The sequence below is a fragment of the Parendozoicomonas sp. 2304DJ65-17 genome (assembly GCF_058148445.1).
The window spans coordinates 173,015-229,742 of record NZ_JBYVJV010000007.1 but is presented as its reverse complement, the minus strand read 5'-3'; the positions used below and the strand labels follow the sequence as shown (position 1 = coordinate 229,742).

Below are 56,728 nucleotides of genomic sequence, written 5' to 3'. Positions count from 1 at the left end.
ACAGACGGCTCAATGGCAAAAACAAAAGCACTGTAAATCGCCAGCGCTTTATGAACCGTTATCGGAAGCACATTAAGAAAGCTGTTTCTGAAGCGGTTAATAAACGCAGTATTACCGACGTCGAGAGTGGCAGCAGTATTACCATTCCCCGCAGAGATTTGTCTGAGCCCATTTTCCATCATGGAACCGGCGGCCTGCATCAGCAGGTGATGCCCGGCAACAAAGAATTTATTTCTGGCGACCGAATCAAGCGTCCACCTGGTGGTGGCGGTCAGGGTGGTTCTGGCAGCGGTCAGGCCAGTGATCAAGGGGAAGGTATGGATGAATTTACCTTCCAGATCAATCATGATGAGTTTCTGGAATTTATGTTTGATGGCCTTGAGCTGCCAAACATGCGTGAAAAACAACTTCATGAAACCGTAGAGTTTCGTACCCATCAGGCGGGATTTACCACTGATGGCCCACCTGATCGTTTAAATATCGTCCGTTCACTTCGCAGTGCCCATGCCCGGAGAATTGCCCTCTCTGGAGGAACTCGTCGTGAGATTCGCAAGCTCAAGCGTGAACTACGGGAGATGGAAGTTCAGCCTGGGGCAATGGATACAAAGCGGGCTGACGTTATTCGAGCCGAATTAAAAGAATTGAATGGCAAAATGAAAAAGCTGCCCTTCATTGATGATATTGATCTTCGCTACAACAACTTTGTGAAAGTGCCTCAGCCTTCCAACAAGGCAGTGATGTTCTGTGTGATGGATGTATCTGGTTCCATGACACAGGAAATCAAGGATATGGCCAAGCGCTTCTTTATTCTTCTGTACCTATTTTTACAGCGGAGTTACAAGCAGATAGAAGTTGTTTTTATCCGTCACCACACGGCAGCGAAGGAAGTGGATGAGGATGATTTCTTCTACTCACGGGAAACGGGCGGCACCATCGTTTCCAGTGCTTTGGAAATGACCAGAGATATTATCACCAAGCGTTACTCGCCCAGTGACTGGAACATTTATGTGGCGCAGGCCTCTGATGGTGATAACTGGGAAGGTGATTCCTCGGTATGCAGCAAGATTCTGGTCAATGGTTTGATGCCGCTGGTTCAGTACTTCTCCTATGTAGAAATTACTGATCGCCAGCATCAAAACCTATGGCGTGAATACGAAACTATTCAGGATGGATATTCTGACACCTTTGCCATGCAACAAATAAAAACAGCTGCGGATATTTACCCCGTATTCCGCAAACTGTTCGAGAAAAAGGAAGCATGATGGAAGACCAGCAGGAAGCTGTGAACAACAACAGCGAAGGTAAAAAGAAAGAGCCTCTGACGACAGGGGCAGACTGGACTTTCGATCTTATTCAGCAATACGACAGTGAGCTGGCAAGGATTGCCAAAGACTTTCGTCTAGATACTTATCCCAACCAAATCGAAGTGATCAGCTCTGAACAAATGCTGGATGCTTACGCTTCTGTTGGTATGCCGCTGATGTACAACCACTGGTCTTTTGGTAAGCACTTTCTGAGTAATCAGGAGCGTTACCAGAGCGGGCACATGGGGCTGGCTTACGAGATTGTTATTAACTCCAATCCTTGTATTGCCTACCTGATGGAAGAAAACACCATGGCCATGCAGGTTCTGGTGCTTGCTCATGCCAGCTATGGGCACAATTCATTCTTCAAAGGTAACTATCTGTTCCGCACCTGGACAGATGCAGAATCCATTATTGATTACCTGATGTTTGCCAAAGGCTACATTGCCCAATGCGAAGAGAAGTATGGCGTTGAAACTGTAGAAGAAATTCTGGATGCCAGCCATGCCCTGATGAATCAGGGTGTGAACCGTTATAAGCGTCCGCGCCCTTTGTCTGCTGGTGAAGAAGAAAAGCGGCAGGAAGAGCGTGCAGAATATATTCAAAGAACGCTGAATGATATTTGGAGCACAATTCCGCAGCAGGAAAAAGCAGCCGAGAAGAGTACGGAGCGATTCCCGAAAGACCCTGAAGAAAATATTCTCTACTTTATTGAGAAGCATGCGCCTCTGCTGGAGACATGGCAGCGGGAACTGGTGCGAATTGTTAGAAAGGTTGCGCAATACTTTTATCCACAGCGCCAGACTCAGGTTATGAATGAAGGCTGGGCAACCTTCTGGCATTACACCTTAATGCACAAACTTTACGACGAAGGGTTAATTAACGAAGGCTATATGCTTGAGTTTCTGCATTCCCATACCAGCGTAATTTTCCAGCCTGATTTTGATGATCGCCGGTTCTCGGGTATTAATCCTTATACGCTGGGCTTCAAGATGTTTATGGATATTAAACGTATCTGTGAAGAACCCACGGAAGAAGATAAGCGCTGGTTCCCAGACATTGCGGGTACAGACTGGTTAGACGCTGTTCACCATGCCATGAAGAACTTCAAAGATGAGAGTTTTATTCTGCAATATCTTTCTCCTAAGGTTATGCGGGATATGCGCCTGTTCAGTATTGTGGATAACGAAAAGAATGCTTATCTGGAAGTGGATGCTATCCATGATGACCCCGGTTATCGTCAGGTAAGAGAAGCACTGGCAGCGCAATATAATCTGGGTAACCGTGAACCAAATATTCAGGTTTATAACGTGAATGTGAAAGGAGATCGCTCTCTGACTTTACGTCACTTTATGCATCAAGGTCGTCCGCTGGGTGATAGTGCAGCAGAGATAGTGAAGCATATCCACAGGCTCTGGAAGTTTGATGTGAAGCTTGAAAGCGCGGAAGGAAACGATGTGAAGAAAACTATTTCCTGCCCGAAGGAATCAGAAAAGAGTCGGTCTGGAGCCATTATTGAAATGGCATAGTCATTTGTGCAATTGAAAAGGGAGCCTGACCCGGCTCCCTTTTTTTGCCTGAAAATCAGCGTTTCATAACTCTGATTTCTGCCCGGCGATTCTGGCTGCGGTTGTTCTCCGAAGAGTTTGCCACCTGGGGTGATAACTCACCCTTGCCGGAAATCTTGATTTGATTAGCCGGAACACCTTTCGCTTTCAGGTAGGTTTTCACAGCTTTCGCTCGCTTAAACGACAGAGCCTGGTTATAAGCTTCTTCACCAAGGTCACAGGCATGACCGGTTACATCAACCACCATGTCTGATTTAACGTCTTTAGCCAGCTTATCAAGAAAGTTCTTCTGCTCTTTGCTTAAAGCTGAAGAATCGAGTTCAAACTGCATAACAGCCATACCGTCATCAGCCGTTGCACAGGCCACACCGGAAATCAGTGCACCCGCAACAAAGGCTACGCCACCAGTTGCCAGATCAAATGCCGCCGCTGGTAAACCCAGAGCCAGGCCGCCTTTTGCTGAGCAAAGGGACCAGTCATCAGAAGGTTTGTAAGCGGAACCAGCCTGATAGCCCGAAGAGACACAGCCGGTAAGAAATACAAAAATGAGTATCAGCGCCGATACTCCGGGAAGTTTTCTACTCATGGTACTACTCCATCCATGAAGTGATTTTTGAGTCCTTTCCACACTGGAGCAGAAGGTTTAGAGAAAACATCCGGCCCGGTCTGTAAAGTCAATTTGAGTATAGCGCCGGGCTGGATTCAGACTTTACCAGAATGATGGAGAATTCAGTTTGTGGATTGGCATAGACGTTTTCCTGTCGGAAATATTTTGGATAGAGTCTGGAAACCGTCATAAAAATTACGATTTACATAGTGAGCCCGGTGATTTTGTACTGGTGTGAGAGTAATTTGTCGATAAGAAACGTCAGAGCTTTTGGCTGGTGCTTTCGTCTGCGGTAATAAAGGTAGGCTTGCCGAACTTCCAGCTGGTGCTGAGGGAGAACCCGAACCAGATTGGTATTCTCTGGAAGATGATGAATAGGAATTGAACCGATGCCAATGCCTGCTTCCACCGCCTGAATCAGCATTTTCACATCATTAACAACCATTCTTGCTTTGATTCTGTAGGAGAAAGCATCTCGCCCTGGCATGGTGAAATGAAGTTCTCTTTTCTGTTGCACACTTACCCAGTCGTGCTTATCAAGTTCTTCTATTGTGTGTGGTTCCCCATGTTTGTCGAGATAAGACTGTGCTGCGTACAGGCAATCGCAGGATTTCATAAATGGTCTGGCAATCAGATCCGATTGTCTGCCAGAGTCGAATCCCAGAACAAGGTCTCTGTCCGACTCTGGCACACTGTCGTCTAGATTCAAGCGGATATCGATGGAGACTTTCGGGTAATCAAGAATAAACTCTTCAACAAGGTCGCCAATGCCTGACTGATACATGGTGTACGGAACAATCAGGCGAATATTGCCTTTTACCTGCTGTTCTTCGTACAGAAGTTCTGCCAGCTCCATCTCACTTTGTTCGAACTCCCCATATAGGCGATTAAAAAATATCTGACCCGTTTGAGTTGCTGAGAGATTTCGACCTTTGCGCTCAAGCAGTCGAACGCCAAGGCGATCCTCCAGTGCTGTCAGGCGACGGGACATTGTTGATACCGGTAAACGCAGGTTATGGGAGGCTTTTTGAAGAGAGCCACTCTCAACAACGTGGCAGAACAGATAAAGGTCGTCGAAGTTTCCAAATATGGAATTCATGTTTTAAAAACTGCGTATTTTTTCCATAGGCCGAAAGTATTAATCTGGCCATGGTTTATAGCAAGAGCATTTTTTTGAAGGTTTTTTTTAGTGAAAAGTAAGTTGTTTTGGGTGACCGCTATTTTAGGGTCCTGTGTTATGTCTCTGGTTATGTCTGGTCTGATTTCAACAATCAATAATGGACTGGATCACATGACATTTATGGGGTGGATGCGCAGTTTTATTATCTCCTGGCCGATTGCATTTACCATGAACATTCTGGTGTTACCTGGTGTGCGTTCACTGGCTGCAATGGTTTGCCCGGAAAAAGCAATCTAGCCATCCTTTCAATAAACACTGCTGCAACAATGAAAGGCGCAGTCGCACTGCAGAATATATTATGGTTATTAAAAATGGGAATATGGCCTTATCCATTCCTGTTTTTAAAATCTGAAAATAAAATGATTTGCAGTTGTCAGTCTGGAATCTATTACCTATTTTTCAATCGCCTTTATTGTGTCAAAGCGAGGGTCTGATTCGTGAATATATTCGAGGAAGTGATGCACCGCTTGAGCAGCAAAACCCGTATGCGCGGGTTGTTCCGGGATGTGCACGTTGAAGATCTGGAAAGAATCGTTTCCAGATTACAGGATGTTTTGGAAGAAAAACGCGAAGCTGTCAGTGCAGAAAAAGAGAAGCTTCAAGAAAAGAAGAACAGCATTGATGCTATTCGTAAACTTATGGAAGAGCGTGGTGTTTCCCTTGAAGATTTCGGTCAGACGATGCCTGGCGAAAAGAAAAAACGCAATATCAAACGTTTCCTGTTTGAATATCAGGATGGTGATGGCAGTGTCCATCAGTGGGAAGGTTCACTGACTGGCCGAGCTCCTAAAATCTTTCAGGATTATCTGCAGCGCACCGGCAAAGAAAGGTCGGATTGCATCATCGAATCGCGCTGAGTCTTATTAAGCAGCCTTTCTTACTAAGCGACTTTGAGGAAAGTGACAGGTAAAACTGCTTCCTCTTCCTGGTCTGCTTTTTACCATTAGCGTTGCATCGTGTCTGAGCAGCACATGTTTAACTATTGCGAGGCCGAGTCCTGAGCCTCCGGTTGATGCGTGTCTGCTCTTGTCTATTCTGTAAAAGCGTTCTGTCAGGCGGGGAATATGTTGAGGCTCAATACCGATGCCGTTGTCCTTGATTGACAGGTAGCCAGTATTAAGCTCAACAACCCACTTCAACTTAATAGAACCACCATTCGGCGTGTATTTAACGGCGTTAAATACAAGATTTGAAATAGCGCTGCGAAGTTCTTTCTCGTTGCCCAGTATTTCAGTTCCTGATTTACAGGACACCTCAATCGTATGACCTCTTTCTCCGCTAAAGGATCGTGCATCTTTTGCAATATCATCCAATAGTTCAGCAACAGGTATAGGAGTGAGATCCTGCAGACTATCGGCTGTTTCCAGTTTTGAAAGAATCAACAAGTCCTCAATGATATTTGCCATTCGGTCTGATTGACTCTGCATTTGGCCAAGAGCTTTAGGCAGCATTGGAGGAGGTGGTTCAGGCATTAAAACAAGACTGTCGGAAAGTGTTTCCACATAACCTGAAATCACAGTTAACGGTGTTCTCAGTTCATGAGAAACATTGGCAACAAAGTCTTTTGTCATTTGCTCAAGCTGGAATACCCGGGTGTTATCCCGCACAACCAGAAGGCGATTGTTTGGACCATAAATTGTGATGGAGTAGAGCAGCCTCTTCTCGGCAGAAACCGGAGAAGGGAGCATTAATGGTTCCTGATAGGACTCACTTTCAAAATAACGTGCAAAGCGCGGGTGTCGAATCAGGTTGGTAATCTGCTGACCTACATCATCAGGATTACGTAGACCGAGAATATGCTCGGCTGCTGGGTTCCACCATTCGATCTGGCCCTGGTCATTCGTAAGAACAACCGCATCTTTAAGAGCAGTTGTGGATTGCTGGAAACGATTAATAACTGCTTTAAGTCGGTTGCGTGCACGTTCCTGTTTACGCATCAGGCGGTACATGCCGTCGAACATTTCTCCCCAAAGGCCATGGCCGTTGGGAGGCTCTATAAGTTCAGAGGACGAGGAGGAAATCTCCAGCCAGCTAATCAGCTGAAAAACATTTTTCAGAGTCCAGACAAGATAGGCTCCGCAGCCGATCAAGATAATAGGAAGGGTTTGTCCGGTTAACAGTCCAATCCCAAGACAGGCACCCAGCATCAGAACCAGGCGCTTAATAACTTCAATTTGCCAGTTATGGTTCACATTTTATCCGGTCTTATTATGTCAACAAATCCATTGTGTATCCGGCTCGGCCTCTGGCCGAAAACTCCGGTTATACCTTCATGGAAAAACGGTATCCCGTGCCCCTTACCGTTTGGATCAGTTTCTCATGATCATTGCCGAGAGCTTTGCGCAGGCGACGAATGTGTACATCAACTGTTCGCTCTTCAACGTAAACATTACCCCCCCACACATGGTCAAGCAACTGACTTCTGGTGTAAGCCCGTTCCTGGTGAGTCATAAAAAACTGGAGTAAGCGGTACTCAGTTGGTCCCATTTCAGCAGGGGCGCCATCAATGGATACCCTATGACTGATTGGGTCGAGCATTACGCCCAGAACCTCAATAGGTTCGCTCTGGCCAGCAGTCGCGGTTCTGCGTAAAACAGCTTTTAAACGTGCAACAAGCTCTCGTGGGGAGAAAGGTTTGGTGATGTAATCATCTGCACCACTTTCCAGCCCCTGAATCTTGTTATCTTCTTCGCTTTTTGCGGTGAGCATAATGATGGGGGTAGCAGACGTCAGCTCATCACGCTTAAGGCGTCGGGCCAGCTCAATGCCGGTAACTCCTGGAAGCATCCAGTCCAGAAGAATAAGGTCTGGCTTTTGGTCCACGATTAAGGCGTGAGCCGTTCTGGCATCCTCTGCCTCAAGGCAGTGATAACCAGCCATTTCTAGAGCAACGACGATCATCTCTCTGATTGGCGCTTCATCGTCGACTATGAGAATTTTGCTGGTTGTTGTCATGGCTCAGAAGATTCCCCCTTAGGATCTGCCCTGAGAATTACAACGCCTCAATGTTACAGTTAAATGACAGAAACTTATAAGCACGAAATTAGTTATTTTTTATGGTCATTTAAGGACGACCGGGAGAGTACCAAGAACTTTGTAATGGCGCTTCGTGGAAGGCTCCTCGCAAACCCAGTACTTTCGCAGTTTTTTTATAACTTTGAAGGTTTTTTTGTTTTCTATCTGAAAGGTATCCCCCGGAGATAAATCATTCAGGGTTTTACCATTCACCGGTTTTTTTAGAGACTGTAGATGGTTGTCGTGACCGCTGCTGGCTCTAGGGTTGATGCTGTGCTTCTGAAGGACGTGTGTTGTTTGCTCATCCAAAACCTCCAACGCAAGAAGTTCATGAAGCTTTTGGCGATAGTTGGCTTTCCATTCTTCACCATGAGGAGCCACCTTTCTTCCGTATTGGTTCCAGGTATGCACATGGGCAACCTCATGGGCGAAAGTAATAAGAAACTGCACCGGTTCAAGGTTACAGTTCACACTGATTCTGTGGGGTAATCCACGAGTGGCTGGTCTGAAGTCCCCCAGTTTGGTTTTTCTAGGGCGTGAAATGCGCATCTGAATATTGTCATTTACCAGCCAGCTGACACAAAGGGATTCTGTACCATCGGGGAGGTAAGGTGCCAGCTGTCGGGAAAGTTCTGGATTCATTTATACGGTTAGGCAGCGATCAACAATAATGCCGGTAAGAACAGCCAGCCCAGCCCAGTGGTTTGAAAGAAAGGCCTTGAAGCACTCGTCACGGTCTCGGTTCTGGGTCATACGACGCTGGTGGAAAAACACTCCAGTCATTCCGGCAAGGCCAAGATAGTAAGCAACCCCGGAGCTGGTAATCAATCCGGTAATAACCAGTATTCCCAGAGTGAGTCCCTGTAAAACCTGAATGATCAGATTGTCATATTTACCGAAAAGAATGGCGGTAGATTTAATACCAATCTTCAGGTCATCGTCTCTATCTACCATTGCGTATTGAGTATCGTAAGCGACTATCCACAACAAACATCCGGCAAACATTAGCCAGGCAGTAGGAGCAACCGTTTCAGTTTGTGCAGCCCAGGCCATTGGGATTCCCCAAGCAAAAGCCGCTCCGAGCACAAATTGTGGAAGGTTAGTAAACCGCTTCATAAACGGATAAATAACCGCCAGAGCAGCACCGGCAAATGAGAGCTGAATGGTTAAGGTATTTGTCATTAAAACCAGAAGAAAAGAAGCCCCCAGCAATACAGAAAAGAGCAGCAGCGCTTCTTTCTCTGAAATCTTGCCTGTTGCCATGGGGCGATTTTGGGTGCGTTTTACGTGACCATCAAGGTTGCGGTCAGCAAAATCATTAATCACACACCCTGCGGAACGCATCAACAGTGTGCCCAGGGAAAAGATAATCAAAAGGCCGAAGTCCGGCCAGCCATCAGCTGCCAGCCAGAGTGCCCAGAGTGTTGGCCACAACAGCAGAAATGTACCGATAGGACGGTCAAAGCGGGTGATCTGAATATAATTTTCTAACCGGGTAGATACAGATGTTGGCATGCTGCTCATACGGGCAGAGCTCCCGCCATAGTCTGATCGTTTTCCATGAAGTCTTCTTCAGGTAAAAAGTATTCGCAAACAGCAAGAGGTTTGTGATTCAGGGTGAAAAGAGACCTGCGCCCCCAAATATCTTCGTGTGCAGAGTTTATTGTACGGGTCAGCTCTATAGGGCCGCGCTCAAGGTTTGGTTGAGAAAAAAGAAATGCACCAAGGGGGCGATCCTTCAAAAACAGAAGTTGCCGGTTTTTCCCCTCCAGGCTTGAAGCGGGCAGAATACTTCTGGCGAACACCTTGGGTATTCCGTTGCAGAGCAGAGTGACTTCTCGGATGCTGGCTTGCTCCCTCTGGTTCATGGAGAGGAAGTTTCGCTCATCCAGAGTCGGTCTGTCCCAATCATGGAACATAACCTGCACTTCGAAAGTGCCTGGAAAGGTTTTTTTGAGTCGGGCGGTCAGCGATCCTGTATCCAGAAGCCAGTGTTTCCAATGTTCAGGAATACTCCACGGCAAAGTATCCGTGTCATACCAATGCTGTTTGTCCAGATTAAGAGGGCGAGACGGCATAGTGTTACTTACTTTCTCCAGCGCATCCGAGCCGTATTTTGCCGCAGCATGAGGGATAAAGCACGCTGGCGCAAGTATTTGTACGTGGCGCTTTCGTGCTTTTTTAGAAAACATTGCACATCAACGATTGTGGCTATCTTTATGGTTTTTGTATGTTTTTTGTTCAGGGTGGCGTTTTTAGCCCTATATAAGGTGATAAATGGTATTGCCCTTCAATAAACGCTGCTTTAAGGTTGATTCCAGTGCTGGCACTTACACAGCCTAAAATGCTAATTAAGTTAGTGCTGCCTGTTCTCGGTTGTGAGCTCTGGATGAGCTCTCCAGGGAAAACAATAAAAACAATCATAAATAAAACGGATTCGAGAGGGAGCTATGCGCAAGCCCGAACTTGTTGCTGCTATTGCAGACCAGACAGACCTGAGCAAAGACAAAGCTGGTCAGGCACTGTCAGTTATCATCGAACAAATTACTCAGGCGCTGGAGCGTCAGGAATCAGTTAACCTTATCGGTTTCGGTTCTTTCACTCAGCGTGCCCGTGGTGCTCGTACCGGTAAAAACCCACAGACCGGTGAGGCTATGGAAATTCCTGCCAGTAACACTGTTGCTTTCAAGCCTGGTAAGGCCCTGAAAGAAGCTGTGAACAAGTAATTTGTTCCCTGTGCTGGCACGTGTCTCTCACAAATAGCCTCTTGCCAGCACATTAATACTCCTCCCTGTTATTCTTCTATTTTCCCACTGTTGACCCTATTAACTGCCAATCAGGGCAAAAATGCACTGGCCTGACGCAGGTTTGTCTATAGAATGCTTGCTGGTTATCCAGAGTGGGGGAAGTATCTGTGAAGTTTCGGTTGCTGCTTTTAGGCCTGGGCTTTCTTATGAAGCGAGCCAGTGCCAACAATTCTGCGTTTCAAAAGAAGCTGGAAGGAAAGGACATGTCCTTTGAAATTTCCAGTGATGATGGTGTGTGCCGTAGCTTTACTGTGAAGAATAATAAGGTGACCAGCAAAAGTGGTGCAGCGGTAGACCCTGAATTCTGCCTGCGTTTTAAGTCATCTCAGGAAGGCTTTGCAGCTCTTACTGCCAAGAATGCTCAACTTGCCTTTATGAAGGGTATTCAGGATAAAACTATTCGCGTGGAAGGTAATCCCATGAGCCTGATGTGGTTCCAGGGAATTGCTGCGATGGTTGTGCCAAAGAAGAAAAAGAAAAAACAGGCCGCCTGATTATTTTAATCGGCATTTAAAATACAAAAAGGTGCTCTTTGGTCAGAGCACCTTTTTATTTTGGGGAACTCTTACTTGGCAGTCATGATTTTCAGAATCATGGTGTCGGTTTCTTCCATTCCCTGATTGCCCAGCAGGCCAATATTATCGATGGTCTTTTCCAGATCATCTTCGATGATGCCTTCATGGCCGGAGATGCGGGTACCATCCAGAGCCATCAGCGCAGCTTTCACTGCAGCAGCAGCGGACGTGGAAACTTTCAGTGAACAACCGGTTTTAGCACCGTCACAGAACATGCCGGTCACATCACCGAACATGTTGAAAACAGTTTTGCTGGCAGTTTCAAAATCTGCACCCAGCAGCCAGGCAATAGCCATGCTGGAACCAGTTGCTGCTGTGGTTGCGCCACACAGAGCAGACAGCGTTTTCAGGTGTGACTTGATATGAATTGCAGAGAGGTGACTCATAATCAGTGCACGAATCAGCTGCTCCTCAGAAGCGCCAATACGTTCAGCGACAGCAACAACAGGCATGGTGGCAGAAATGCCCTGATTACCACTGCCGGAGTTGCTCATGGCTGGCAGCATCGCACCGTCCATACGGGCATCAGATGCAGCGGAGGAGCGCATCATGGCGGAAACGGCCAGATCTTCGCTCAGGTAGCCTTTCTCAATGTTGTTGCTGAAGGTTTTACCAATCTTCAGACCGTAGTCGTTTTTCAGACCTTCAACAGAGAGGGCACCGTTAATTTCTGCGGTCTTGAGAATAAAACGCAGTTTGTCCAGATCACCCTGAGTTGCAAACTCAAAGATGCTTTCCATAGACAATTCCGGGAACTCAACAGCAGAAGTTCCTGCTCCAGCATCTTGAATAGATGCTGGCTGAATGGCTTTACCGTTCAATTCCTGAAGGGTTACGTTTGTGTGGCCGTCACGGATAATAACGCGGGCAGTATCTTCACCAGCTGTTGCCAGTACTTCTGAGTAAAGTACAGAGCTGGTTTCAATAATGGTAATGGATACCAGGTTGCTGTCTACCATCTGGCGGGCAGACTGAACATATTCCGGATTCACATCAGCCAGAACTTCCAGACCTTTTTCAACAACGCCGCAAATGCTGCCAAGAGCCGCAGCGATAGGCAGGCCGACTTCACTGGTACCGGGAATGCCAACGCCCATGCCGTTTTTCAGCAGGTTTCCGCTAACAAGAATGTCCAATTTTTCTGGCTGACGGCCAAGCAGCTCTGTTGCATGTGCTGCAGCCAATGCAGTCGACACCGGTTCAGTACATCCCAGTGCAGGCTTAACACGGTCATTGATGATGGCAACAAAACCATCCCATTCTGGACGCCACATTTTACTTTGTTCCCCAATGTGTAAGGTAGAGAGGAGGTGAGAGAACGGTTAGTTTAAGGGCGGGCCTGTGGAAAAGTCTGTTCGTCTTATGCTGTGTTATTACATAATTGTAAAAATAAAATGTTGTTTTTTCTTTTGTTGTGGAAAGTTTTTATCGTGGATCAAAAAGATCGGAAAATATTAGCTGCTCTGCAGGAAGATTCTTCTCTCTCTCTTAACGATTTGGCTGATAAAGCAGGCCTCTCATCAAGCCCGTGCTGGAAACGCGTCCATAAACTGGAAGATGAAGGTTATATCCGTAAACGGGTGGCGCTGATTGATCAGGATAAAGTTGGTCTTCCCTTATCAGTTTTTGTGCAGCTGAAAACCCGCAACCATAATGATGACTGGTTGAAACACTTCGCCAATACCGCCTCACAGTTTGAAGAGGTTGTTGAACTTTACCGCATGGGCGGAGAATGGGATTACATGATGCGGGTTGTGGTGAGCGACATTCATGCCTATGACCGGTTTTATAAAAAGTTGATTAAGGCTATTCCTGATCTCAGCAAAGTGTCGTCTTCTTTCGCGATGGAGCAAATCAAGTACACGACAGCTCTACCTTTGTAAGCAGCAAGTATAGGTATTATGTGAAGCTGTAAGAAAAAGTTGACCTTGGTCTACTTATATTTTGCTTCGTGCTTTTATTCTTGCGGCATTTTTCAGGCGCTAATCCTAAAACAACCCGGGGCCGGGTTGTTGCTATCGCCCTTCTAGTAGATGCATCAATGAACGAAACCAATACTTCCGGCATTCATACCGGTTTAACTGGCCGTATGCTGTTGGAAAACTCCCTTCTGAACAAAGGAACCGCTTTTTCTATGGAAGAGCGCAGCGAGCTTGAGCTTCACGGCTTGCTGCCCCCACGAGTTGAAACTCTTGAAGAGCAATGCCGACGCGCGTACAAATCTTTTTCTCTGAAGCCGACTCCTATCCTTAAGCATATTTTTCTCCGCGCTTTGCAGGATACGAACGAAACTCTTTACTACGCATTAATTCAGCGTCATCTCGAAGAAATGCTGCCAATTATTTACACGCCGGTTGTTGGTCAGGCCTGTCAGCGCTTCAGTGACTTGTATCGTCGCCCACGGGGTATTTTCATCTCTTATCCTGAGCGGGATCAGATGGATGCAATGCTGGCGAATTTCAAACGCAACATTGAAGTGATTGTTGTGACCGATGGTGAACGTGTACTGGGGCTTGGTGACCAGGGCATCGGTGGTATGGGCATCTGCATTGGTAAGCTGGCACTGTACACCTCTGTTGGTGGAGTAACGCCAAACCTGACTCTGCCAATCACTTTAGATTGCGGTACCAACAATCAGGAGCTGCTGGACGATCCTGCTTACCTGGGCTGGCGCCATAAGCGCATCAGTGATGAAGAGTACTACGAGTTTGTTGATTCCTTTATTCAGGCATTGAAGCGCCGCTGGCCCAATGTTCTGCTGCAGTTTGAAGATTTCGCCATTGATCACGCTACTCCTTTACTGGACAAGTACAAGGATGAAATCTGCTGCTTTAACGATGATATTCAGGGAACCGCTGCGGTAGCTGCTGCGACTTTGGTTTCTGCCGCTCGGGTTGCAGGCAAGAATATTGAAGACCTGAAGATCGCTTTCCTTGGTGCTGGTTCTTCCGGTTGCGGTATTGCCGAGCAGATTATTCGTCTGATGGTTAGCCGTGGCCTGACTGACGAAGAAGCTCGGCGTCGTATTTATATGGTAGATCGCTTTGGTGTGCTCGATGAAACCATGGAAGGCCTGCGCCTGTTCCAGCAAAAACTGGTTCAGCAGAAAGCGAACATGGAAGGCTGGGCTTCTGAAGACGGCGTATTCATGGCTGACGTTGTGCGTGAAGCCAAGCCAGATGCCATTATTGGTGTCTCTGGTCAGCCGGGTCTGTTCACTCAGAATATTATTGAGAACATGGCTGAAAACCATGAGCGCCCAATAATTTTAGCGCTCTCCAACCCAAGCAGCCGTATTGAGGCAACGCCTGAGAATATTATTAAGTGGACAGACGGTCGTGCTGTGGTTGCGACTGGCAGCCCATTTGAACCGGTTGAACATAAGAATCACGCTTACCCGATTGCTCAGTGCAACAACATTTATATCTTCCCAGGGCTTGGTCTTGGGGTAATGGCTTGCGGCGCGACCAAAGTTTCCGATGCCATGCTGGATATTTCCGTAGAGACTCTGGCGAACTGTTCCCCGGCGGCAACAGATCGTAAAGCTGTACTGCTTCCAGAGCTGGAAAAGGTGCAGGATGTAACTTGCGCCATTGCTCTGGCCGTAGCTCTGCAGGCGCAGAAAGAAGGTCTGGCACCGGAACACTCGGAAGAAGAGCTTAAGGAACTTATCCATTCCCGTTTCTGGAGCCCAGAGTACCGCCAGGTTCGGATGGCGTACTGCTAATCAGGCATCAGCAAAGCGGTCACCCATGGGCAGCCAGCGATCAATCAATGGTTGAGCGTGGGTGGGCGCTTCCCGCAGTAATTGTTCTGCGGAACCCTTAATGCTTTCCAGCAGAACTTTATCTCGTTCAAGGTCGGCAACCCGGAACTGCACCAGGCCGGTTTGGCGTGTTCCCAGAACTTCTCCAGGACCACGAAGCTCAAGATCTTTCTCTGCAATCACAAAGCCATCGCTCGAATCCCGCATCACCTGCAAACGTTCTTTACTCTGTTGAGAAAGAGGTGGGTGATACATCAGCACACAATGGCTGGCCACGCTGCCCCGGCCAACACGACCTCGGAGCTGATGAAGCTGGGCCAGACCTAACCGCTCAGGGTTTTCAATAATCATCAGGCTGGAATTGGGAACATCTACGCCTACTTCTATTACTGTTGTCGCCACCAGAAGGTGCAGATGGCCTTCTTTAAATGCGGCCATGACTTCTGCTTTCTCCGCTGGTTTCATGCGGCCATGAATTAAGCCGATAGAAAGTTCCGGCAGGGTTTTCTGCAATTCTTCCGCTGTGACTTCCGCAGCCTGACATTGCAGCGCTTCTGACTCTTCAATAAGCGTACAAACCCAATAAGCCTGCCGCCCTTCAAGGCAGGCTGCACGAACACGTTCAATAACCTGTGGGCGACGATCGTCGCCAATGACTATGGTGTTTACAGGTGTGCGGCCGGGGGGCAGTTCATCAATCACTGAGAGATCAAGATCGGCATAAGCACTCATCGCCAGCGTTCTGGGGATGGGAGTTGCCGTCATAATCAGCTGGTGGGGCATGGCTCCGATATTTCGGCCTTTTTCCCGCAATGCCAAACGTTGATGCACACCAAACCGATGTTGCTCATCAATAATTGCCAAAGCCAAATGGCGAAACTCTACGTCATCCTGAAACAGGGCGTGGGTTCCCACTACAACTTCAGCTTCGCCAGTGCGAATCAACTCCATCTGCTGTTCGCGCTTTTTGCCTTTAGTTTTACCGGTAAGCCAGGCAACGGTGATGCCTAAAGGTTTCAGCCAGTTATGAAAGTTGTTGTAGTGCTGCTCGGCCAGAATTTCCGTTGGAGCCATCAGCGCAGCCTGAGATTTGCTTTCTACAGCCTGCAGTGCAGCGAGTGCGGCGACAACTGTTTTGCCTGAACCAACATCTCCCTGAACAAGGCGTAGCATGGGAGATTCAGAGGACAGGTCTTTCTGAATTTCTTGCGCCACCCGCTGTTGCGCCCCTGTTGGTGTGAACGGCAGGTTATTGAGGAATTTATCCACAAGCTCGCCAGTACCGTGAAGTGCCAGGCCTTGTTGTCTGCGAACCCGCTGGCGAATTTGCTGGAGGCTCAGGTGGTGAGCAAGCAACTCTTCAAAGGCCAGGCGTTTCTGAGCTGGGTGCTGGCTTTCCATAATCTGGAAAACATCGGCATCGGGCGGTGGATGATGCAGAAATCGCACAGCATCTGTTAACTGCCAGAGATTATGTGGGCGGCGGATTGGTTCAGGCAGCCACTCCTGTAAAGCTTCTGGATGTTGTAAAAACTTTAGAGCTTGCTGACACAGTCCGCGAATTCTTAGCTGTGTGAGCCCTTCCGTTGCCGGATAAACCGGAGTCAGAGTTTCCTCAACAGCATCAGGGTTATCATCGTCAAGAACTCGATACTCTGGATGGTAAAGCTCCAGCCCGTGAGCACCGCGGCGGGGTTCGCCAAAACAGCGAACTGTGGAACCTTTTTTCAGACTGTTTTTCTGGGCTGCACTGAAGTGGAAAAAGCGCAGAGTTATGATGCCGGTGCCGTCTTTCACTTTGCAGATCAGACTGCGCCTGCGGCCCATAGCAACATCAACGCCAGCAATTTGCCCTTCAACAACAGCATCCAGCCCGAATTGCAGTGCACCTATAGGTGTAATGTGAGTTCTGTCCTGATAACGAAGGGGCAGGTGAAACAGCAAATCTTGCAGGGTTTTTATACCAATCTTTGCCAGTTTTTCAGCCAGCGCTGCTCCCACACCTTTCAGTGTTGTGACAGGAACTTCGTGCAAAGCTTTTGCTGCTGACTGACCCACCTGAACTCCTTATCAGCCTTTAATTACCGGACACTGTCGTACGGCTTCTTCCAGTGCGTCTATTGCTTTCAAACGTGGGAAGCTTGCCCGCCAGGCAAGAGCTACGGTCCTACCCGGTGCCGGGTTGCTGAAGGGGCGGGTAGTGAGCATATTCTCTGCATAATGATTACTGCTGCCCATAGCTGACTGTGGAAGAACAGTGACACCCATCCCGGAAGCAACCATATGGCGCATGGTTTCCAGCGAGGTGGCCTCGATGGTTGTTTTCTTATGGCTGTTGTCGTCTTTGTTGGTGAGTGCCGGGCAAGCTTCGAGGATTTGATCCCTGAAGCAGTGGCCTTGTCCCAACAAAAGAAGATCGGTTTCTGCCAGGTCACCAACCGGAATCTCATTCCGTTTAGTCCAGGGGTGATTGCCGGGCATCAGTACAGAGAAGGATTCATCGTACAGAGCCTTGGTAACAACATCGGCTTCGGTGAATGGTAAGGCAATGATGATGGCATCCAGCTCACCAAGGCGCAGACGGTGGCGCAGTACATGGGTGAAGTTCTCTTCAACATACAGCGGCATGTCCGGAGCTATACGACGAAGTTGCGGCACCATGTGTGGCAGAAGATAAGGGCCGATGGTGAAAATGGTGCCAATACGCAGTGGGCTGGAAAGCTGATCCTTGCCTTCGTTAGCGATGGATTTGATGGCCGATGACTCTTCCAGAACTTTCTGAGCCTGCTCAACAACTTTGCTGCCAAGGGGCGTGACCCTGACTGCAGACTTGCTGCGCTCAAAGATGGCGACACCAAGTTCGTCTTCCAGCTTTTTTACTCCCACGCTTAAAGTGGGCTGACTGACGAAGCAGCGTTCTGCGGCCTTGCCAAAATGACACTCTTGGGCGAGTGCAACGATGTATTTGAGTTCTGTCAGAGTCATTGGCTAATAATACTGTAAATTTAAACAGTTGGAACAGCCGAAGACCGCTATAAACCAGTAGTGAAACTGGCTATAAACTACGAACGCAGAGATAAAACCTTCAGCTTGCTCTATTGTTGGTGCCTTGCTGTTAATTAAGTTTTTCTATTAACTGGCGTGAGAATAATAAACCAAATCCGGCATAAAGCTGAGTCTGATTACTATCGAAATATTTGTGAGGGTAAATATGGCTTTCTCTGAAGTGGCTCCAGTAACCCTGATAGTTGGCTGTGGAGATGTGGGGAGTCGTCTGGCTACAGAGCTTTTGAGTCATGGTCACAAGGTTTATGGGTTGCGCAGGGATGTATCCCGGTTGCCGGAAGGTGTAAATCCTGTTGCCGCTGATTTGGTTGCCGGTGAGCTTGGAGAGTGGCCTGGACATATAGATTTCGTCGTGTATTGCGCAGCGGCAGGCCGCCAGGGTGAAGAAGGCTACCGCAAGATTTATTTTGAAGGGCTGGAGCATGTTATTAACAGGCTGAAAAACAATAAGGATCAGCTTAAGCGCCTTTTCTTTACTTCTAGCACTGCTGTTTATCATCAGGCTAATGGTGAATGGGTTGATGAACTTTCCCCAACACATCCTGAGCGGTTTAACGGCCAGATTATGCTGGAGTCGGAAAAGCTGGCCCTGGATTCTGATTTGCCAGCAACAGTGGTTCGTTTCGGTGGTATTTATGGGCCGGGGCGAAACTATATGCTGAAGAAAGTTCAGAGCGGCGAAGTTTACAGTGATGATCCGGTGATCTTTGGTAATCGTATTCATGCCGATGACTGTGCAGGAATGCTGGCTCATCTGATCGATCTGGAACTGCATGGAAAGTGTGTACACCCCCTTTATCTTGGGGTGGACTCTGATCCTGCACCACTATCAGAAGTGACTTCATGGTTAGCTCAACAGATGGGAGTGGCGCCAACCTGTGAAATTCATGGCGGAGGTCGAGGGGGAAGTAAACGGTGCCGCAACCAGAGAATTCTGGATGCGGGTTATCAGTTTCGTTTTGCCAATTACCAGGAAGGTTACCAGGCTTTGCTTAGTTAGCAGGGTTATGTAGTTCCTCGTAGCCAGCTCTATTCCTGTGCTTGTTTATGTAGTGCCTTATAAGGCACATACCGCCCGCGGTACAGAATGTTACTAGAGCTGTAAATGACGGAACGCCTATTGTGACTCCCCATTTCCATGCTGGCCATGAATTGTCGGGATTATTCTCACACAGAGAATGCAGGTGTTTTTTACCGGTTACATGGATATAACCCATCATACCCTGATCTTCGTGAGGCAGGATGTGGCAGTGCATAACATAGTCGCCTTCAAATCCATCACTCTGATAACCAACTTTGATTTTGTTGTCGTAGGCGACGGGAAGGTCGGGGAGAAATATGGTGTCGTGCCAGTCTCCAGTTAGAAAGTAGTTATCGTCTTCCTGTCCGCCATCCATTAACAGCTGGAACGGGGAGATGTGAATATGGAACGTATGGAAGTTAATATTTTCCAGAGTGAAGTTCTGGGTTGTTTCCAGCTCCATGGTGTAGGCCGGTTCTGAAATATTGAATGATTGACCGTTGAACAAGAATGTATCTGTCGAAGCATCATCTGTCAGGGAAAAGGTGGTGCTCCCTTTCGCAGAGGTGTTTCGCAAATCAGGCAAATAACATGGATAGCTGTAGCAGAGTTTGGGTAACGCATCGGCGGCAGGTTTCTCGCTTGGCAGAATCCTGAGAGTCAGAAGGTTTCCTTCCCATAAAAGCTCATTGGTACTTTTTATCTGGGCGGATTTCAGTTCCACATCACCCGTGGAAGAACACTTGATTGCGATATCTGCACGTCCACCTCCAGGCAAAGTTGAGTGCGTCACTTCCCGTGGGGCATCGTTGAGATAAATACCATCTTTGGCCAGTAGCTGGAACTCACAGTTTTCTGGCTTGTTAATTTCCAGCCAGCTCATCATTGCACCGTTAAGAAGGCGTAGGCGTGTCCACTGGTTGGCTTCGATTTCAAGATAAGGGTGGCTTTGGCCGTTCACCAGAAAACTGTCGGCATCTTCGCTGATTTGAGCTTGAGAGCAGGATTTTTTTGGTTCAGCTTGCCAGAGGTCGTCATTAGCTTTGCTGGTCATCAGCCGCATCTGATCCAGTTTTATCTGGCTAAATACCAGTAGCTTCTCTGGCATGTTGCTGATTGCTGCGGGAATTTTATCGGCTTTGCTGTCTTCAACAATGATGGCGCCAATAGCTCCGCCACCAACCTGAATTGCTGTCGAACCATGAAAGTGTGGGTGGTACCAGTAGGTTCCAGAGGTGTGATAGTCAGGGACATCAAATTCAGACTTTAACTCCTGACCGCCAGTGATATCTGTATACAGAACATCATCGGCTCCAACTGCAGGAGAAACATGAAGCCCGTGGGTATGAAAGTTGGTAGTGTTTGGAGCCCGGAATGTATTGGGGGTTCCCTGTGACTCATCCACAGGCAGGTTGTTAATCAGGTGAACATTCAACGCATCGCCCTTATTCAGATGCAGGGTTGGACCGGGAGACGTTGGAGCAGCATCACCCACCTGATAAAGACGTGTTGTGATTGTATGGCAGGGTGTCTCTAAAGTGCCTTTGGTAAGAGATACTGTGAAATCCAGTTTGCTGTTCTTACTGTTTAGAACCTGTGGCTCAACTAACGGCTCCTGAGCTGCCGCCAGCTCAATAAATGCAAAGGCACTTAGAGCCAATGAATAAAATGCCTTCATAACACTCTCTCATGTTGAAATCTTCCTATGAGACAGTGCCTACAAAGATTATGACTTAACCAGATAGTCAGTTTCGCTTGGCAGATATGTGCCCAAAAGTGGTGGGATTGGCTCTAAAACGGGTTTTTTTCTGGAAGCGAGTGCGTTGACAGGGTAAGTTATGGCGTCAGAGCAGATAACAACAATATTATTTTAATAAAGACCGGGGGTCAGATGTACCAGGCACCTGTCGCACTAGAGCTGACAGATATTCACAAGCGTTTTGGGGATCTTGAAGTCCTTAAAGGCGTGTCTTTAACAGCCCATGATGGTGATGTGATCTCCATTTTAGGCTCCAGTGGCTCCGGAAAAAGTACCCTCCTTCGTTGCATTAACCTCCTTGAAAATCCTTGTCAGGGAAGTATCTCTGTAAATGGTGAAGAGCTTCGTCTGCAGACCAGACCTGACGGTTCAATGGAAGCGGCGGATGAAAAGCAGTTAGCAGCTATTCGTTCCCGGCTGGGCTTTGTATTCCAGAACTTTAATCTCTGGCCGCACATGACCATCCTTGAAAATATTATGGAAGCACCGGTTCATGTGCTGAATCGCTCCAAGGCACAGGTAAAGGACTTATCTGAGTCATTGCTTGAGAAGGTTGGGTTAGCAGATCGTGCCCATTATTACCCAGCACAGCTGTCTGGTGGGCAACAGCAGCGTGTTGCCATTGCCAGAGCCTTGGCAATGGAACCTCAGGTGATGTTATTTGATGAACCAACTTCTGCACTTGACCCAGAGCTGGTGGGTGAAGTGCTTGGTGTGATGCGCAGCCTCGCGGACGAAGGCCGCACCATGCTGATTGTGACCCATGAGATGAAATTTGCCCGGGAAGTTTCTGACCGGATTGTGTTTCTTCATCAGGGGCGCGTAGAAGAAGAGGGTACACCGGATGAAGTATTCGGTTCGGCCCAGTCTGCCCGTTGCCGGGAATTCCTGGCAACTGCCGTGTAAGGCTGCAGACGGTTGTTAATAAAAATTAAAAGTTTCACAAGAACACAAACACAACTAGAAAACAGCGGAGCAGAAGATGAACAAGTGGATGAAAGCCGGTGCGCTGGCAGCAGGTGTTTTGGCAAGCACGATGGCAATGGCTGGAGACAAAATCCGTATTGCCACAGAAGGCGCCTGGGCTCCTTTTAATTTTGTTAACGAACAAGGGCAGCTGGCTGGCTTCGATGTTGATATTGCCAATGCTCTGTGTGCACAGATGAAAGCAGACTGTGAAGTTGTTTCTCAGGACTGGGACGGCATGATCCCGGCTCTGAAAGTGCGTAAGTTCGACGCAATTGTTGCCAGCATGTCTATTACTGAAGAGCGTCTGAAGCAGGTGGACTTCACTGATCACTATTACTCTGGAGGCCTGCGTTTCCTGGGAGCTAAAGGCAAAGCTCTGGAAACCACCAAAGAAGGCCTGAAAGGTAAAGCTATCGGTGCTCAGCGCTCTACTGTTGGCGGCCAATACCTGGAAGACAATCTGGCGGATGTCGTAACCGTTAAGCTTTATGACAACCAGGAAGCTGTTTACCTTGATCTGATTGCTGGCCGTCTGGATGGTGCCATCTCTGATGAGCTGCCAACTTACGACTGGCTGAAGAGTGAAGCTGGCCAGAACTTCGAGTACAAAGGCGAAGCCTTCGCCAAGAATGACAAGATCGGTATTGCCATCCGTAAGAATGATGAGCTGAAGCAGAAGCTGAATGATGCGCTGCAGGCAATTCGTGAAGATGGTACGTACGAAAAGATCAACGCCAAGTACTTCCCCTTCTCCATTTATTAATGGTGCTAGCCACAGCCTGATGTTCAGGCTGTGGCCATAACAATAAAAACGATTGCAGTACCTCGTTTAAAGGATGACCTGTTTTGTTATTTGATGGTCTGTTTGATGGTTTTACCGCACAGCTTTTAGCGGGCACGGTGATGACCGTGAAAATTACTCTGGCAGCAACAGCGCTGGGCATTTGCCTTGGTTTGCTGGGAGCCTCTGCCAGAATGTCAAAAGTTCTACCTGTTCGCTGGCTTGGCGATGGATATGTTGGATTTATCCGGGGCATCCCTGAACTTCTTATTGTTTTCCTGATTTATTTTGGTTCTACACGGCTGTTGATGTTTATCGCCTCGCAGTTCGGTTACAACGAATATATAGAGTTAAGCCCCTTCATAGCCGGTGTTATTGCCCTGGGTTTAACGTTTGGCGGCTACGCGACAGAAGTTTTCCGTGGTGCTTTTCTGGCGATACATCCCGGGCAGAAAGAAGCTGCCGAAGCTTTGGGAATGAGTAAAGGGCGCATCTTCTTCCGTATTCAACTGCCGCAGGTGTGGCGAGTGGCGTTACCGGGCCTTGGTAACCTGATCCTGGTGTTAATGAAAGACACCGCACTGATCTCTGTTATTGGCCTGGAAGAACTCACCCGTAAAACATCAATGGCGGTTACAGCAACCCGTGAACCTTTTACCTGGTATTTAACAGCCGCCTTTATGTATCTGGCTCTTACGGTTATTGCGACACTGCTTCTGAATTATTTTGAAAAGCGCTCACGCCGGCATGAAATGCCTGTACAGAGAACTGCTGTAAAGCTGGCGGAGGGTTAAAAGATGGATTGGTCTGTTGTTGCTGAATACTACCCTCGTTTGCTTGAAGGGGCATGGACAACCCTACAGCTGGTTGTTTTATCCGGTGTGATTGGGGTTATTCTGGCCGTGCCTATGGCTCTGGCCCGTATCTCCGAGAAGAAAAGATTTAATTTGCTTCCACAAGCTTATATTTTCTTCTTTCGTGGCACGCCGCTTCTGATTCAGATATTTCTGATTTATTACGGACTGTCTCAGTTCGAAGTTGTCAGGGAAAGTTTCCTGTGGCCATTTCTCCGGGAGCCTTACTGGTGCGCCATTGTGACCTTAGGGCTGCATACCACGGCCTATATTGCGGAAATCCTGCGTGGTGCCATACAGGCAATTCCTAAAGGTGAAGTGGAAGCCTGTCGTGTAATGGGGATGAGCAAGTTCACAATGTATCGCAGAATCCTTCTTCCACGGGCTTTTGGCATTATGCTGCCAGCTTACGGTAATGAAGTGATTCTGATGCTTAAAGGCAGTGCGCTGGCGAGCACGATAACCTTGCTCGATCTTACCGGTATGGCACGAACGATTATTGCCCGCACCTATACGCCAGAAGAAATTTATATTGCGGCAGGTGTGATGTATCTACTGATCAGCTGGCTGTTTATGCTGTTTTTCAAAGTGCTGGATAACTTGTTTAACAAGCATCGTTTGGCTTAACAGATTTTGTCCGGCCTTCTCTGGAAGGTCGGATAATGTATCCGGTGATTTTTGTTTCGTTGTTGTCTTTGCGACGTAGGCTTAAAGAAATTTTCCCTTTAATGCTCAAACACGAGGTCTTGCTTTCAGTTTTTGAACCATCATTTCTAACTCGGCAATGCGTGCATCTCTCTCTTCCAGAGCCTGTTCAACAAGTTCACTGTCAAAGCGTTGTGGAATATGTTGAGGACAGTTTCGATCGATGGCTTCAACTGTGAACCTGAACACTTGCTCAGGCCGTGCTCGATAAACGCTCGAATTTGACATTAACTCTTGTAGCAATTCAGGATCATTTTCGATGAACTCCGCTGTGCCCCAGATTTTCACTCGGGTTCTGTTCGTATAATCGATAAGAAAAATAAAAGCTCTGGGATTCTCGATCAGATTTCCCTGACTGATGAATTGTTTGTTGCCTTTGTAATCGGCAAACGCCAGAGTCTTACTGTCCAGCACTTTTAAAAAACCTGGTGGGCCTCCTCTGTGCTGAATATAGGGCTGACCGACGGCGTTCGCGGTCGCTAAAAAGAAACTTCTCTGTTCAGCAACAAACTCAGCCAATTGAGGTGATATCTGTGTCTCCCAGCTACCGTTTTTCTCCATCTGGGAGTAAGCATTCCTCGACCCTTTGCGCTCTTGGATGGTCTTGACGGTATTTGTAAAAGCTATATCACTTGAATAAGTCAACATCATTGACTCCTCCCGTTAAAGATCAAGGTCACTTAAGCCCGGATGATCATCCGGGCGTCGCCCTTGTGGCCAACGAAACTTTCGATCTTCCTTTCTGATAGGCAAGTCGTTAATGCTTGCGAAGCGGCTGGTCATCAGTCCGTCTTCGTCAAAAATCCAGTTCTCATTCCCATAGGATCGAAACCAATTGCCGCTGTCGTCGTGCCACTCATAGGCATAGCGCACAGCAATACGATTGTCTTTGAACGCGAAGAGCTCTTTAATCAATCGATACTCGTTCTCTTTCTTCCATTTTTCGGTAAGAAAGACTTGAGCTTCCGCACGGTTGGTTATGAACTTTGAACGGTTTCTCCACTTTGTATCTGTCGAATAAGCAAGGGCGACCTTTTCAGGGGCGCGGTTATTCCAGCCATCTTCGGCGAGCCGAACTTTCTCACGCGCGGTTTCTTCCGTGAATGGCGGTAATGGGGGGCTGGGCATGACTTCGCTCTTCTCTTCTAATAAAGGGTGGCGCCTGCCACCCCGGGTTTAGATCACGGTGTTCAGACAGCCGGAAAATCTATTTCGGTGCCGAGCACTTCGTTCATGTAGTTGGTCAGAGTGTTTAAAGCCACATGGCCAACAATTTCAACAATTTCCGCATCGCTGTAACCGGCGCTACGAACAGCTTCTACATCACTGTCTGAAACCTTGCCGCGTGCGTTGGTAACTTTGACGGAAAACTCAACAGCCGCTGCCGCCCTGGCATTGGTTGATGTGCCGCCCCGAGCCGCATTTATTTCGTCCGCGCTCAAATTGGCAACGTTCCTACCCAGATAGTTGTGTGCCGCGAGGCAGTAGTTGCAACCATTAACCTCAGCAACCGCAAGTGCAATGCGTTCGCGTGTCTGCGGGGCCAGACTGCCATTGCCAAGTGCGCCGTTAAGACCGAGATAACCCTCGAGGGTTTGGGGGCTGTTCGCTACGATTCGAAACAGATTAGGCACGCTGCCAAGAAGGCTGTTAACAGCTTCCAGTGAGCCTCTGGACGCCTCTGGAGCGGCATCGATAGAAGCCGGAGTTGGAATACGGGGCATAGGGTTACTCCTGATGATTGTGGGTTGGAGTAACTCATCATAAAATTACGATTTATAGAAATAATTGATAAATAATAGAATATTCTATTGCGTGAAATGCAATAATTGGAGCCAAAGACAGTTGTGGGTTTCAAATGGATAAACTTGAAACAATGCGGGTTTTTGTTGAAGCGGCAGAATGCCAGAGTTTTGTGGCAGCCAGCCGAAACCTTGAATTGTCTGCGCCTGCGGTAACCCGTTCAATAGCACAGCTGGAGCATTCCCTAGGTGTGCGTTTGTTTAACAGGACGACGCGCCAGGTGCGCCTTACTGAATCGGGCGAGCGCTACTATAATGATGCCAGACTCATTCTTGAGCTTATCCATGACGCTGAAGCGGCGGCTTCCGGTGTCTATGCTGAACCTAAGGGGGTGTTACATGTAACCGCCCCTGTTCTGTTCGGACAAATTCACATAATTCCTATAATCAGCGAGTACCTGCGAAAAAATCCGGCGGTGAACGTAAAGGCGGTATTTTATGACAGGGTGGTCAACATCCTCGATGAAGGTCTGGATGTTGCCATTCGTATCGGCCATTTGAAGGACTCCAGCCTTTTTGCCACGTATGTTGGTAATATCCAGAGGGTCGTATGCGGCTCACCAGACTATCTCGAAACACATGGTACACCGGCATGCCCCGATGATCTCTCAGAGCACGCCATTATACAAGCGACCACGGTCGAGCCATCGACGACCTGGCGGTTTGAGTCATCCAGTGGTAGGGCATCGGTAAAACTTGTCCCTCGACTGTACTGTAACCAGAACTGTGCAGCCATTAGCGCGGCTAGAAATGGTTTGGGGCTCACCCGTCTAATGTCTTATCAGGTTGGAGAAGATATCTCTAAAGGGATGCTGGTTAGAGTATTGGAAGATTATGAGCCGGAGCCTCTACCCGTTAACATTGTTTATCTCAATGGACGTAAAGCCAATGCAAAGGTTCGTTCATTCATTGACCTAACTGCTGAAAGACTGAGAGCGAACCCTTTCATCAATTATTAAAGAGCGAAATTGTCATTTACATGGGCTAGTTAAGAAGCCTCTGAATAAGTTGAATAAATCCATGCATTTTAGAATTTAAGAATCTCATGGATAAAAATTGAGAGAAATGTAACGGTGTGCACATAACAACAAAGCCATAGCTATTGGCCTACATTTGGACAATCTCCCCTAAGTGGGGTTCATGACTTTGTTGTTAATAAATTCTGGGTGTTGAAATTAAGCGCTCAGGGACAGAATTGCTTCAACTTCTACAGGTACACCTTTAGGCAGCTCTTTTACACCGACAGCTGCACGTGCAGGGTAAGGCTCCTGAATGAACTCAGCCATAACTTCGTTCACCTGAGGGAAGTTGCTCAGGTCAGTCATGGAAATGTTGATTTTAACGGCATCTTGCAGGGAACCACCGGCAGCTTCAGCAATAGCTTTAAGGTTTTCAAAGCACTGGCGCGCTTTAGCTTTGAAATCGCCTTCAACGATTTCCATAGTGGCAGGAACCAGAGGAATTTGGCCAGAAACGTAAACGGTGGTGCCTACCTTAACAGCCTGAGAGTAGGTGCCGATGGCGGCAGGTGCATTTTCAGTATGAATAATCTGCTTATTGCTCATTGTGAAGCACTTAATCGTTGGGTTTGAGGGAGAAACGAGCATGGCAGCTTGTTGCACTTCAGTCCATAGCATAAACGTTACGTTATTTTTTCAACTCTATTGTTGCCTGGATGGGGAAGTGATCAGAAAGCCCCCGGCAACTGTCCTCTGAACAAACGCTGGCAGAGATAAGGTTTGCCCGGTTATAAAAGATAAAGTCGATTATGGTGTTTGGTTTTCCCGGGTGGGTCGTTCGTTTGGATGCAGGCAAGTCTTTATGAGCATCTTGAAGTTCAGCGTTATGCAACGGCTTCAACACATAAGTGCTTTTAAGGCCCAGACGAGCCTCTACAAAGAATGTGTGGGTGTTCATATCTCCGCCAACAACAACTGGCGTTGTTACCGACTCTAAGTGCTTGGCGATTTCTGCAGTCTGGTCATGGCGGTGGTTGGCATCTTTAAAGTGAGATGCCAGGTGTGTTGAGTACACGCGCAGAGTTTGCTCACCAATAAGCACATCAGCTGACAGAGCCATTCGGCCGCCAACTCTGAGTTCTTCATCGCGGTTAAATACATAACGTTTGCTGGCAGATTTGAAGCGGATCAGTTCAACATTTCCCATTGGGTAACGGGAAAGGATGGCGTTGCCGTGCTCGCAGAAATCATCCACCTCTACAAACTCAACTCCATAGACGTAATACATTCCCAGCTCGCTGGCGAGGTATTGAGCGATTTGCCTGTAGCCGGTTCTGGCACAGCCTCTATCGACTTCACTGAGTAAAATAATGTCTGGCTTCTGGGCTTGGAGCCATGCGGCAATTTTGTGTCGCTTGTAACCGCGCTCAATGTTCCACTCAACAATCTTCAGTTCATCCTTTGGCTGTGCCGGAAATCTGGTTCGGTTTTCACCTTCAAGGGAGCAAGAAATATTAATTTTGTCTTCAAGAGTGGCAGCGCTATGGCTGGCTTCCGGGCAAAGCCTTACAGATGTATTTGCAAAACCCTGCCATGGGAATTCATCAAATTCCTGATTGGCGAATAAAGGGGCACTGAAAAGAAGAGATGCAAAGAGAAGGAGTGGTTTCATGATGTCCCTGTTTCCGATGAAAACCTTATGGAAGGTTTATCGGAAGCAGGGAAGGGGAGATGAGGCTTAGACCTCTTTCTCCCGGGAGATGGAATGCACACCTCTGATGGTACGCATACGCTTGATGATTTGAGCCAAATGCACCCGGTCTCTTACGCTGATTAGAACCAGAGCCTTGCTGCAGCGGGTTCCCTGCTCTTCCACGCTGATCTTTTCAATGCTGGCTTCAGCAGCAGTAATCGCCGTGGCGATCGAGGCAATCATGCCCCGTTGCTGATCAACCTGAACATTGAGCTCAACGGTGAATTCACCCTGAACGTCCTTATCCCAGTCCACTTCCAGAATTTTTTCCGGGCTGTGGCGAATCTCTGAGATATTACTGCAGCCCTCGTTGTGGATAACCAGTCCACGACCGGAGCTCACGTGGCCAACAACAGGATCGCCAGGAATTGGATGGCAGCAGCGGGCGAAGCTGATAATCATGCCCTCTGTGCCTTTGATCGTCAGAGGTTTCTCGGGGCTGGAGGTATCCAGCTGATCCGGCTCCATAAGCTGGATATCGAGCAGTCGGCGGGCAATAACATAAGCCATGCGATTGCCAAGGCCGATATCTTCCAGCAGTTCATCCAGCTGCACACAGCCGGTATGAGCAAGAACGGCGTCCAGGCTGTTCTGGGAAATCTTTTCGAGGCTGCTGCCAAGGCTGACCAGAACCTTGTTCAATAGGCGGCGACCAAGGGCAATAGATTCCACCTGGCGCTGATTCTTCAAATAGTGACGAATATTGGAGCGGGCTTTACTGGTAATCACGTAGTTCAGCCATGCCGCGTTGGGGCGTGCACCGGGAGCGGTGATAACCTCAACAGTTTCGCCACTGTTTAATGTCTGGCTCAGGGATGCCAGTTTCCGATCGATCCGGCAGGCAACGCAGGTGTTACCAATGTCGGTGTGAACGGCATAGGCAAAGTCTACAGGTGTCGCACCCCGAGGCATTTCCATAATGTCACCCTGAGGAGTGAACACGTAAACCTCATCAGGGAACAGGTCGACTTTAACGTTCTCAATAAATTCGAGAGAGTTACCGGCTGTCTGCTGAAGTTCCAGCAGGTTTTGCAGCCAAGAGTGAGTACGGCTCTGGCTGCCCACCAAAGCCTCATCGCCAGACTTATAGAGCCAATGGGCAGCAATGCCGTTGTTAGCCATATCCTCCATTTCCTGCGTACGAATCTGAATTTCTACAGGAATGCCGTGAAGGCCGAAGAGAGTGGTATGGAGAGACTGGTAACCGTTGGCTTTGGGAATGGCGATGTAATCTTTGAAACGACCAGGGATGGGTTTGAAGAGGTTGTGGACAAGTCCGATGGTTCGGTAACAGCTATCGACACTGTCCACGATAATTCGGACACCAAACACATCCATAATGTCTGTAAACGATTTGCTCTGCTCTTTCATCTTGGAATAGATGCTGAACAGATGCTTTTCCCGCCCCATAACCCGACCTTTCAGGGATTCACTTTCTAGTCGGTTATTAATGCTTTCAACAACACTGCTCACGATTTCTTTGCGATTGCCGCGTGCTTTGCGAACTGCCTTTAAAAGCAGGTTGGCTCGCATGGGGTACATGGCGGTAAAGCAAAGATCTTCCAGTTCTATACGAATCTGGTGCATACCCAAGCGTTGCGCCAGCGGTGTATAGATATCGAGAGTTTCTTTGGCAATACGTCGTCGTTTTGCAGGACGAAGTACACCAAGGGTGCGCATGTTGTGAAGACGGTCGGCAAGTTTTACCAGAATAACACGAATATCACGGGCCATGGCCAGAGCCATTTTCTGGAAGTTATCTGCCTGGGCGAGGGTTTTGTCTTCGTACTCAACATGGGTCAGCTTGCTGACACCATCAACAATTTCGGCAACAGTTTCGCCAAACTGTTTTTGAATAGCACTTTTAGGAATGCTGGTGTCTTCAATAACATCATGAAGCATCGCTGCCATCAGGCTTTGATGATCCATATGCATATCAGCAAGAATGCCGGCGACAGCTAAAGGATGGGTAACGTAGGGTTCGCCGGAACGGCGCTTCTGGCCGTCGTGAGCTTGTTCGGCGTAATAATATGCACGCCGAACCTGATTAATCTGATCAGAATTCAGGTAGCTTTTCAGCCGCCATGCCAGATCATCTATGGTCGCCAATACCCGCTCCTCCTTTCAGGCGTGAACTTCTTCCTGACTGTGAACAAACGGATATTGCATGTCGCGACCTTGCTCGTACAGGTATTTTTGATCGGAGAAGGAATTAACCTTCGAGCCCGGCCAGCAGCATACCTGCATCGTCATCTTCACGATCTTCCAGATCGATCAGTTTGGGATCAATCTTGCCTTCAGCGATTTCACGCAGGGCAACAACAGTTGCTTTATCGTTTTCCCAGTCAACCTTGGGGTCCTTGCCACCAATAGTCAGCTGGCGTGCACGCTTGCTAGCGGCCATAACCAGTTCAAAACGGTTGTCTACATGATCCAGGCAGTCTTCAACGGTTACTCGCGCCACGGTGTGCTCCACTCTCTGTTTAAGCAAGCTGATTCAGCTTGTCTATATAGGCTGTTCCAGGGCCGCATTAAGAGCTGCAAGCCAAGGTTTGTACAGGATTTCGGATGTCAGGATTACAGTGTAGCTACAGGGTGAATCTGTAGGTAAATCCTGCGCTGTGCTGGTCAAACACAGACAACAACCCGCAAACTGCCAGTTTACTTAATAAATGGCGATTTTGACAAGGCGGGAAACTCACCTTTCTACTGCCCGGAAACCTGTCGTTATGGGGATTCGAGAAGAGCTGAAAGGTTTTTGAACAGGAATAACAGATAGCCCCATAGTGGAAAAAACTAAAAATGAGCGAATAAACAGAGTTACAGGTGTTCCTGACTCTGGGAAAAAAATTGCTTTAAATCAATAACTAACCTCACTCTCAGTAATATTCTGCTCCGCAATTGTTAATCCCAATTTGAAATAGTGCCCGACATGGTTCGACAGGCACTCGAATCGCTGTTGGGTATTGTAAATACCTGGAGATGATTTGAATCGGTAACTGATTCTGTCCAACCGGTTACAAATCCAAGGAATTGAAATGCTGTACAAACAGGAAAGTGGCTGGAAACAGCTGAAAGGCGAAGAGCGTCAGGAGATTATTAACTTCTGTGAGCCTTACAAAGCGTTTCTGAACAAGGCGAAAACAGAGCGTGAATTTGTTATCGAATCCCAGAAGGTGGCTGAAGAGCACGGCTTCGTAGATGCGATGTCTAAAGACATTCTGAACCCAGGTGACAAGGTTTTCTTCAACCTGCGTGATAAAAACCTGGTTCTGGCAGTTATCGGTAGCGAAAACATCTCCAAAGGCGTGAACTTTGTTGTTTCCCACGTGGATTCCCCACGTTTGGACCTTAAGCAGAAGCCTTTGTACGAAGACTCTGAGTTTGGTCTGCTGAAGACTCATTACTACGGTGGTGTGAAGAAGTACCAGTGGGCTTCCCGTCCTCTGGCCCTGCACGGCGTTGTGGCTCTGAAGAGCGGCACCAAAGTGAATATCACCATCGGTGAAGACGAGAATGATCCTGTTTTCGTTATTCCTGATCTGCTACCTCACCTGGATCACAAAGTTCAGCGTGACCGCAAAGCCAGCGAAGTGCTGAAAGGCAGTGAGATGCACGTTCTGGTGGGTTCCATTCCTTGCGAAATCACCGACGAAGAAATCAAGGATCTGGTGAAGTACAACGTTCTGCAGAAGCTGAACGAGCAGTACGACATGACTGAAGAAGATTTCATCTCCGCAGAACTGGAACTGGTTCCTGCTGCCAAGGCACGTGACGTTGGTCTGGACCGTGGTCTGATCGGTGCTTACGGCCACGATGACCGTATCTGCGCATGGACTTCTGTTCAGTCCATTATCGATCTGGATCACACTCCTGAGCGTACTGCTGTTTGCTTCCTGGTTGATAAGGAAGAGATCGGTTCCAACGGTTCTACTGGCCTGGAATCCCGTTACATTGAGCACTTTATGGAAGAACTGGCTGCACGTATGCCAGCCAGCAAAGACGATCGTCACGCTGTTCGTCGCAGCTTCTGGAATTCCCGTGCTCTGTCTTCCGACGTAAACGCTGGCCTGAACCCACTGTTCAAGCAGGTTCACGATTCCCAGAATGCTTCCAAGCTGGGTTACGGTATTGTTCTGACCAAGTACACCGGTGCTCGTGGTAAGAACGGCAGTAACGATGCTGACGCTGAATTTGTAGGCGAACTGCGTGCTCTGTTTGATTCCCACAACATCACCTGGCAGACAGGTATGCTGGGTGAAGTAGACGAAGGTGGCGGTGGTACTGTTGCCATGCTGTTGGCTCAGTACGGTATCCGTACTATTGATGCTGGCGCTGCGCTGCTGTCCATGCACTCTCCAATGGAAATTGCTTCCAAGTTTGACGTGCATGAGATCTACCGTGCGTACAAGGCTTTCTACGCTTAATCCGCCGTAGAAAGTAAAAGGCCGAATGCTTTTAGCATTCGGCCTTTTTTATTCTGAGAAGTTGATTACTTCAGCAAATCACACAACAGATCTTTCCGGTATTCTTTCTGGAATTCCAGTCCCAGGCGTTGGCTGCGAATGACTGCTTTCAGGTCAAACAGCGCCTCATCAAAATCATCATTGATGATGAGATATTCAAACTCGTTGTAGTGAGACATTTCACTCACGGCTTTCGCCATGCGGTGAGCAATAACATTATCGTCATCCTGACCACGGCCAGTAAGACGCTGATGCAGTTCTTTCTGGGAAGGTGGCAGAATGAAGATGCCGATAGCGTCAGGCATCAGGCGACGAACCTGCTGACCGCCCTGCCAGTCAATCTCCAGAATAACGTCGATACCCTTCTCAAGCTGCTCTTCTACCCATACCTGAGAAGTTCCGTAGAAGTTGCCAAACACTTCCGCATGTTCGAGGAAGGTTCCTTTGCCGATCATGTGCTGGAACGTATCCACAGACACAAAGTGATAGTGCTGCCCATCAACTTCACCTTCGCGCTTATCACGGGTGGTGTGGGAAACAGACACGGTAATGTGACGGGTGGTTTTTACCAGCTGGGTGACCAGGCTGGTTTTACCGGCTCCGGAAGGAGCTGCGATTATGTAGAGAGTGCCTTTGCTCATGGTATCGGTCTTAAACTTGTTTTGAGGCTCTTACTTTGAGGCTCTGGGTATGAGTCAGCGCAGCCTGTTTAAGTGATAAAGACAACAGGCTGAATAATTCACAATGCTCTTAATAAAACAGATTATAAGGGAAGTGGCTGGGAACGCACCATACGGGCAGCTTTCAGGCAGGCCAACTATCCGGAATTTCCGGATAGTTGGAAAAGAAAAGGTTAATTGTTCCTTTTTAGCACCATCACCATGTATGCAAACTGTTGATTAAACTGGCGCAGAATCACTAACTCTTCTTTCAAGTCGGCAATTGCCTGAGAGTTTAGCATTGATGGCTCTAATTCAGCGATGCGAGTAGTCAGTGGTTCAATGTAGTTATTCCATGCTGCATCGCTGAGATAGAAGTGATCAACAATCGTGTAGCCATTTTGTTTTGCCTGAGCCAGGCGCTGTTCAGCAGTGGTCATATCCGGATACCCCTGTGACCAGAACTGCTTAAACTCATCCTTCGGCGATTTAACAGTCCACACCAAGTCACTGACCATCAGGTATCCATTATCAGACAATAAACGACGCCATTCCTTCAGAGCCTTTTCCACGCCCATGATATAAGCACTGCCTTCACTCCAGAGCAGATCAAACTCTTTATCAGCAAAAGGAACCGATAACATGCTGGCGCAGCAGGTCTGAATCTTATCTTCTACTCCGTGTTCTCTGGCTCTTTTCTCTGCGGTCTGTAAGCTTCTTTCGTCATTATCCAGAGCTACGACTGTTGCATTACTCTGCCCTGCCAGAATCAGGCTGGATGCACCTGTGCCACAGCCAATATCCAGAGCTTTTTTGATTCCTTCAGGAATCAATTGAAAAGCACGTAAAGTATCTGCTTTTGATCCTGGTCCATGATGATCCAGTCCGGCAAAGATTTTATTGAAACCGGTCATATAGTCGTCGTGGTTATTCATACTTCTCGAAAGCCACCGTAGTCGTAAAGCGTCTTTTTCACTGAACCCTTGTTGTTTCAGCCAGGTAAAATGGGCGTCGGGAGCAGTTTGTTCCAGATTGCTATGCCAGTCTCGCAATGAATCATCATTTGTCCCCAGCAAGCCGCTTAACAGATTCCTGGCGACCTGCTTTGTGGCAATTTCTTTGTCCAGTTGGTGCAGCCGCTGTTGCAACAAGTCACGATCAAGTTGCGATCTCAGGCAGGGTTTGCACTCTTGCAGCGTTAAACCGCCTGCATGTAATTGTTGAATCAAAGTTAGGCGCTGAAGGTCAGAATCATTGTATTCACGGTAGCCGTTCGCCAGTCTCCGCCCAGATAGCAGCCCCAGCTTTTCGTAATACAGCAAGGTGGAACGGGACAATCCGGATCGCTCTGCCAGCTGAGAAATTCGATACATTGCGCTCTCTCTGGATCAACACCTGTCATCGTAAACTATGAAGCTTTAGACAAGTCAACAATGGTACAGGTCAAAACTTCATAGCTATTCTTTACGGAAGCAAAACAGAGTAGCCAGCAAGGACGCTAACATGGCAAATGTGCCTCCAAACGGTTCGCGACATTCTCCTGTGAGCCATTCAGGCTCAACGACTCCATCGCCAAGTGCAAAAGTTGATGAGCCTATATTCACAGAAGGGCTAAGGGAGGAAGCCAAAGCGGCTGGAATAACTGTTGCCGAGCGTTTAATAGAAATACTGGCGGAAAAAGATCATGCGGCAAAAGAGAGAGCTCAACTTATTACAGAGCAGTACTTTTCTGGGTTTTTGAGCTGGATCGAGAATCCGCTGTGTAATCCTTTTCGTGTTGGTATGGGGTCTTTGAATTATTCCTCAGATATTGAGGTAGAAAGCACCCTGGGATCCATTGAATCCAGATTTACCGAGATATGGCAAAAAGCCAGGCAGGGAGTTGCCAGTATAAGAGAGAAATACCGCGGAGAAACAACAAGTTTTGAGGATCAGCTGGAAGGCATGAAGGCTCACAATGATTTTGTTCGGGACAATCATTGGTGTCACCGGGCTGCCTGCCACGCCATCCCACACCATAAGACTGACTACTTTGTGACTGAAAACCGATTAGGTTATTGCGATTGGATGGATGGCTACATTGATGACATAGAGCGGTACCAGCAGGCTTGGGTAGCAGGCATAAAAGAAGCTCTGGCACTTGAGAAAGAATTAAGTAAGGAGATTTCCAGGTTAGGAATCTCTGATTTTCCTGCCGAAAAAGATTTATGGAAACTGTTTATTGATCATAAACATCACGATCGCCCCGGAAAATTTGGCTATGAAGAAGCAGGATATCTGGCCGGTTGTTATAAAGCTTGTCTGCAGGTTCTGAAACTCCATCAACAACAAAAGAAAATTGATTCAGTAACACTTGTCGATCTGCACAAGCGATGCATGGAGCCTGTAGTGCTTATATCTCATACCAACAGCAAACTGACCAGAATACCTGCTGGTTTTCAGGTTCAATCTGATCAGTTCAGAGGCGTTGAGAAAACCTTTGGCTCTAATTTAACTGAGGCTGGTTATCGGGAACTATTGGAATTGAAGAAGCGTTTTCCGTCACCGTCTTCGGAAGCAGCCAGATCCTGTGATAGAGAAAATACTACGAGGAATTGTCCTGTAGAGGCCAATATCTACTTCCGCTATCAGAATGTGTTTGACAGCCCCCAGACCAGTGACTGCAATCTGAAACTTCTGGGGCCATCAGCAAGCACAGATGAAGAGCTTGCGGAGTTAATTGACTCCATGCTCGATGAAACTTACAAAGTTTTGGATTCTGATGATGCAAGCAAAGAAGAAAAGGAGCGTGCCATCATCGATGCTGTTATCGGTATACAGCGTATGCACCCTTTTATTGATGGTACGGGCAGGCTTTTCAATTTTATTCTTACCCCCGCTTTGCGTCTGCGAGCAGGATTGCCTCCCGTAGTATGGCCTACGCCTCAGGCAATAGTTGGATATTCACAGGATGAGCTGGTTGGGCTGATGAGAAAGGGGGAAGTATTAGCTGCTGAACTTGCCCTCGAAAAAGAAGTCGGCCCGCTACCGCCACTACCCCCGAACTTGTTCTGACAGAGTCAGGGAGGTCTTAAACTCTTACTCCTGCAGTAATTGTTGAGGCAAAGTCAGGTGGGGCGAAAATGCATTGACCTGTCTAGAACTTCATAGTTTACGATGCCAGCAACTATTTGATGTTGATTCGAGAAGAAACACTATGTTCATTCGCAATGAAAATCCAGCAGATATCGACGCTATCCGCTCCCTGAACTATGCCGCTTTTAAAGATCATTCTCACCATGAACCGGGCGCAGAACCGACAGAACACTTAATTGTGGATAGGCTTCGTGAATCAGGTGAGCTAACGTTATCTCTGGTGGCAGAAGACTACGGTCAAATAATTGGTCATATTGCGATTTCTCCAGTAACTGTTGGAGAAAACAGTAGCGACTGGTTTGGTGTAGATCCGGTAGCCGTTTCACCTTCCGAACAAAATAAAGGGATTGGATCAAAGCTGATTCACACAGCTATGGAACAGATTCACCAGCAGAAAGCTGGAGGAATGGTTGTGGTGGGTGACCCTGGTTATTACGGCCGGTTTGGTTTTAAGAAGATGGACGCGATAGTCTTTCCGGGCGTGCAGAATACTTTATGGCTTTGCCTATGAACGACCCAAAAACAACTGGCAGTGTGGCTTATCACCCGGCCTTCTCGTGATAACAACTTGTTATCGTAAAAAGCCCCATTGATTTGGGGCTTAAAAATAAGAAAGGAAGCTTATATCAATATCATTCGATGTTTTGGACCTGCTCTCTCATTTGTTCGATTAAGACCTTAAGATTCACCGCACTTTGAGTTACTTCCACACCAACAGCCTTTGAGCCCAGAGTATTGGCTTCACGGTTCAGTTCCTGCATCAAGAAATCAAGGCGGCGGCCAATAGCACCTTTGCCATTAAGAACGCGGGTCACTTCATTCACGTGAGTATCAAGACGATCCAGTTCTTCTTCCACATCTGCCTTCTGAGCCAGCATCACCAGCTCTTGCTCCAGACGGTTCTGGTCAACTTCAACAGCAGCGTCGGCCAGACGCTGGGTGATTTTGTCACGCTGAGCCTGAAGCAGTTCAGGCATATGTTTGCGAACTACTGCTGACTCTGTGTTGATGCCTTCCAGGCGCTGAATAATAAACTGCTTAAGCTCAGCACCTTCACGGTTGCGTGACTCGCGCAGCTGTTCAATTGCACTTTTAAATGCTGCCACAGCATCATTCTGAATCTGGGTGATATCGGCTTCAGACTGCTCCAGAACGCCAGGCCAGCGAAGAATGTCCAGAGGATCTGCTTTTTTTGTTTTATCCACAACATTGCAGATGCTCTCAAGGGCTTGATCCAATTGTTGAATCAGGGCGTGATTGAGGGCGATTCTCTCGCTTCCCTCAGCAAGCATCAGCTTCAGATTGCACTCGACCTTTCCCCGATTCAGTCCTTTGCGAAGTTGTTCCCGCAGGCGAGTTTCTATCTCCCGCATGCTGTCTGGAAGCCTAAAGTGAGGCTCCAGATAGCGGTGATTAACAGTGCGAATTTCCCAGACAAGGGAGCCCCAGTCATGACTGGACTCTACCCTTGCGAATGCTGTCATACTTGCGGTCATTCTAAAGTCTTCAACCGATGAGAAAATTGTCCCAGTATATCGGTTTATTAGTTGGGTTTGTTGGCACGTGAAAGTCTTTGTTGGATTTCTTCGGTTTCACCGTGCCTGGCTTTAAGGAGAGCCATAACGGTTTCTTTGTCGTAACGGGAAAGCTTTGGCTCAATTTTGTCGTACGCCTTCCACAGCTTTGGATCAGCAGGGTCTTCATCCAGTTCAGATTTTAACCACCAAAGCTCTGCCATAGGGGTGTCCATGTTTAGCATGTGGACATCATCGATGACTGCCTTCACGGTCTCAGAGTCGTAAACGCTGGCCAGCATATTCAGTTGCCACCAGGCTTCACTGTTTTCAGGGGCAGACATAAGGGTAGCCTTCACGTCATTTAAAGGTTGCATAGCCTGCTCGGCGAGGAGCTCATTTCTTTTGGCTTTGGTGATTTCCATTAACTTTTCTGCTCTCTCCATTACCGTTTTGCCTGCTGCTTTTGATGCAGAGGTGGTAATGGCCTTATCAACGGACATAATGGCTGTAGTAAGGACTCTAAGCTCCCGGGGTCGGAGCTCATGGCAGATTTCACCTGCTTTGTTCATTGCTTCGGTTATGCCTGAGCCAGGCTGCGTATCTGAAGAAAACTTCTGAGTTGTGTCGCTAAGGTGGGCACACATTCTTCCCAGATCTCTAAAGTTATGAAGAAATTTTTCAGTATCCTGAGTATTGGCCGTATCGCTGGCTATGTGCCCAACTGCCTTTCGAACAAAAGGGTCGATATCTGATGATGGGCTCTTTATATTGGCACGCATAGATAGCCCTTCCTGAGCCAGAGCTTTCCAGTGTTCTGGTTTTGTGCAGAAGTGGCTGAGTGTCTCCATATACTTACCGGGGTTTGTTTTGCGCATCTGAGGTAACTGCCCTGTCATCATGCGCAACGTATCCATTGGATTCGCTTTCATGGCTTTAAGGAACGACTTAACCCCGGTAATGCCAAAATGTTGCCCCAGACTCTTTCCGGCCAACTGCGGATAGGCATTATCAACAATTTCGACCTTTGATCCGTTATAAAAGGCGGAATCTCCCGCTTTTGGAGTAAGCTTTGATTCTTGGGAATGTGGGGTTACTGGGGGCTGATTAGGGCCTATATGCGCCATTTCCGATGTCCTTATCAGGTAAATGTAATAATAAGGCTAGCTAACTAGAAGCTTCTGTCAGGCTATACACGAAAATACCCGGTTTGGCGTTATAATCCCGGGCAGTTGAATTGAGAGGTGGAATTATGCGCCCAAGTGGTCGTGCTGCAGATGAGCTGCGGGAAGTAAAGATTACCCGTCATTACACCAAGCATGCTGAAGGTTCTGTGCTGGTGGAGTTTGGTGATACCAAGGTTATCTGTACTGCAAGTCTGGAGCGAAATGTTCCTCGCTGGCTCAAAGGAACCGGTCAGGGCTGGGTGACTGCTGAATACGGCATGCTGCCTCGTGCGACTGGTGAACGAAACAACCGTGAGGCCTCTCGTGGTAAGCAGGGTGGTCGTACTCTGGAAATCCAGCGCTTGATTGGCCGCTCCCTGCGTGCCGCTGTTGATTTAAAGCAGTTGGGTGATAACAGCATCACTATTGATTGCGATGTGATTCAGGCCGATGGCGGTACTAGAACAGCTTCTATTACTGGTGCCATGGTGGCGTTGATTGATTGCATTCGTCACATGCAGCGCAACAAGATTATCCGTAACGACCCACTGAGCCAGCTGATTGCGTCTGTTTCTGTGGGTATCTATAACGGTAACCCTGTTCTGGACCTGGATTACGCAGAAGATTCGAATGCCGAAACAGATATGAACGTTGTTATGACTGAAAAAGGCGGCTTTATCGAAGTTCAGGGCACTGCTGAAGGTGCACCATTCGATAAGGACGAAATGGATGCCATGCTGGAACTGGCTCGCAAGGGTGTGAATACACTGGTTGATTTGCAGCGTAAGGCTTTGGAAGCCCCTTAAGCTTTCATCTCTAAATGTAAAAAGCGCAGAAGGTTCAAATCTTCTGCGCTTTTTTATTGTCCTCAGGAATCAGGAACGCCAAACCTGGCTGCGTTTTCTCAAACCAAAAGTCAGCCCACTATGCAGCAGGCGAACAGCAGTGGCTGAAAGAAACACCATTGTCGCCATAGCCGCAGCCGGGGCTATATCACCAGCTTCATCCATATTCAGAATTGCCACAGCGGCAAGAGTTGTATCTGGAGAGTACAAGAACACAACTGCTGATACCGTGGTAATAGCTGCCAGGAACAGATACACAGAAATATCCAACAACGCTGGAATACAGAGCGGAAGAGTTACTCTGCGCAGTAACTGCGCCTGAGAAACTTTCAGGGAGTCTGCCACTGCAGAGAAATCATCTGGAATCTGCTTCAGGGCGGTAACGGCTGTCAGGTGTGGCACTGTGTAGTAATGCACGATGGTCGACAGAACCAATATCGCCATTGTTCCATACAGCAGATTCAGTGGATTATCCGGGTGGTTAAAAAAGAAGATATAACCCAAACCAAGAACCAGCCCTGGAACCGCCAGCGGCATAAAGGCCAGCAGGTGCAAAAGGTTGCGGGATTGTTGAAAGCCTTTGCCTTTCTCTGTCAGCCAGGCCACTAAAAAGATAACGCCTGTTCCGAAGAGTGCTGTGAACAGAGCAAGCTTGAGAGAGTTGTACCAGGCTGCCCAGCCTCCGCCGTCCATCATGTCGAAGTCGTAGTTCGCCAGAGTCAGCTCAAGGTTGTAGGGCCAGAAACTGACGAAAGAGGCATACACTGCCATCCCTATAACCGTCAGCAGGCAGATGGCAATAACAGAGCAGAATAGAAACAGGCTGGTATCACGAATAAAATGGGGTTCTGGTTTATAAGGAACGGCACTGCTGCTGAATGCAGCCTGCTGTTTTCTTTGAAAGAACTTGTCCAAACCAAAAGCCAGGATGGATGGCAGTAATAGCAATACGCCAACAACCGCGCCCATTTGAAAATTCTGCTGGCCAACAACCTGCTTGTAAATATCGGTAGCCAGAACATCAAACTGCCCGCCAATAACTTTGGGTACGCCAAAGTCTGCAAGAACCAGAGTGAACACAACCAGTGCCGCGCTCACTAATCCATAACGAGTTGGTGGCAGGGTCACAATAAGAAAACGACGCCAGCCCGGTGTGCCCATAACTTTTGCGGCTTCGTGAAGACGTTGATCTGAAAGACTCAGAGCTGTGGATAAAATAATCAGCGCATGGGGAAAGCACCAGAGGCTCAAACCGATAATGATTCCCCAGCTGCCGTAAATAGAATCTGCCGGAAGCCACTCTTTAAGAGTGCCCTGATTACCAAATAAATAGATCAAACCAATAGCCGGCATCATCGAAGGTGCTAACTGTGGTAATTGAGCTAATAACCGAAAAACCGGTTTGCCAGGCATGCAGCTGCGGGTTAAAGCAAAGGCGTATGTGAATGCGCAGACTACAACCAAAACAGTGCAAATGGTGGCGACAAAGAAAGAATTCCAAGCGGACTCAAGCAGTGCTGGGGTTTGAAAATAGTGAGCGAAATTACTTAGCCCTACGAACTCACCGTCTTTGTTTTCTACACTGCGGGAAAGCAGTGACCAGACTGGTAGCACCAGAAAAATGACCATCCCAGCAATAGCAAACCCAATGGAGAAAATCCGGGAAGGAAGCTGAGAGAATGTTTTAGGTAACGGTGGTGTTGCAGCAATACTCATGCAGCTTCTCCCGCAGGAAGAAGACAGCAGTTGTCTGCCTCAACAGAAACCCAGGTAGGTTTGTTGCTGGCAAGTTGCAATGTTTGCGCTTCTGCCAGAGGAAGAGCTGCTTTTAACGGTTTGGCAGTTTCATTATCCAGATGGACCTCCACCAGAAGTTGGGCACCGAGAAATTCAATAGCGCCAATGCGTGCCGGAGCATGAGGTGTTGCTGGTGGTGCACTGTGTATTTGCAGATGCTCTGGTCTAACCAGCACGGATTGTGTGGTGTTAGCAGGCGTTGTTTTTACGTTGAGCGAACTGTTCCAGCCAGGCAGCTGGAGCGCATTATCTTTAAATTGCCCTAGTAGAGTGTTTGAAGTGCCAACAAAGTCTGCGACAAATGCGCTGGCAGGGTGAAGATAGATTTCTTCCGGTGTACCAATCTGTTCAATCTTTCCGGCATTCATAACCACAATCCGATCCGCCATAGTCATGGCTTCTGTCTGATCGTGGGTCACCATAATGGAGGTCAGCCCCAGCTTTTTATGAACACGACAAATTTCCCGCCGCAGATGTTCACGAATTTTGGCATCCAAAGCGGAAAGAGGCTCGTCCAGAAGTAGCAGGCCTGGTTCCATAGCCAGAGCGCGGGCAAGCGCCACACGTTGCTGCTGGCCTCCGGAAAGCTGGGAAGGAAACTTGTGCTTGTGATCCTGCATCCCGGTGAGGTTCAGGAGTTCTTCAACTTTGGCGTTAATAGACTGTTTAGGGTAGCGCTGATTCACAAGGCCAAAAGCAATGTTGTCGAAAACAGTCAGATTTGGAAAAAGAGCGTAAGACTGGAAAACAATGCCGAAATCCCGTTGTTCAGCAGGAAGGTGAGAAATGTTCTGGTTGTTCTGAATAATTGTGCCGCTGTCCTGCTGTTCCAACCCGCAGATAGAACGTAGCAGAGTTGTTTTTCCACACCCGGAAGGGCCAAGAAAACAGATAAATTCACCAGCGTTTATTTCCAGGGAAATATCATCAAGAGCCCGAGTATTACTGAAGTGCTTCACCAGATTGGTGATTTGTAGATAGGCCATATATCCCCCGGTTATTGTGCTTTTTGGAGCGGTACTGCAGGAAATGCAAAAGGCAGGCTCAAAGAGAGCCTGCCGAGTTCTTCTTATTTGCGATTGTTTTTATTAAACACTGTCAAAAGCTGTGTTTACTTTGGATCAGACTTGGCGTCGTAACGGCTGGCCCATTCCGCAAGAATTTCCTGACGGTTGCTGGCTGCCCACTCGAAGTTGTTGTCGATCATCTTCTTGCCAATGTCTGCTGGGTAGAAAGGCACAGACTTCTGAACTTCAGGGATACCAATAACAGCGTAGTACTTGTTGTACATGCGGTTAGCATCTTCGGTTACAGACCAGTCCAGCAGCTTCTGGGCGGCTTTCAGTTTGTCGGTACCTTTGATGATGGCAGTCGCTTCTAGATCCCACCCTAAACCTTCTGTTGGAGTGATGATTTCCAGTGGAGCGCCTTTCTTCTTGGATTTGGCACCGCGGTAAGCGAAGGAAATACCGATAGTGGTTTCACCCGCAGCCGCCAGTTTGCAGGGCTTGGAACCGGAGTGAGTGTAGCGGGAGATGTTCTTGTGCAGATCATCCATGTACGCCCAGCCTTTATCTTCACCAAATACCTGCAGCCAGCTGGAAACATCCAGGAAGCCGGTGCCGGAAGAGTTAGGGTTAGGCATAATCACATGGCCCTTATAAACAGGCTTGGTGAGATCCTGCCAGGACGTTGGTGCAGGAACACCGTTCTTTTCACCTTCTACAGTGTTGTAGCAAACACTGGCCACCCAGGCTTCAGCACCAACCCAGGATGGAGTGTCTGCGGCATCTTTGAAACCTTTACGCAGCTTCCCAACACCAGCAGGCTTATATGGCTGCAGCATATCTTCCTGCTTAAGCAGCATCAGGCTAGTGGCAGCGAGGCCCCAAACAACATCAGCTTTTGGATTGTTCTTTTCAGCAAGGAGTTTGGCAGTAACGATACCGGTGGAATCACGAACCCAGCGGATATCGATATCTGGATGTGCGCTTTCAAAAGACCGCTCGTACTCTTTCAGCTGGTCAGCTTCAAAAGCGGTGTAAACCGTCAGTTCTGTTTTTGCGAGTGCGCCAGAAGCAATACCTGCGGCAGCTAAAGGCAAAAGAGCTTTCAGTAAAGTACGACCTGTCTTTGTGCGTTCCATGTAAGTCTCCGGTTTCGTATAAGGATTTGTTGTTTTGGTCTATACCACCCGTTAACACAGCAAATCCTAGGCCGGTTTTATTACGCTTTCGTGACAGGCCGAATTTTTCTTCCTCAGGCTCTTACATGTAGCTCTATGGCATCGTGCAGCCAGTACTCTATATCGAACTCAACAGCCTGCCCCTGGCCGTTGTAACGTGTACGTTCAATGTGGATAGCAGGCGTTCCCGGAGTGACCTGCAGTTGCTCAGCCTGCCAGTCCTGAAGAGCTGTAGAGCGAATGCGTGCCTCTTCACCTGCAATGTAAGTGTTGTAGTGATTTCGCAGCAGATCGGTAAGAGAGTCTTCCAGTGAATGTGTGGCAAGGTTGGGAAAATGTGCACTGACAAGGTGCAGGTTTTCAATCAAAACCGGGCGATTATCCAGTTTTCGCAAACGACAAATGTTATGAATATCTGAACTCTGCAGAACATCCTTAACCATTGTGGTTGCCTGCTCCTCACGGTGATAAATCAATTGTGTGGACGGCTCAAACCCCTGCGCTTTGGCATCGTGAAGGAAGTGAATACGCCGGGTCGGGTTGCAGATTAACCGCGGTGGCGTTACAAACCATCCTTTGCGGGGCTGGCGATAAATAAGCCCTCTTGCTGCAAGCCTCATCAATGCTTCACGCACAGTAATACGTGTGCAGCCAAAACGTTCCTGCAGAATTCTTTCTGATGGCAGGCGATCACCATGCACCAGTTTTTTCTGATGAATGTCTTGTTCCATTTCCAGCAACAAGGCGTGAAACGGGCGGGCTGATGTCTCTGTTGTTATGTCTTTTGTTTCTACGGCTTCTGTCACTGGAACAGCCTTTATTAAAAAATTCATATTGAAAAAGTTGACGACAGCATACTGGAAAATTACTCTCATCAAAAACATCTGGTCTAGACCAGGCTAAATAAATAGCAGAGGGTTAATGAATGTCTGTGCATGATTCTCATCAGAACAATGATGCAGAAAGCTATTTTCTGCTGACTCCTGGTCCTTTGACGACATCGCCAGGTGTTCGTGAGGCCATGAACAAAGATCTCAGCACCTGGGATTCTGATTACAACAATCGTGTGCAAAATATTCGCAGACAGCTGGTTCAGTTGGCGACCACATCACCGGGGTATACGTCGGTGTTAATGCAAGGCTGTGGAACAGGCTGTGTGGAAGCAACTGTTGGCAGCGTTGTTCCAGATGATGGAAAACTTCTGATCATTGCTAATGGCGTGTATGGCCTCAGGATCGCAGAAATTGCTGAGTATCTGGGTGTAAAGCACCGGGTTATGGATTTCGGTGAAACAGGCGACACAGATCCGCTTTTGATAAAAGAAACTCTGCAAAGTGACCCATTTATTACCCATGTAATTGCAGTTCACTGCGAAACCACAACCGGCCGATTAAACCCTCTCAGTGATATTGCAGACGTTGTTAAAGAGCAAAATTGCTGCTTTATGGTGGATGCCATGAGCAGTTTTGGCGGTATACCACTGGATGTTGATGAGTTGGGTATCGACTTTCTTATCAGTTCGGCAAACAAGTGCATTCAAGGTGTTCCCGGTTTTGGTTTTGTGATTGCCCGCCAACAGGCTCTTGAAAAGACAAAAGGCCGAGCACGGTCGCTGACCTTTGATCTTTATGCTCAATGGCAGTGCATGGAAAACAATGGTGGAAAGTGGCGGTTTACCTCTCCAACTCACACTGTTCTGGCATTTGAGCAGGCATTACAGGAATTAAGTGAAGAAGGCGGCATAACTGCCCGGTACAAACGTTACTGCGAAAACCATCAAATCCTTGTTGAGGGAATGAATAATCTTGGTTTTGGATGCCTTCTGAAGCCTGAAGAACAGTCACCAATCATTACCTCCTTTTACACCCCAGTACACCCAGACTTTGAGTTCAAACGCTTTTACGGTTTGCTGAAAGCAAGAGGGTTTGTGATTTATCCCGGTAAAGTTTCCAAGGCTCCCTGTTTCCGCATAGGGACAATTGGTCATGTATTTCCAAAAGACTTTCGGCAGCTGCTACGTGAAGTAAAAAACAGCATGTACTGGCTGGACTCCTCCGATTCCTATAACACCAATAAAAAGGTTCTTAGCGCATGAGTTACCGTTATCAACGACGTTATACCGGCTCCCTGCAGGCTGTCATTATGGATATGGCGGGAACTGTTCTGGACTTCGGTTCTATGGCGCCAGTGAAGGCACTGTGTCGTTTGTTCGAAGATGCCGGTGTGCCAATCAGCCCATCTGAAGCTCGTATCCCTATGGGTACTCACAAGCGTGATCACATTCATCAGATTCTTTTGATGTCTCGTGTTTCTAATGCATGGGCTGAAGTTCATGGACAAAAGCCTGATGAAGAAACGCTGGATGGTCTGTACGAAAAATTCATTCCTTTGCAGGTTGAGGTTATTGGCCAGTGTTCCACTTTGATTCCTGGTGCAGAGAAAACCATTCAACAGATGGAGCAGCGTGGGTTAAAGCTCGGCAGCAATACCGGCTATAACCGGGTCATGATGGACGCTGTTTTGTCTCAGGTAAAAGGCCAGGGTTATGTTCCAGAAAGCGCAGTGTGCGTAGATGATGTCAGTCATGGTCGGCCATTACCGGAAATGTGTTTGAAAAACATGCTCGACCTGAAAGTTGGTTGTGTGCAGGCCTGTGTGAAAGTGGATGACAGCTGTGTTGGCATAGAAGAAGGGCTGAATGCAGGAATGTGGACAGTTGGGTTGGCTGTCAGCGGTAATGAAGTGGGTCTGGATTTGGATGAGTGGCAGGCGCTTTCAACAGGCGAGCAAAGCAAGTTAAGAGCGAAAGCCGGGGAGCGTTTGTATCAGGCCGGTGCCCATTATGTTGTGGATTCCATAGCAGAACTGATCTCTTGTCTGGATGATATTAATGCTCGTCTGGCGCGGGGTGAGAACCCTTAACATGAGCAAAGATCTGGTTGTTGTTGGAGCCGGTATAGTCGGCCTGGCTGTCGCGTTTATGGCGGCCCGAAAAGGCTGGAAGGTAACGGTACTGGAGCGAAGTGCTCAGGCACAGGGGGCATCAGTTAGAAACTTCGGGCTGATCTTTCCTCTGGGCCAACATCCGGATCAAATCCCAACCTCTTTAAGAAGCCTCGGTTTCTGGAATCAATTGTTAGATGAAGCCGGAATACCTTTCAAAAAAGGTTCGGCGGTGGCTGTGTCTAGCAGTGAAGGCGAAGCTGTGCTTCAGGCGTTTCATAAGCAATCTGCAACCTTTGATCTGCAAACAAACCTGCTGACGCCTGCGCAAGGCAAGGAACTGATTCCGGTGCTGAAGGAAGACTCTGTTAGAGCTGTTCTATCCAGTGAGACAGAAAGAGTTGTTGATGCCCGCACTGCTCTACCAGCACTCACCAGATTTTTACAGGGAAGATATAACGTTGATGTAAAAAATGGCGCTGCTGTTGTTGGAGTAGATGAAACAGGTGTGAAAACCAGCTGTGGGAAACATTACCAAGCCGACAAAGTTGTTTGTGCCAGTGGGGGAGATATTCAAACCCTGTTTCCTGAGGTGTTCGGCAAATATGAAGTGTATCTCTGCACATTGCAGATGATGCGAATGAAAACACCGAATAATTGGGAATTACCGGTTGGGCTTGCCACCGAAGCCAGCCTGATTCGATATGACAGCTTTGCTGCTCTTGAAGAGACAGCAGTGCTTCGCAGAAAAATTGAAGCCGATAATCCGGCAATTATTCACCATGGCATTAATCCCCTAGCAACAACCTGTATTAACGGTGAACTGGTTGTTGGGGACTCCCATTATTACAGCTCGGACGCTTCTGTATTTAATCATGAGTCTATCGATAATCTTTATCTTTCCGCTTTGGGGAAGGTGATCGATTTAAGTCAGGCCAAAGGGATTGAAAGGTGGCAAGGCGTGTATGCGAGCAGCAAGAAGGCTGCGTACATTCAGGAAGAAGTTCGCCCCAATACTTGGGTTGTCGGGGCGCTCTCAGGCTCTGGTATGACTTTGTCTTTTGGCTTAGCTGAGCAATTGCTTGAGAGCTGGTAACAACAGGGGAAAAGGAGAAAATAATATGGCAGTTGCAGCACCTGCTCCCTGTATCGAAATGGAGCGCATGGTTTCTACTGAGGAAAGCGGAGTTTCAATTGTTGATGTGCCGGTTATTCCGGCTACAAAAGAAAGCTTTTCTCGTTTTGGTCGGATTGTGCACGACTTTGAAAATGAAGAAATCATAATCAAAACCTGGCCTCAACCAGGTTGGCGCGCCATCGAGGCAGGTACTGGAAATCAGGGTGGTACCGTTGAAGATGAGTTTGTGATGTACCGGGAAGGTGATCGGATGATCGCTCACAATTACGCCGTTGATGGGCATTATGTGACAGGCTGGTTTTGTGACCCCGCTACCGCAAGAGAAACAGGGGAAGCTAATCAATCAAACCGAGTGCTGGTTCGGGAGTCCAATTACCATCCCGATGGTGGGCAGCTATTTTTCCCGAAAGGTGGCCAGCCATTTGTCGCGCTATTGGCTTTGCCGGGGGACGATATTCGCCCGGAAGATTTCGTAGGCTTTTATTGTGATGGAAGCTTTGGCATTCAGATATTTCCCGACATCTGGCATCAGCCGGTTTTTCCGGTTGGGCAAAGTATGGCTTTTAATAATCGTCAGGGAAGGGTGCATGCCTGTGTGGCTGTGGATTTTGTAAAGGAGTTCGATTGTTATCTGTCTGTGAAGCTTGAGGACCCAGCGGCTTAGAGGCTCTCGATAATTGTCGGTTGAAACGTAGCGACTATATTTGAAAGGGTCGAACATCATGGATGATAGCTATGAAAAAGCCACCTCAAAGAGCTCAAAGGGGTTTTACGTTAATTGAATTGATGATTGTTGTGGCAATTATTGGAATTCTTGCAGCCGTCGCGATTCCAGCGTATCGGGATTACACCAGACGTGGCCATATATCGGAAGGGTTAACTCTGGCTCAGGGGGCGAAAGCAGCGGTTGTTGAGTATTACGCATCTCAGGGTGCATGGCCTACATCGAACGCAGAGGCTGGATTGGCAAACACTATTTCGGGGAATGCGGTTTCAACGGTTGTCGTTGGTGCTGGTGGCGTAATCACAATCGACTATGATGACGTCAAGCTTGGTTATGGACAGGTGACTTTAACGCCTTCAGACACAGGTGGAGAGATTACCTGGACTTGTGCACCGGCAGGTAATTTCGTTTCTAATACCAAAATTCTGCCAGCGAACTGTCGATAGCAAGATTTTTGGCCAAAACTTCACAGAAAAGGGAGCATAAGAATGCTCCCTTTTTATATCTTGCTGATTATCTCATGATTGCTGTGGACGTGATTTTAAAAAGACAGTTCCCAATCGTAATCAACAATCACCGGCGCATGGCGGGAGAAGGTTTCACCGGCATAGATACCAGAGTTTAATACTCGATGCTTCATGCTCGGAGTGGCGAGTTGATAATCGTAGCGGCGGCCTTCATTAGCCTCGCGATGATCTTCGCTGGCCCAGAAAGAGTACTTGCCACCTTCGCGGTCAACTTCCCGGTAGGTATCAACATAATCCATACCGGTAATGATTTCGTCCATCCAGGCGCGTTCGGCAGGCTGGAAACCTGGAGACTCCTGATATTCACGCCAGTTGGCCAGATCAATCTTTTTGTGGGCAACATGCCATGAACCACAGGTAATAAATTCACGGCGCTTGCGGCGTTGCTTACCCAGATATTGCAGATACTCTTCCATGAACTTGTACTTCCAGTTCTGGGATTCTGCCGAGTTGTCAGCTTCTGGAACCAGCAGGGTTCCGATACTGATTTTGTCGAAGTCTGCCTGCAGGTAGAGCCCGTGGTTGTCTGCGTCGGGAATGGCTAAACCGGTCATAATGGCTTTTGGGGGAATGCGGGTATAAAGAGCTACACCGCCCTGACCTGATTGCAGAGAATAGCTTTCAAAAAAATAGCTGAAATAACCTTCCGGATTGAAAGGTGCATCAATCAAATCATTCTCGCGGGCACGGATGTCCTGTAGGCAGATAACATCAGCATCCTGATCTTGAGCCCAGGAAAAAAAGCCCCTTTCAGCTGCGTTTGTTATTCCTTCACAATTGAAGCTGATAATTCTCATGTTTGGGGTCCTGTACAATCAACGTAACCGGCCCAGCATTACCGACCCAAATCTGCTCTGATGGGTGATGGCAGAAAAGGCGGAAGGCGGAAAACGGCTTTGTTATTTACCGGGCTGGCACACAAAGGACATTGAATCCAGTGCAAGCTGAGTAAACAACTTTCCAATAATGCATGTCTTTATCGTGGCTATGATAACGCCGGTATCACGGTATGACTATATTGTCACATTAAGTAACTCTACGGGCTGTACTGTGTATTTCACGGTTGATTAAGGTGTTTTTCTCCGAAGTTGTTAGAATGTGCGTGTCGTAATGTCCTCGCTCGGATCACCCAATGAAAGATTTTCAACGTGAGTTTATTCGGTTTGCCATTGAACATCAGGTTCTTAAATTTGGTGAATTTACTCTCAAATCAGGTCGTATCTCCCCTTATTTCTTCAATGCCGGTTTATTTAATAGCGGTAAAGCTCTGGCTTCTCTGGGCAAATTCTATGCTCAGGCGCTGATTGATTCTGGCGTTGATTATGATGTGCTCTTTGGCCCGGCCTACAAAGGCATTCCTCTAGCCTCAGCCACAGCGGTAGCGCTGGCAGATCAGCATAATGTTGATATTCCCTGGTGCTTTAACCGGAAAGAAGCCAAAGATCACGGCGAAGGTGGAAATCTGGTTGGTGCGCCATTGTCCGGAAAAATTGCTATCGTTGATGATGTAATGACTGCAGGAACAGCGATTCGTGAATCCATGACTTTGATTGACGAATGTGGCGCCAAACCCGCCTGTGTAGTGATCTGTCTGGATCGTCAGGAAAAGGGCAAAGGGGAGCTGTCAGCCATTCAGGAAGTGGAGCGGGACTACGGAATTCCAGTAATTAGCATTGTGAGCTTGACCCAGGTAATGGAATTCATAAAGGAAGATGATAGTCTCACCGGATACTCTCAAGCGATAGAAGAATACCGTCACCGTTATGGCATTGAGAACTAAAAAAACAAGAAGTTTACATCGCGCGTCATTCTTTTACGCAGCCCTGCTTGTTGCAGGGCTGGCGTCTGGAACTTATGGCGCAGAACGACAGTTTTACCGCTATGTGAATGATAATGGCGAAACTGTTATTGCCACACAGGTTCCCCGTGATATTGCCTCCCGTCGAGGATACGAAGTGATTACCGATAAAGGTCGGGTTCTGGAAGTTGTGAATCCGGAATTAAGCTTCGAAGCCCGCCAGGCCAACTCCTTTAAGAAAAAGCTTGAAGAACAAAGGCAGGCCAGCGCCAAGCAGCAGGCTGACGAAGATGCAGAGCTTCGCAAACTGTTCAGCAGCGTAGAAGACGTTGATCGCTCCCTTGAACGGGTTCTGGAAGAAATTGATAACCGTATTGCGGTAATCAAGAGTAACAGCCAGCGGTTAAGGGTTCAGCACCAATACAAACAGGCTCAGGCTGCTGAGATGGAGCGCTCTGGGCGGAAAGTGACTGAAAACCTGCTTCAGGATATGGCCAATATTTCTGCAGAACTGGATAGCTTTGCGGTTCAAGTGGCCGAGTTTGAGCGGGAAAAAGATGATGCCAGAAAAGAATACGCCCTGCGCAAAGACCGGGTGCGGTTTCTTCTGAAAGGCGAGCAGGTTCTCACCCGTAACAAGTATCTGGCAATCTCCCAGGATGACCTCGTAGGTCTGTGGCAGCCTGTTACTACAACAGAAGGTTTTATCAGTTGGGAAGCCAAGAGTGATGGGCTTTTTGTTCTTGTCCATAAAACCAATAATGGTTTGGAAAAGTGGCATGGCAAGTGGTCCCTGAGCCGGGGGAATGACATCGTTGTGATTTATTTCCGCAAAGAAGTGACCCGCTTAGGTAAAACATCCCGTAATGCTTTTGCCAGAGAAGAGCGCTACTCCATTATCGATAGGCAGGACAAAGCCCTGCATATCTATTGGGATGATGCGGTTATTAAATTTAAGAAGATGTACTGAAAGTGCCGGAGCGAGTACTCCGGCAGGAACTGAATTAGTTTTAGCTTACAGGGGAGGTAGCCCGTTCTGAGGCGACTGATGCACGGAATACAACCCGACTCAGGCAACGCCACTGATCTTCCCAGTTTTCAGAAGGGCGGCGACGGAAGCGGCTGCGAACAAATTGACTGATACGGCCTTCTGCAGCGGCCAGAAGCATATTTGCAGTAGCAGCATGGGTCAGGCTGGTACGCAAACCTTCATTAATCTCTGCATCCCTGAGAATCTGGCGTAGCTGAGTTTCCAGACGTTCGAACAGTTGAACAATACGAGTTCGTAAACGGTCCGTCTCACCGTTCAAGGCATCACCGGTTAGAATGCGGGTCAGCCCTGGATTTTTCTCACAGAACAAAATTAGCAGGGTCAGGATGCGCTGACAGGCAACCAGTCCCTGAGGTTCTTCGCTGAGAATACGGTTGATGCGGGTAAACAGAGATTCTTCGATAAACCCGATCAGTCCCTCAAACATTTTAGCTTTGCTGGGGAAGTGCCGGTAAAGGGCAGCTTCTGATACACCGACTTCCTGAGCCAGACGTGCAGTCGTAATCCGTTCCCCAGGGCTGCTCTCAAGCATGTGAGCAAGCGTCTGGAGAATCTGATCCTTACGAGAAATCTTCCGGTCCTGAGCAGTCTCTTTGCGGACGGGTTCCTTCCGTAAGTCTTTATGCTGTGCCTTATCCATTCGGTACTATGCGTTACACGTTGTTGAATTGGGTGAAGAGGTAATAAGGGTGCCCACTCCCTGCTCTGTAAATGATTCCAGAAGAACAGCGTGAGTCACCCGACCATCAATAATATGAACACTCTGGACGCCAGATTTTACAGCATCCAACGCGCACTGGATTTTTGGAAGCATACCACCATGGATAGTTCCGTCGTCAATGAGGCCGTTAACATCGTTAACATCCAACCCTGTCAGGGTTTTACCTTCATTGTTGAGAACGCCACGGGTATTCGTCAGTAACACCAGCTTTTCAGCCTGTAAAACTTCTGCCAGTTTGCCTGCAACAAGGTCAGCGTTGATATTGTAGGACTTGCCATCCTTATCTACGCCGATTGGCGCAATGACGGGAATAAAGTCAGAGTCCTCAAGCATGGTAAGGATATCGGTATTGATGGATTTTACTTCGCCAACATGGCCGATATCGACAATTTCTCGTCCACCTGCGCTGGCAGCCTGCTGATGACGCTGCAGCTTTTTCGCCCAGATGAAATCACCATCTTTACCAGTAATGCCAATAGCTCGACCGCCATTGCGGTTAATCAAGTTAACGATCTCTTTGTTAACCAGCCCACCGAGAACCATTTGGACAACATCCATGGTTTCACTGTCGGTCACCCGCATACCATCGACAAAACGGGTTTCAATATTAAGTTTTTCAAGTAACTGTCCAATCTGTGGTCCACCGCCGTGTACTATCACAGGGTTTATTCCCACCGCTTTCAGCAGAACGATATCTCGGGCAAAACTGTTCTGAAGCTCTTCGCTCTCCATGGCATTGCCGCCATATTTAACCACGAAGGTTTTGCCGGCAAAGCGTTGCAGGTAGGGCAAGGCCTCGGTCAGAACTCTGGCGATATCGGCATTCTTGTCATTGGAATTGTTACTGCTGTCAGTCATGGTTTCTGCTGCCGGCTCTACTGAATTGCTAGTGTTAGATGATTTGGTCAATCGCTTCTAAATAATCCGTTTAAAACGGGAATGTTAATCTTGGTTCTACTGTGCCCAGCTGGTGACGGAAAATGTCCTTCACTTTTTTGAGACCATTTTCATCATCGGCTTCAAACCGGAACACAATGTTAGGTGTAGTGTTTGACGCTCGCACAAGCCCCCAACCCCACGGATAGTCTACTCGAATACCATCCAGAGTATTGGTGCTGCCATCTTCAAAGGTAGCCTCACTGGCAAAGCGTTCTACCAGTTTGAACTTCTTCTCGTCACCTACGTACATAGAAATTTCAGGGGTTGAGGCAGAGCTTGGGAAAGCCTGGAATACCATTTCCGGATCACGCACTTCGCTGGACAGTAGTTCGGTCAGGCGAGCGGCACTGTAAATGCCATCATCAAAACCATACCAGCGTTCCTTGAAGAAAATATGTCCGCTCATTTCCCCAGCCAACAGAGCGCCGGATTCCTGCATCTTCTTCTTGATCAGGGAATGGCCGCTCTTCCACATAACCGGGCGGCCGCCGTAACCACTGATTAATCCATTTAAACGACGGGTGCATTTTACGTCGAAGATAACATCGGCACCGGGATTGCGGGAGACAACATCCTTCGCCAGTAACATCAGCAAGCGATCCGGATGAATAATTGTTCCGGCATTAGTTACCAGGCCAACCCTGTCACCGTCGCCATCAAAAGCCAGACCAAGGTCTGCTTCTGTTTCCTGCACCTTTTGAATCAGGTCCTGCAGGTTTTCAGGCTGACCGGGATCCGGATGATGATTTGGGAAGTTGCCATCAACATCGCAATAAAGAGGAATAACATCGCAGCCCAGCTGTTCAAACAGTTGTGGTGCAACACGACCTGCAACACCATTACCGCAGTCAACTACAAGCTTGAGAGGGCGGGAGAGGACGATGTCATCCAGAATCCGCTTTTGATAATTCGGCAGAACATCAACGGACGTCACCTGCCCCTGCCCACTGGTAAAGTTATTGTTCTCTATGCGCTGATAGAGTGCTTGAATGTCATCGCCTGAGAGAGTTTCTCCGTCGATAACAATCTTAAAGCCGTTGTAACTGGCAGGGTTATGACTGCCGGTAATCATTACCCCGGAATTGGTTTCAAGCTCATTGGTGGCGAAGTACAGAACCGGTGTAGGAACTGTGCCGATAGAAATAACATTGGTACCGGTAGAAGTCAGACCCTTGATCAGCAGCTCGCTGAGCTCGGGGCTGGATAGTCGCCCGTCGGCTCCAACGATAATAGTGTCTTGGTCACGGGTTTTTAGGTGTGAACCAATAGCTCGACCAATCTGCTCAACGGTTTCCGAAGTGATGGTATCGCCAACAATCCCACGAATGTCGTAGGCTCGGAAAATGCTTGCAGGCACAGAAGCTGCAGCGGGTTCCGGCTCTTTTTCATCCTTGCTGCCAAGGTCTTCGAGTTCTTTTTCGATCTCGTCCAGAGAGTTCAGTTGGTCGATGTCCTCAAAGGCAGAGTCATTCATGTCCTGAAAGAGCGGTGAGGCAAACTCATCATTGTTGGTATCCGGGAGATCAGGGACTGATGGCTCCTCGGGTTCAGACTCTTCAACAACAATGGGCTGCTGAGAAGGTGCCTCCGCAGTGGGTTCTTCTTTAGCCACTATAGCTACAGGGTCGGTTTCGTCTTCAATGTGCTGTTGCACAAACTTGCCAGAGAACAGTTTGATAGCCGACTGGGCCGCATCCCTAAAAACTGGCTGTTTAAAACCAGCGAACTTCGGCTCATGACCAGACGCTATCTCCCTTAATAAAATGGTAAGCAGGCGAATATCTGCACTATTGGCATTCTGCCCCAATAAGATGAGCTGCCGGATGAGTAGCGCAACTGTAAGGAAAACCAAAAGCAGTACGGCGGGTACTGGCCACCAGGGAATAACTATCAAATCTGCCAGCGATGTGGATGGCGTGAAAACAACCTTCCAGTCCAACTCAGGAAGAGTTACTGTAGCTTTATCTGATGAAGATGTTCCGCTTCCAGTCGTGAATACTGGTCGACCGGAATTTTTACCAGACTGGAAAATCTGCAATTGTCCACTGTCAGGAACAATCGGCTGGATAGTTTGCAGAACCTGGCTTGCAGGCAGGCTCAAGATCACCGTACCAATTGTTTTGTCAGCCTCTTTAACTGGACTGGCGACTAATAACCCCCATTTCCCATTAGTCAGCGCCGCTTCAGGAACAGTGGCTTCGCCTTGCTGGCTTCTTCGGGCCAAGTCTATGACCGCAAACCCTGTTTCCTGAGGGTCTACCTCATCCAGCTTTGTGGTGAAAATATAAACTCTGGTCTGGTGTCCCAATGCTGGTGAAAGCACATATTCGAGATCGGCGATTCTATCGCTTTGACCTTCGTCGTCATCTGCAATAACCAGAACGATAGAGGGGAGAGCGGCCAGCTGACCCGCTTGAAGCTGAGCGTGTTGCAGTGCGGTCTGCAGCTGTCTGGCAGATTGCTCGGTGATGGCCTGAACCTGGGTTTCATAATTGCTCTGGCCAGGGGAATAAATGCTGAAGTAATAAAGAGCAGCAAAAAGCAGACTTACCAAACCAGCGGATGTACCAAGGGTAGGAAGCATGGGTGCTAATACATGATTGTTTTCCTGCGGTTTCTTCTTCCCGCT

General features: G+C 48.0%; 55 protein-coding genes (2 of these 55 cut by a window edge). 25 read left to right on the top strand and 30 right to left on the bottom strand.

Features of this window, described 5'->3' with window-relative positions; translation table 11 throughout:
* Together ACY2RR_RS17835 and ACY2RR_RS17830 are read left to right on the top strand one after the other, a co-directional pair.
* Window positions 1-1,262: the 3' portion of a YeaH/YhbH family protein gene (locus tag ACY2RR_RS17835; RefSeq protein ID WP_490109528.1), read on the top strand. It extends 16 nt beyond the left edge of the window; 1,262 of the gene's 1,278 nt are visible here — the last part of the coding sequence; the start codon falls outside the window, past its left edge; its stop codon occupies window positions 1,260-1,262.
* A complete protein-coding gene (locus tag ACY2RR_RS17830) occupies window positions 1,259-2,833 on the top strand; it encodes a SpoVR family protein (protein ID WP_490109527.1) in 1,575 nt (524 codons plus the stop codon). The genes ACY2RR_RS17835 and ACY2RR_RS17830 overlap by 4 nt, the downstream gene beginning before the upstream one ends.
* Before the next feature lie 55 nt (window positions 2,834-2,888).
* Here the strand turns inward: ACY2RR_RS17830 and ACY2RR_RS17825 are convergent, their stop codons facing one another.
* The gene (locus ACY2RR_RS17825) at window positions 2,889-3,458 is read right to left on the bottom strand and encodes an OmpA family protein (protein WP_490109526.1); all 570 of its coding nucleotides are present in this window, start codon (window positions 3,456-3,458) and stop codon (window positions 2,889-2,891) included.
* Window positions 3,459-3,681: 223 nt separating this feature from the next.
* Window positions 3,682-4,578, bottom strand: coding sequence for a LysR family transcriptional regulator (locus ACY2RR_RS17820; RefSeq protein WP_490109525.1), 897 nt, complete (start codon window positions 4,576-4,578; stop codon window positions 3,682-3,684).
* 90 nt (window positions 4,579-4,668) lie between these two features.
* Here ACY2RR_RS17820 and ACY2RR_RS17815 point away from each other — a divergent pair, with 90 nt between their 5' ends.
* Entirely contained in the window at window positions 4,669-4,896 is a 228-nt protein-coding gene (locus ACY2RR_RS17815; RefSeq protein WP_490109524.1) for a DUF2798 domain-containing protein, read from the top strand.
* Between the two features lie 200 nt (window positions 4,897-5,096).
* Entirely contained in the window at window positions 5,097-5,516 is a 420-nt protein-coding gene (locus ACY2RR_RS17810; RefSeq protein ID WP_490109523.1) for an H-NS histone family protein, read from the top strand.
* Between the two features lie 6 nt (window positions 5,517-5,522).
* Here the strand turns inward: ACY2RR_RS17810 and phoR are convergent, their stop codons facing one another.
* The 5 genes from phoR to ACY2RR_RS17785 form a co-directional block, all read right to left on the bottom strand.
* Window positions 5,523-6,851, bottom strand: a complete 1,329-nt coding sequence (gene phoR / locus ACY2RR_RS17805) for a phosphate regulon sensor histidine kinase PhoR (RefSeq protein ID WP_490109522.1) — start codon at window positions 6,849-6,851, stop codon at window positions 5,523-5,525.
* Between the two features lie 70 nt (window positions 6,852-6,921).
* Entirely contained in the window at window positions 6,922-7,614 is a 693-nt protein-coding gene (phoB, locus tag ACY2RR_RS17800; RefSeq protein WP_490109521.1) for a phosphate regulon transcriptional regulator PhoB, read from the bottom strand.
* A gap of 105 nt (window positions 7,615-7,719) precedes the next feature.
* Window positions 7,720-8,316 carry a hypothetical protein gene (locus ACY2RR_RS17795; protein WP_490109520.1) on the bottom strand — a complete coding sequence of 199 codons (597 nt, stop codon included), beginning with the start codon at window positions 8,314-8,316 and terminating at the stop codon, window positions 7,720-7,722.
* Complete coding sequence (gene ubiA / locus ACY2RR_RS17790) at window positions 8,317-9,198, bottom strand: 4-hydroxybenzoate octaprenyltransferase (RefSeq protein WP_490109519.1); 882 nt, start codon at window positions 9,196-9,198, stop codon at window positions 8,317-8,319.
* The gene (locus ACY2RR_RS17785; protein WP_490109518.1) at window positions 9,195-9,866 is read right to left on the bottom strand and encodes a chorismate--pyruvate lyase family protein; all 672 of its coding nucleotides are present in this window, start codon (window positions 9,864-9,866) and stop codon (window positions 9,195-9,197) included. Before ACY2RR_RS17785 ends, ubiA begins: the two co-directional genes overlap by 4 nt.
* Window positions 9,867-10,124: 258 nt before the next feature.
* Here ACY2RR_RS17785 and ACY2RR_RS17780 point away from each other — a divergent pair, with 258 nt between their 5' ends.
* Both ACY2RR_RS17780 and ACY2RR_RS17775 read left to right on the top strand, forming a co-directional pair.
* The gene (locus tag ACY2RR_RS17780; RefSeq protein ID WP_490109517.1) at window positions 10,125-10,400 is read left to right on the top strand and encodes an HU family DNA-binding protein; all 276 of its coding nucleotides are present in this window, start codon (window positions 10,125-10,127) and stop codon (window positions 10,398-10,400) included.
* A 188-nt stretch (window positions 10,401-10,588) separates the two neighbouring features.
* The gene (locus ACY2RR_RS17775; protein WP_490109516.1) at window positions 10,589-10,975 is read left to right on the top strand and encodes a helicase; all 387 of its coding nucleotides are present in this window, start codon (window positions 10,589-10,591) and stop codon (window positions 10,973-10,975) included.
* A 71-nt stretch (window positions 10,976-11,046) separates the two neighbouring features.
* On the opposite strand, the gene ACY2RR_RS17770 is transcribed toward ACY2RR_RS17775, so the two are convergent.
* Complete coding sequence (locus ACY2RR_RS17770) at window positions 11,047-12,330, bottom strand: L-cysteine desulfidase family protein (RefSeq protein WP_490109515.1); 1,284 nt, start codon at window positions 12,328-12,330, stop codon at window positions 11,047-11,049.
* A gap of 156 nt (window positions 12,331-12,486) precedes the next feature.
* Between ACY2RR_RS17770 and ACY2RR_RS17765 the strand changes: the two genes are divergently transcribed.
* Window positions 12,487-12,939, top strand: a complete 453-nt coding sequence (locus tag ACY2RR_RS17765) for an Lrp/AsnC family transcriptional regulator (RefSeq protein WP_490109514.1) — start codon at window positions 12,487-12,489, stop codon at window positions 12,937-12,939.
* Window positions 12,940-13,097: 158 nt separating this feature from the next.
* Window positions 13,098-14,783 (top strand): NAD-dependent malic enzyme, encoded by a 1,686-nt coding sequence (locus tag ACY2RR_RS17760; protein ID WP_490109513.1) that lies wholly within the window; start codon window positions 13,098-13,100, stop codon window positions 14,781-14,783.
* On the opposite strand, the gene recG is transcribed toward ACY2RR_RS17760, so the two are convergent.
* The gene (gene recG / locus ACY2RR_RS17755) at window positions 14,784-16,880 is read right to left on the bottom strand and encodes an ATP-dependent DNA helicase RecG (protein ID WP_490109512.1); all 2,097 of its coding nucleotides are present in this window, start codon (window positions 16,878-16,880) and stop codon (window positions 14,784-14,786) included.
* 12 nt (window positions 16,881-16,892) lie between these two features.
* Window positions 16,893-17,807, bottom strand: coding sequence for a hydrogen peroxide-inducible genes activator (locus ACY2RR_RS17750; RefSeq protein WP_490109511.1), 915 nt, complete (start codon window positions 17,805-17,807; stop codon window positions 16,893-16,895).
* Window positions 17,808-18,033: 226 nt separating this feature from the next.
* Here ACY2RR_RS17750 and ACY2RR_RS17745 point away from each other — a divergent pair, with 226 nt between their 5' ends.
* Complete coding sequence (locus ACY2RR_RS17745; protein WP_490109510.1) at window positions 18,034-18,888, top strand: SDR family oxidoreductase; 855 nt, start codon at window positions 18,034-18,036, stop codon at window positions 18,886-18,888.
* On the opposite strand, the gene ACY2RR_RS17740 is transcribed toward ACY2RR_RS17745, so the two are convergent.
* The gene (locus tag ACY2RR_RS17740; RefSeq protein WP_490109509.1) at window positions 18,881-20,587 is read right to left on the bottom strand and encodes a multicopper oxidase family protein; all 1,707 of its coding nucleotides are present in this window, start codon (window positions 20,585-20,587) and stop codon (window positions 18,881-18,883) included. The two genes, ACY2RR_RS17745 and ACY2RR_RS17740, sit on opposite strands and share 8 nt — an antisense overlap.
* Window positions 20,588-20,800: 213 nt before the next feature.
* On the opposite strand from ACY2RR_RS17740, the gene ACY2RR_RS17735 reads away from it, so the two are divergent.
* The 4 genes from ACY2RR_RS17735 (at window position 20,801) to ACY2RR_RS17720 (ending at window position 23,899) form a co-directional block, all read left to right on the top strand.
* Window positions 20,801-21,574 (top strand): ABC transporter ATP-binding protein, encoded by a 774-nt coding sequence (locus tag ACY2RR_RS17735; protein WP_490109508.1) that lies wholly within the window; start codon window positions 20,801-20,803, stop codon window positions 21,572-21,574.
* A 76-nt stretch (window positions 21,575-21,650) separates the two neighbouring features.
* Window positions 21,651-22,400 (top strand): transporter substrate-binding domain-containing protein, encoded by a 750-nt coding sequence (locus ACY2RR_RS17730; RefSeq protein ID WP_490109507.1) that lies wholly within the window; start codon window positions 21,651-21,653, stop codon window positions 22,398-22,400.
* Between the two features lie 83 nt (window positions 22,401-22,483).
* On the top strand, window positions 22,484-23,212 hold the full coding sequence (locus ACY2RR_RS17725) for an ABC transporter permease (RefSeq protein ID WP_490109506.1): 729 nt from the start codon (window positions 22,484-22,486) through the stop codon (window positions 23,210-23,212).
* 3 nt (window positions 23,213-23,215) lie between these two features.
* Entirely contained in the window at window positions 23,216-23,899 is a 684-nt protein-coding gene (locus tag ACY2RR_RS17720) for an ABC transporter permease (RefSeq protein WP_490109505.1), read from the top strand.
* Between the two features lie 105 nt (window positions 23,900-24,004).
* Here the strand turns inward: ACY2RR_RS17720 and ACY2RR_RS17715 are convergent, their stop codons facing one another.
* The 3 genes from ACY2RR_RS17715 to ACY2RR_RS17705 form a co-directional block, all read right to left on the bottom strand.
* Entirely contained in the window at window positions 24,005-24,628 is a 624-nt protein-coding gene (locus ACY2RR_RS17715) for a pyridoxamine 5'-phosphate oxidase family protein (protein WP_490109504.1), read from the bottom strand.
* Window positions 24,629-24,640: 12 nt separating this feature from the next.
* Window positions 24,641-25,105, bottom strand: a complete 465-nt coding sequence (locus ACY2RR_RS17710; protein WP_490109503.1) for a nuclear transport factor 2 family protein — start codon at window positions 25,103-25,105, stop codon at window positions 24,641-24,643.
* A 62-nt stretch (window positions 25,106-25,167) separates the two neighbouring features.
* On the bottom strand, window positions 25,168-25,701 hold the full coding sequence (locus tag ACY2RR_RS17705) for a carboxymuconolactone decarboxylase family protein (protein ID WP_490109502.1): 534 nt from the start codon (window positions 25,699-25,701) through the stop codon (window positions 25,168-25,170).
* A 134-nt stretch (window positions 25,702-25,835) separates the two neighbouring features.
* Between ACY2RR_RS17705 and ACY2RR_RS17700 the strand changes: the two genes are divergently transcribed.
* Entirely contained in the window at window positions 25,836-26,738 is a 903-nt protein-coding gene (locus ACY2RR_RS17700) for a LysR family transcriptional regulator (protein ID WP_490109501.1), read from the top strand.
* A gap of 216 nt (window positions 26,739-26,954) precedes the next feature.
* Here the strand turns inward: ACY2RR_RS17700 and ACY2RR_RS17695 are convergent, their stop codons facing one another.
* The 4 genes from ACY2RR_RS17695 to rpoZ form a co-directional block, all read right to left on the bottom strand.
* Complete coding sequence (locus ACY2RR_RS17695) at window positions 26,955-27,344, bottom strand: RidA family protein (RefSeq protein ID WP_490109500.1); 390 nt, start codon at window positions 27,342-27,344, stop codon at window positions 26,955-26,957.
* Between the two features lie 82 nt (window positions 27,345-27,426).
* On the bottom strand, window positions 27,427-28,410 hold the full coding sequence (locus ACY2RR_RS17690) for an endonuclease/exonuclease/phosphatase family protein (protein WP_490109499.1): 984 nt from the start codon (window positions 28,408-28,410) through the stop codon (window positions 27,427-27,429).
* A 66-nt stretch (window positions 28,411-28,476) separates the two neighbouring features.
* Window positions 28,477-30,600 (bottom strand): bifunctional GTP diphosphokinase/guanosine-3',5'-bis pyrophosphate 3'-pyrophosphohydrolase, encoded by a 2,124-nt coding sequence (spoT, locus tag ACY2RR_RS17685; protein WP_490109498.1) that lies wholly within the window; start codon window positions 30,598-30,600, stop codon window positions 28,477-28,479.
* Window positions 30,601-30,703: 103 nt separating this feature from the next.
* On the bottom strand, window positions 30,704-30,955 hold the full coding sequence (gene rpoZ / locus ACY2RR_RS17680; protein ID WP_281645782.1) for a DNA-directed RNA polymerase subunit omega: 252 nt from the start codon (window positions 30,953-30,955) through the stop codon (window positions 30,704-30,706).
* A gap of 574 nt (window positions 30,956-31,529) precedes the next feature.
* Between rpoZ and ACY2RR_RS17675 the strand changes: the two genes are divergently transcribed.
* On the top strand, window positions 31,530-32,918 hold the full coding sequence (locus ACY2RR_RS17675) for an aminopeptidase (protein WP_490109497.1): 1,389 nt from the start codon (window positions 31,530-31,532) through the stop codon (window positions 32,916-32,918).
* A gap of 65 nt (window positions 32,919-32,983) precedes the next feature.
* On the opposite strand, the gene gmk is transcribed toward ACY2RR_RS17675, so the two are convergent.
* Entirely contained in the window at window positions 32,984-33,598 is a 615-nt protein-coding gene (gmk, locus tag ACY2RR_RS17670; protein WP_490109496.1) for a guanylate kinase, read from the bottom strand.
* Between the two features lie 212 nt (window positions 33,599-33,810).
* The gene (locus ACY2RR_RS17665; RefSeq protein ID WP_490109495.1) at window positions 33,811-34,989 is read right to left on the bottom strand and encodes a MerR family transcriptional regulator; all 1,179 of its coding nucleotides are present in this window, start codon (window positions 34,987-34,989) and stop codon (window positions 33,811-33,813) included.
* A 130-nt stretch (window positions 34,990-35,119) separates the two neighbouring features.
* Between ACY2RR_RS17665 and ACY2RR_RS17660 the strand changes: the two genes are divergently transcribed.
* Entirely contained in the window at window positions 35,120-36,670 is a 1,551-nt protein-coding gene (locus ACY2RR_RS17660) for a hypothetical protein (RefSeq protein ID WP_490109494.1), read from the top strand.
* Window positions 36,671-36,812: 142 nt separating this feature from the next.
* On the top strand, window positions 36,813-37,262 hold the full coding sequence (locus ACY2RR_RS17655) for a GNAT family N-acetyltransferase (protein WP_490109493.1): 450 nt from the start codon (window positions 36,813-36,815) through the stop codon (window positions 37,260-37,262).
* 121 nt (window positions 37,263-37,383) lie between these two features.
* Here the strand turns inward: ACY2RR_RS17655 and ACY2RR_RS17650 are convergent, their stop codons facing one another.
* Both ACY2RR_RS17650 and ACY2RR_RS17645 read right to left on the bottom strand, forming a co-directional pair.
* A complete protein-coding gene (locus ACY2RR_RS17650; protein ID WP_490109492.1) occupies window positions 37,384-38,235 on the bottom strand; it encodes a YicC/YloC family endoribonuclease in 852 nt (283 codons plus the stop codon).
* Between the two features lie 59 nt (window positions 38,236-38,294).
* Window positions 38,295-39,392: a hypothetical protein gene (locus ACY2RR_RS17645; protein WP_490109491.1), complete on the bottom strand. Its 1,098-nt coding sequence runs from the start codon at window positions 39,390-39,392 to the stop codon at window positions 38,295-38,297.
* Window positions 39,393-39,517: 125 nt separating this feature from the next.
* On the opposite strand from ACY2RR_RS17645, the gene rph reads away from it, so the two are divergent.
* A complete protein-coding gene (gene rph, locus ACY2RR_RS17640) occupies window positions 39,518-40,237 on the top strand; it encodes a ribonuclease PH (protein ID WP_490109490.1) in 720 nt (239 codons plus the stop codon).
* 69 nt (window positions 40,238-40,306) lie between these two features.
* Here rph and ACY2RR_RS17635 read toward each other — a convergent pair whose 3' ends face one another.
* The 4 genes from ACY2RR_RS17635 to ACY2RR_RS17620 form a co-directional block, all read right to left on the bottom strand.
* Window positions 40,307-41,992, bottom strand: coding sequence for a putative 2-aminoethylphosphonate ABC transporter permease subunit (locus tag ACY2RR_RS17635; protein WP_490109489.1), 1,686 nt, complete (start codon window positions 41,990-41,992; stop codon window positions 40,307-40,309).
* The gene (locus tag ACY2RR_RS17630) at window positions 41,989-43,059 is read right to left on the bottom strand and encodes a putative 2-aminoethylphosphonate ABC transporter ATP-binding protein (RefSeq protein ID WP_490109488.1); all 1,071 of its coding nucleotides are present in this window, start codon (window positions 43,057-43,059) and stop codon (window positions 41,989-41,991) included. The genes ACY2RR_RS17635 and ACY2RR_RS17630 overlap by 4 nt, the downstream gene beginning before the upstream one ends.
* Before the next feature lie 125 nt (window positions 43,060-43,184).
* Window positions 43,185-44,219 carry a putative 2-aminoethylphosphonate ABC transporter substrate-binding protein gene (locus tag ACY2RR_RS17625; RefSeq protein WP_490109487.1) on the bottom strand — a complete coding sequence of 345 codons (1,035 nt, stop codon included), beginning with the start codon at window positions 44,217-44,219 and terminating at the stop codon, window positions 43,185-43,187.
* Between the two features lie 113 nt (window positions 44,220-44,332).
* Complete coding sequence (locus ACY2RR_RS17620; protein ID WP_490109486.1) at window positions 44,333-45,091, bottom strand: UTRA domain-containing protein; 759 nt, start codon at window positions 45,089-45,091, stop codon at window positions 44,333-44,335.
* Window positions 45,092-45,183: 92 nt separating this feature from the next.
* On the opposite strand from ACY2RR_RS17620, the gene phnW reads away from it, so the two are divergent.
* From phnW to ACY2RR_RS17595, 5 genes are all read left to right on the top strand, one after another.
* Window positions 45,184-46,353 (top strand): 2-aminoethylphosphonate--pyruvate transaminase, encoded by a 1,170-nt coding sequence (gene phnW / locus ACY2RR_RS17615; protein WP_490109485.1) that lies wholly within the window; start codon window positions 45,184-45,186, stop codon window positions 46,351-46,353.
* Entirely contained in the window at window positions 46,350-47,180 is an 831-nt protein-coding gene (gene phnX / locus ACY2RR_RS17610; RefSeq protein ID WP_490109484.1) for a phosphonoacetaldehyde hydrolase, read from the top strand. Before phnW ends, phnX begins: the two co-directional genes overlap by 4 nt.
* Before the next feature lies 1 nt (window position 47,181).
* The gene (locus ACY2RR_RS17605) at window positions 47,182-48,297 is read left to right on the top strand and encodes a TIGR03364 family FAD-dependent oxidoreductase (protein ID WP_490109483.1); all 1,116 of its coding nucleotides are present in this window, start codon (window positions 47,182-47,184) and stop codon (window positions 48,295-48,297) included.
* A gap of 25 nt (window positions 48,298-48,322) precedes the next feature.
* Entirely contained in the window at window positions 48,323-49,003 is a 681-nt protein-coding gene (locus ACY2RR_RS17600) for an ureidoglycolate lyase (RefSeq protein ID WP_490109482.1), read from the top strand.
* A 71-nt stretch (window positions 49,004-49,074) separates the two neighbouring features.
* On the top strand, window positions 49,075-49,509 hold the full coding sequence (locus ACY2RR_RS17595; RefSeq protein WP_490109481.1) for a pilin: 435 nt from the start codon (window positions 49,075-49,077) through the stop codon (window positions 49,507-49,509).
* A 95-nt stretch (window positions 49,510-49,604) separates the two neighbouring features.
* Here the strand turns inward: ACY2RR_RS17595 and ACY2RR_RS17590 are convergent, their stop codons facing one another.
* Window positions 49,605-50,387, bottom strand: a complete 783-nt coding sequence (locus ACY2RR_RS17590) for an exodeoxyribonuclease III (RefSeq protein ID WP_490109480.1) — start codon at window positions 50,385-50,387, stop codon at window positions 49,605-49,607.
* Window positions 50,388-50,722: 335 nt separating this feature from the next.
* Between ACY2RR_RS17590 and pyrE the strand changes: the two genes are divergently transcribed.
* Window positions 50,723-51,370, top strand: coding sequence for an orotate phosphoribosyltransferase (gene pyrE / locus ACY2RR_RS17585; protein ID WP_490109479.1), 648 nt, complete (start codon window positions 50,723-50,725; stop codon window positions 51,368-51,370).
* Window positions 51,354-52,358 carry a hypothetical protein gene (locus tag ACY2RR_RS17580; protein ID WP_490109478.1) on the top strand — a complete coding sequence of 335 codons (1,005 nt, stop codon included), beginning with the start codon at window positions 51,354-51,356 and terminating at the stop codon, window positions 52,356-52,358. Before pyrE ends, ACY2RR_RS17580 begins: the two co-directional genes overlap by 17 nt.
* 40 nt (window positions 52,359-52,398) lie before the next feature.
* On the opposite strand, the gene slmA is transcribed toward ACY2RR_RS17580, so the two are convergent.
* The 3 genes from slmA to ACY2RR_RS17565 form a co-directional block, all read right to left on the bottom strand.
* On the bottom strand, window positions 52,399-53,079 hold the full coding sequence (gene slmA, locus ACY2RR_RS17575) for a nucleoid occlusion factor SlmA (protein ID WP_490109477.1): 681 nt from the start codon (window positions 53,077-53,079) through the stop codon (window positions 52,399-52,401).
* 6 nt (window positions 53,080-53,085) lie between these two features.
* Window positions 53,086-54,018: an acetylglutamate kinase gene (gene argB / locus ACY2RR_RS17570; RefSeq protein ID WP_490109476.1), complete on the bottom strand. Its 933-nt coding sequence runs from the start codon at window positions 54,016-54,018 to the stop codon at window positions 53,086-53,088.
* Window positions 54,019-54,088: 70 nt separating this feature from the next.
* Window positions 54,089-56,728: the 3' portion of a phosphomannomutase/phosphoglucomutase gene (locus ACY2RR_RS17565; RefSeq protein WP_490109475.1), read on the bottom strand. The gene runs 42 nt beyond the window's last position; the window shows 2,640 of its 2,682 coding nt (coding positions 43-2,682); its start codon lies off the right edge, out of view — the gene reads right to left on this strand; it ends in the stop codon at window positions 54,089-54,091.

What these genes read in the sequence shown, in the direction of transcription:
- ACY2RR_RS17830 (WP_490109527.1), top strand. Translation starts at nt 1,259, where the DNA reads ATGATGGAAGACCAGCAGGAAGCTGTGAACAACAACAGCGAAGGTAAA.
- ACY2RR_RS17825 (WP_490109526.1), bottom strand. Translation starts at nt 3,458, where the DNA reads ATGAGTAGAAAACTTCCCGGAGTATCGGCGCTGATACTCATTTTTGTA.
- ACY2RR_RS17820 (WP_490109525.1), bottom strand. Translation starts at nt 4,578, where the DNA reads ATGAATTCCATATTTGGAAACTTCGACGACCTTTATCTGTTCTGCCAC.
- phoB (WP_490109521.1), bottom strand. Translation starts at nt 7,614, where the DNA reads ATGACAACAACCAGCAAAATTCTCATAGTCGACGATGAAGCGCCAATC.
- ACY2RR_RS17795 (WP_490109520.1), bottom strand. Translation starts at nt 8,316, where the DNA reads ATGAATCCAGAACTTTCCCGACAGCTGGCACCTTACCTCCCCGATGGT.
- ubiA (WP_490109519.1), bottom strand. Translation starts at nt 9,198, where the DNA reads ATGAGCAGCATGCCAACATCTGTATCTACCCGGTTAGAAAATTATATT.
- ACY2RR_RS17785 (WP_490109518.1), bottom strand. Translation starts at nt 9,866, where the DNA reads ATGTTTTCTAAAAAAGCACGAAAGCGCCACGTACAAATACTTGCGCCA.
- ACY2RR_RS17780 (WP_490109517.1), top strand. Translation starts at nt 10,125, where the DNA reads ATGCGCAAGCCCGAACTTGTTGCTGCTATTGCAGACCAGACAGACCTG.
- ACY2RR_RS17770 (WP_490109515.1), bottom strand. Translation starts at nt 12,330, where the DNA reads ATGTGGCGTCCAGAATGGGATGGTTTTGTTGCCATCATCAATGACCGT.
- ACY2RR_RS17760 (WP_490109513.1), top strand. Translation starts at nt 13,098, where the DNA reads ATGAACGAAACCAATACTTCCGGCATTCATACCGGTTTAACTGGCCGT.
- ACY2RR_RS17750 (WP_490109511.1), bottom strand. Translation starts at nt 17,807, where the DNA reads ATGACTCTGACAGAACTCAAATACATCGTTGCACTCGCCCAAGAGTGT.
- ACY2RR_RS17745 (WP_490109510.1), top strand. Translation starts at nt 18,034, where the DNA reads ATGGCTTTCTCTGAAGTGGCTCCAGTAACCCTGATAGTTGGCTGTGGA.
- ACY2RR_RS17740 (WP_490109509.1), bottom strand. Translation starts at nt 20,587, where the DNA reads ATGAAGGCATTTTATTCATTGGCTCTAAGTGCCTTTGCATTTATTGAG.
- ACY2RR_RS17735 (WP_490109508.1), top strand. Translation starts at nt 20,801, where the DNA reads ATGTACCAGGCACCTGTCGCACTAGAGCTGACAGATATTCACAAGCGT.
- ACY2RR_RS17730 (WP_490109507.1), top strand. Translation starts at nt 21,651, where the DNA reads ATGAACAAGTGGATGAAAGCCGGTGCGCTGGCAGCAGGTGTTTTGGCA.
- ACY2RR_RS17720 (WP_490109505.1), top strand. Translation starts at nt 23,216, where the DNA reads ATGGATTGGTCTGTTGTTGCTGAATACTACCCTCGTTTGCTTGAAGGG.
- ACY2RR_RS17715 (WP_490109504.1), bottom strand. Translation starts at nt 24,628, where the DNA reads ATGATGTTGACTTATTCAAGTGATATAGCTTTTACAAATACCGTCAAG.
- ACY2RR_RS17710 (WP_490109503.1), bottom strand. Translation starts at nt 25,105, where the DNA reads ATGCCCAGCCCCCCATTACCGCCATTCACGGAAGAAACCGCGCGTGAG.
- ACY2RR_RS17705 (WP_490109502.1), bottom strand. Translation starts at nt 25,701, where the DNA reads ATGCCCCGTATTCCAACTCCGGCTTCTATCGATGCCGCTCCAGAGGCG.
- ACY2RR_RS17700 (WP_490109501.1), top strand. Translation starts at nt 25,836, where the DNA reads ATGGATAAACTTGAAACAATGCGGGTTTTTGTTGAAGCGGCAGAATGC.
- ACY2RR_RS17695 (WP_490109500.1), bottom strand. Translation starts at nt 27,344, where the DNA reads ATGAGCAATAAGCAGATTATTCATACTGAAAATGCACCTGCCGCCATC.
- ACY2RR_RS17690 (WP_490109499.1), bottom strand. Translation starts at nt 28,410, where the DNA reads ATGAAACCACTCCTTCTCTTTGCATCTCTTCTTTTCAGTGCCCCTTTA.
- ACY2RR_RS17675 (WP_490109497.1), top strand. Translation starts at nt 31,530, where the DNA reads ATGCTGTACAAACAGGAAAGTGGCTGGAAACAGCTGAAAGGCGAAGAG.
- gmk (WP_490109496.1), bottom strand. Translation starts at nt 33,598, where the DNA reads ATGAGCAAAGGCACTCTCTACATAATCGCAGCTCCTTCCGGAGCCGGT.
- ACY2RR_RS17665 (WP_490109495.1), bottom strand. Translation starts at nt 34,989, where the DNA reads ATGTATCGAATTTCTCAGCTGGCAGAGCGATCCGGATTGTCCCGTTCC.
- ACY2RR_RS17660 (WP_490109494.1), top strand. Translation starts at nt 35,120, where the DNA reads ATGGCAAATGTGCCTCCAAACGGTTCGCGACATTCTCCTGTGAGCCAT.
- ACY2RR_RS17655 (WP_490109493.1), top strand. Translation starts at nt 36,813, where the DNA reads ATGTTCATTCGCAATGAAAATCCAGCAGATATCGACGCTATCCGCTCC.
- ACY2RR_RS17650 (WP_490109492.1), bottom strand. Translation starts at nt 38,235, where the DNA reads ATGACAGCATTCGCAAGGGTAGAGTCCAGTCATGACTGGGGCTCCCTT.
- ACY2RR_RS17645 (WP_490109491.1), bottom strand. Translation starts at nt 39,392, where the DNA reads ATGGCGCATATAGGCCCTAATCAGCCCCCAGTAACCCCACATTCCCAA.
- rph (WP_490109490.1), top strand. Translation starts at nt 39,518, where the DNA reads ATGCGCCCAAGTGGTCGTGCTGCAGATGAGCTGCGGGAAGTAAAGATT.
- ACY2RR_RS17635 (WP_490109489.1), bottom strand. Translation starts at nt 41,992, where the DNA reads ATGAGTATTGCTGCAACACCACCGTTACCTAAAACATTCTCTCAGCTT.
- ACY2RR_RS17630 (WP_490109488.1), bottom strand. Translation starts at nt 43,059, where the DNA reads ATGGCCTATCTACAAATCACCAATCTGGTGAAGCACTTCAGTAATACT.
- ACY2RR_RS17625 (WP_490109487.1), bottom strand. Translation starts at nt 44,219, where the DNA reads ATGGAACGCACAAAGACAGGTCGTACTTTACTGAAAGCTCTTTTGCCT.
- ACY2RR_RS17620 (WP_490109486.1), bottom strand. Translation starts at nt 45,091, where the DNA reads ATGAATTTTTTAATAAAGGCTGTTCCAGTGACAGAAGCCGTAGAAACA.
- phnW (WP_490109485.1), top strand. Translation starts at nt 45,184, where the DNA reads ATGTCTGTGCATGATTCTCATCAGAACAATGATGCAGAAAGCTATTTT.
- phnX (WP_490109484.1), top strand. Translation starts at nt 46,350, where the DNA reads ATGAGTTACCGTTATCAACGACGTTATACCGGCTCCCTGCAGGCTGTC.
- ACY2RR_RS17605 (WP_490109483.1), top strand. Translation starts at nt 47,182, where the DNA reads ATGAGCAAAGATCTGGTTGTTGTTGGAGCCGGTATAGTCGGCCTGGCT.
- ACY2RR_RS17600 (WP_490109482.1), top strand. Translation starts at nt 48,323, where the DNA reads ATGGCAGTTGCAGCACCTGCTCCCTGTATCGAAATGGAGCGCATGGTT.
- ACY2RR_RS17595 (WP_490109481.1), top strand. Translation starts at nt 49,075, where the DNA reads ATGAAAAAGCCACCTCAAAGAGCTCAAAGGGGTTTTACGTTAATTGAA.
- ACY2RR_RS17590 (WP_490109480.1), bottom strand. Translation starts at nt 50,387, where the DNA reads ATGAGAATTATCAGCTTCAATTGTGAAGGAATAACAAACGCAGCTGAA.
- pyrE (WP_490109479.1), top strand. Translation starts at nt 50,723, where the DNA reads ATGAAAGATTTTCAACGTGAGTTTATTCGGTTTGCCATTGAACATCAG.
- ACY2RR_RS17580 (WP_490109478.1), top strand. Translation starts at nt 51,354, where the DNA reads ATGGCATTGAGAACTAAAAAAACAAGAAGTTTACATCGCGCGTCATTC.
- slmA (WP_490109477.1), bottom strand. Translation starts at nt 53,079, where the DNA reads ATGGATAAGGCACAGCATAAAGACTTACGGAAGGAACCCGTCCGCAAA.
- argB (WP_490109476.1), bottom strand. Translation starts at nt 54,018, where the DNA reads ATGACTGACAGCAGTAACAATTCCAATGACAAGAATGCCGATATCGCC.